The organism is Algoriphagus taiwanensis (assembly GCF_036245645.1).
GTDB lineage: Bacteria > Bacteroidota > Bacteroidia > Cytophagales > Cyclobacteriaceae > Algoriphagus > Algoriphagus taiwanensis.
Genome location: NZ_BTPE01000006.1, coordinates 114,663 through 172,333, shown reverse-complemented (window position 1 = coordinate 172,333; position 57,671 = coordinate 114,663). Strand labels below are relative to the sequence as shown.

The 57,671-nt window shown below is 45.0% G+C and carries 53 protein-coding genes and 1 riboswitch (1 of these 54 only partly in view); of the genes, 20 read left to right on the top strand and 33 right to left on the bottom strand.

The genetic code is table 11. The annotated features are described in order from the left end of the window. Nucleotides 1-231 carry the 5' portion of a DUF4919 domain-containing protein gene (locus tag AAA938_RS10465; protein WP_338228676.1) on the bottom strand. It extends 486 nt beyond the left edge of the window, so 231 of the gene's 717 nt are visible here — the first part of the coding sequence; it begins with the start codon at nt 229-231; the stop codon falls past the left edge of the window. After that, the gene (locus AAA938_RS10460) at nt 228-1,073 is read right to left on the bottom strand and encodes a fumarylacetoacetate hydrolase family protein (protein ID WP_338228675.1); all 846 of its coding nucleotides are present in this window, start codon (nt 1,071-1,073) and stop codon (nt 228-230) included. Before AAA938_RS10460 ends, AAA938_RS10465 begins: the two co-directional genes overlap by 4 nt. A 92-nt stretch (nt 1,074-1,165) precedes the next feature. Continuing rightward, a riboswitch (TPP riboswitch) is annotated at nt 1,166-1,262 on the top strand. 143 nt (nt 1,263-1,405) lie between these two features. Between AAA938_RS10460 and AAA938_RS10455 the strand changes: the two genes are divergently transcribed. Next, nucleotides 1,406-3,793, top strand: coding sequence for a TonB-dependent receptor (locus AAA938_RS10455; RefSeq protein ID WP_338228674.1), 2,388 nt, complete (start codon nt 1,406-1,408; stop codon nt 3,791-3,793). A 78-nt stretch (nt 3,794-3,871) separates the two neighbouring features. On the opposite strand, the gene AAA938_RS10450 is transcribed toward AAA938_RS10455, so the two are convergent. From AAA938_RS10450 to AAA938_RS10435, 4 genes are all read right to left on the bottom strand, one after another. Continuing rightward, nucleotides 3,872-4,276, bottom strand: coding sequence for a hypothetical protein (locus AAA938_RS10450; RefSeq protein WP_338228673.1), 405 nt, complete (start codon nt 4,274-4,276; stop codon nt 3,872-3,874). A gap of 195 nt (nt 4,277-4,471) precedes the next feature. Further along, nucleotides 4,472-5,539, bottom strand: coding sequence for a Fic family protein (locus AAA938_RS10445; RefSeq protein ID WP_338228672.1), 1,068 nt, complete (start codon nt 5,537-5,539; stop codon nt 4,472-4,474). A 228-nt stretch (nt 5,540-5,767) separates the two neighbouring features. Next, nucleotides 5,768-6,880: an amidohydrolase family protein gene (locus AAA938_RS10440; RefSeq protein WP_338228671.1), complete on the bottom strand. Its 1,113-nt coding sequence runs from the start codon at nt 6,878-6,880 to the stop codon at nt 5,768-5,770. Nucleotides 6,881-6,958: 78 nt separating this feature from the next. Continuing rightward, complete coding sequence (locus AAA938_RS10435; RefSeq protein ID WP_338228670.1) at nt 6,959-9,511, bottom strand: M14 family metallopeptidase; 2,553 nt, start codon at nt 9,509-9,511, stop codon at nt 6,959-6,961. Between the two features lie 92 nt (nt 9,512-9,603). On the opposite strand from AAA938_RS10435, the gene AAA938_RS20290 reads away from it, so the two are divergent. The 4 genes from AAA938_RS20290 to AAA938_RS10420 are packed head-to-tail and all read left to right on the top strand — an operon-like array spanning nt 9,604 to nt 10,769. Beyond that, complete coding sequence (locus AAA938_RS20290) at nt 9,604-9,864, top strand: PLDc N-terminal domain-containing protein (RefSeq protein WP_420915738.1); 261 nt, start codon at nt 9,604-9,606, stop codon at nt 9,862-9,864. A 2-nt stretch (nt 9,865-9,866) separates the two neighbouring features. Continuing rightward, on the top strand, nt 9,867-10,094 hold the full coding sequence (locus AAA938_RS10430; RefSeq protein ID WP_338220365.1) for a PLDc N-terminal domain-containing protein: 228 nt from the start codon (nt 9,867-9,869) through the stop codon (nt 10,092-10,094). 3 nt (nt 10,095-10,097) lie between these two features. Beyond that, entirely contained in the window at nt 10,098-10,265 is a 168-nt protein-coding gene (locus AAA938_RS10425; RefSeq protein WP_338228669.1) for a PLDc N-terminal domain-containing protein, read from the top strand. A gap of 6 nt (nt 10,266-10,271) precedes the next feature. Further along, nucleotides 10,272-10,769, top strand: coding sequence for a DUF1648 domain-containing protein (locus tag AAA938_RS10420; protein WP_338228668.1), 498 nt, complete (start codon nt 10,272-10,274; stop codon nt 10,767-10,769). 73 nt (nt 10,770-10,842) lie between these two features. Here AAA938_RS10420 and AAA938_RS10415 read toward each other — a convergent pair whose 3' ends face one another. Beyond that, nucleotides 10,843-11,733 (bottom strand): TIGR01777 family oxidoreductase, encoded by an 891-nt coding sequence (locus AAA938_RS10415; protein WP_338228667.1) that lies wholly within the window; start codon nt 11,731-11,733, stop codon nt 10,843-10,845. A gap of 149 nt (nt 11,734-11,882) precedes the next feature. Here AAA938_RS10415 and AAA938_RS10410 point away from each other — a divergent pair, with 149 nt between their 5' ends. Continuing rightward, a complete protein-coding gene (locus AAA938_RS10410; protein WP_479370991.1) occupies nt 11,883-13,100 on the top strand; it encodes a chloride channel protein in 1,218 nt (405 codons plus the stop codon). Here AAA938_RS10410 and AAA938_RS10405 read toward each other — a convergent pair. Genes AAA938_RS10405 through AAA938_RS10390 form a run of 4 tightly spaced genes read right to left on the bottom strand, consistent with a single transcriptional unit; the run spans nt 13,097 to nt 18,239 of the window. Beyond that, nucleotides 13,097-13,906, bottom strand: a complete 810-nt coding sequence (locus AAA938_RS10405; protein ID WP_338228665.1) for an ion transporter — start codon at nt 13,904-13,906, stop codon at nt 13,097-13,099. The genes AAA938_RS10410 and AAA938_RS10405 overlap by 4 nt on opposite strands. Nucleotides 13,907-13,929: 23 nt before the next feature. Then, entirely contained in the window at nt 13,930-16,401 is a 2,472-nt protein-coding gene (locus AAA938_RS10400) for a bifunctional UDP-N-acetylmuramoyl-tripeptide:D-alanyl-D-alanine ligase/alanine racemase (RefSeq protein ID WP_338228664.1), read from the bottom strand. Then, nucleotides 16,402-17,487, bottom strand: coding sequence for a lysylphosphatidylglycerol synthase transmembrane domain-containing protein (locus AAA938_RS10395; protein WP_338228663.1), 1,086 nt, complete (start codon nt 17,485-17,487; stop codon nt 16,402-16,404). It lies immediately after the preceding gene. A gap of 2 nt (nt 17,488-17,489) precedes the next feature. Then, the gene (locus AAA938_RS10390) at nt 17,490-18,239 is read right to left on the bottom strand and encodes a segregation and condensation protein A (RefSeq protein WP_338228662.1); all 750 of its coding nucleotides are present in this window, start codon (nt 18,237-18,239) and stop codon (nt 17,490-17,492) included. Nucleotides 18,240-18,419: 180 nt separating this feature from the next. On the opposite strand from AAA938_RS10390, the gene dxs reads away from it, so the two are divergent. Then, on the top strand, nt 18,420-20,330 hold the full coding sequence (gene dxs / locus AAA938_RS10385; protein WP_338228661.1) for a 1-deoxy-D-xylulose-5-phosphate synthase: 1,911 nt from the start codon (nt 18,420-18,422) through the stop codon (nt 20,328-20,330). Nucleotides 20,331-20,341: 11 nt separating this feature from the next. Beyond that, entirely contained in the window at nt 20,342-21,097 is a 756-nt protein-coding gene (locus AAA938_RS10380) for an alpha/beta fold hydrolase (protein ID WP_338228660.1), read from the top strand. Here the strand turns inward: AAA938_RS10380 and AAA938_RS10375 are convergent. Genes AAA938_RS10375 through AAA938_RS10355 form a run of 5 tightly spaced genes read right to left on the bottom strand, consistent with a single transcriptional unit; the run spans nt 21,092 to nt 24,009 of the window. Then, nucleotides 21,092-21,373 carry a DUF2442 domain-containing protein gene (locus tag AAA938_RS10375; RefSeq protein ID WP_338228659.1) on the bottom strand — a complete coding sequence of 94 codons (282 nt, stop codon included), beginning with the start codon at nt 21,371-21,373 and terminating at the stop codon, nt 21,092-21,094. The genes AAA938_RS10380 and AAA938_RS10375 overlap by 6 nt on opposite strands. Next, nucleotides 21,370-21,675 carry a DUF4160 domain-containing protein gene (locus tag AAA938_RS10370; RefSeq protein ID WP_338224760.1) on the bottom strand — a complete coding sequence of 102 codons (306 nt, stop codon included), beginning with the start codon at nt 21,673-21,675 and terminating at the stop codon, nt 21,370-21,372. The genes AAA938_RS10375 and AAA938_RS10370 overlap by 4 nt, the downstream gene beginning before the upstream one ends. A 42-nt stretch (nt 21,676-21,717) precedes the next feature. Beyond that, nucleotides 21,718-22,200: a GAF domain-containing protein gene (locus AAA938_RS10365; protein ID WP_338228658.1), complete on the bottom strand. Its 483-nt coding sequence runs from the start codon at nt 22,198-22,200 to the stop codon at nt 21,718-21,720. Continuing rightward, entirely contained in the window at nt 22,193-23,212 is a 1,020-nt protein-coding gene (ribD, locus tag AAA938_RS10360; protein ID WP_338228657.1) for a bifunctional diaminohydroxyphosphoribosylaminopyrimidine deaminase/5-amino-6-(5-phosphoribosylamino)uracil reductase RibD, read from the bottom strand. Before ribD ends, AAA938_RS10365 begins: the two co-directional genes overlap by 8 nt. 2 nt (nt 23,213-23,214) lie before the next feature. Further along, the gene (locus AAA938_RS10355) at nt 23,215-24,009 is read right to left on the bottom strand and encodes a DUF4382 domain-containing protein (protein WP_338228656.1); all 795 of its coding nucleotides are present in this window, start codon (nt 24,007-24,009) and stop codon (nt 23,215-23,217) included. Nucleotides 24,010-24,131: 122 nt separating this feature from the next. On the opposite strand from AAA938_RS10355, the gene dgt reads away from it, so the two are divergent. The 3 genes from dgt (at nt 24,132) to AAA938_RS10340 (ending at nt 29,357) form a co-directional block, all read left to right on the top strand. Next, the gene (gene dgt / locus AAA938_RS10350) at nt 24,132-25,475 is read left to right on the top strand and encodes a dGTP triphosphohydrolase (protein WP_338228762.1); all 1,344 of its coding nucleotides are present in this window, start codon (nt 24,132-24,134) and stop codon (nt 25,473-25,475) included. Between the two features lie 139 nt (nt 25,476-25,614). Further along, on the top strand, nt 25,615-28,587 hold the full coding sequence (locus AAA938_RS10345) for a PAS domain S-box protein (RefSeq protein WP_338228655.1): 2,973 nt from the start codon (nt 25,615-25,617) through the stop codon (nt 28,585-28,587). Nucleotides 28,588-28,634: 47 nt separating this feature from the next. Further along, entirely contained in the window at nt 28,635-29,357 is a 723-nt protein-coding gene (locus AAA938_RS10340) for a LytR/AlgR family response regulator transcription factor (protein ID WP_338228654.1), read from the top strand. On the opposite strand, the gene AAA938_RS10335 is transcribed toward AAA938_RS10340, so the two are convergent. The 15 genes from AAA938_RS10335 to hflX all read right to left on the bottom strand — a co-directional run bounded on the left by AAA938_RS10335 (nt 29,354) and on the right by hflX (nt 47,677). Then, the gene (locus tag AAA938_RS10335) at nt 29,354-30,535 is read right to left on the bottom strand and encodes a glycosyltransferase family 2 protein (protein ID WP_338228653.1); all 1,182 of its coding nucleotides are present in this window, start codon (nt 30,533-30,535) and stop codon (nt 29,354-29,356) included. The genes AAA938_RS10340 and AAA938_RS10335 overlap by 4 nt on opposite strands. A gap of 114 nt (nt 30,536-30,649) precedes the next feature. After that, on the bottom strand, nt 30,650-31,531 hold the full coding sequence (locus tag AAA938_RS10330; protein WP_338228652.1) for a glycosyltransferase family 2 protein: 882 nt from the start codon (nt 31,529-31,531) through the stop codon (nt 30,650-30,652). After that, nucleotides 31,528-32,334 (bottom strand): class I SAM-dependent methyltransferase, encoded by an 807-nt coding sequence (locus AAA938_RS10325; RefSeq protein ID WP_338228651.1) that lies wholly within the window; start codon nt 32,332-32,334, stop codon nt 31,528-31,530. Before AAA938_RS10325 ends, AAA938_RS10330 begins: the two co-directional genes overlap by 4 nt. Beyond that, nucleotides 32,331-33,632 carry an oligosaccharide flippase family protein gene (locus AAA938_RS10320; RefSeq protein WP_338228650.1) on the bottom strand — a complete coding sequence of 434 codons (1,302 nt, stop codon included), beginning with the start codon at nt 33,630-33,632 and terminating at the stop codon, nt 32,331-32,333. The genes AAA938_RS10325 and AAA938_RS10320 overlap by 4 nt, the downstream gene beginning before the upstream one ends. Beyond that, a complete protein-coding gene (locus AAA938_RS10315; protein WP_338228649.1) occupies nt 33,632-34,789 on the bottom strand; it encodes a glycosyltransferase family 4 protein in 1,158 nt (385 codons plus the stop codon). Before AAA938_RS10315 ends, AAA938_RS10320 begins: the two co-directional genes overlap by 1 nt. Before the next feature lie 248 nt (nt 34,790-35,037). Continuing rightward, nucleotides 35,038-36,213, bottom strand: a complete 1,176-nt coding sequence (locus tag AAA938_RS10310; protein WP_338228648.1) for a glycosyltransferase family 2 protein — start codon at nt 36,211-36,213, stop codon at nt 35,038-35,040. Continuing rightward, the gene (locus AAA938_RS10305) at nt 36,210-37,658 is read right to left on the bottom strand and encodes an O-antigen ligase family protein (protein WP_338228647.1); all 1,449 of its coding nucleotides are present in this window, start codon (nt 37,656-37,658) and stop codon (nt 36,210-36,212) included. Before AAA938_RS10305 ends, AAA938_RS10310 begins: the two co-directional genes overlap by 4 nt. Before the next feature lie 122 nt (nt 37,659-37,780). Further along, nucleotides 37,781-38,914, bottom strand: coding sequence for a glycosyltransferase (locus AAA938_RS10300; RefSeq protein WP_338228646.1), 1,134 nt, complete (start codon nt 38,912-38,914; stop codon nt 37,781-37,783). A 6-nt stretch (nt 38,915-38,920) separates the two neighbouring features. Beyond that, nucleotides 38,921-40,963, bottom strand: coding sequence for a GumC family protein (locus AAA938_RS10295; RefSeq protein WP_338228645.1), 2,043 nt, complete (start codon nt 40,961-40,963; stop codon nt 38,921-38,923). Between the two features lie 2 nt (nt 40,964-40,965). Continuing rightward, nucleotides 40,966-41,673, bottom strand: a complete 708-nt coding sequence (locus tag AAA938_RS10290; protein ID WP_338228644.1) for a TolC family protein — start codon at nt 41,671-41,673, stop codon at nt 40,966-40,968. A 12-nt stretch (nt 41,674-41,685) separates the two neighbouring features. Next, nucleotides 41,686-42,834, bottom strand: a complete 1,149-nt coding sequence (locus AAA938_RS10285; RefSeq protein WP_338228643.1) for an acyltransferase family protein — start codon at nt 42,832-42,834, stop codon at nt 41,686-41,688. Between the two features lie 4 nt (nt 42,835-42,838). Next, nucleotides 42,839-43,600, bottom strand: coding sequence for a sugar transferase (locus tag AAA938_RS10280; protein ID WP_338228642.1), 762 nt, complete (start codon nt 43,598-43,600; stop codon nt 42,839-42,841). A gap of 215 nt (nt 43,601-43,815) precedes the next feature. Continuing rightward, nucleotides 43,816-45,840, bottom strand: coding sequence for an LruC domain-containing protein (locus AAA938_RS10275; protein ID WP_338228641.1), 2,025 nt, complete (start codon nt 45,838-45,840; stop codon nt 43,816-43,818). Nucleotides 45,841-45,842: 2 nt separating this feature from the next. Next, complete coding sequence (locus AAA938_RS10270; protein WP_338228640.1) at nt 45,843-46,232, bottom strand: response regulator; 390 nt, start codon at nt 46,230-46,232, stop codon at nt 45,843-45,845. Between the two features lie 176 nt (nt 46,233-46,408). Further along, entirely contained in the window at nt 46,409-47,677 is a 1,269-nt protein-coding gene (hflX, locus tag AAA938_RS10265) for a GTPase HflX (RefSeq protein WP_338228639.1), read from the bottom strand. Between the two features lie 192 nt (nt 47,678-47,869). Here hflX and rfbC point away from each other — a divergent pair, with 192 nt between their 5' ends. From rfbC to purU, 8 genes are all read left to right on the top strand, one after another. Continuing rightward, on the top strand, nt 47,870-48,427 hold the full coding sequence (rfbC, locus tag AAA938_RS10260; RefSeq protein WP_338228638.1) for a dTDP-4-dehydrorhamnose 3,5-epimerase: 558 nt from the start codon (nt 47,870-47,872) through the stop codon (nt 48,425-48,427). Next, nucleotides 48,427-49,176, top strand: a complete 750-nt coding sequence (locus tag AAA938_RS10255; RefSeq protein ID WP_338228637.1) for a tyrosine-protein phosphatase — start codon at nt 48,427-48,429, stop codon at nt 49,174-49,176. The genes rfbC and AAA938_RS10255 overlap by 1 nt, the downstream gene beginning before the upstream one ends. 7 nt (nt 49,177-49,183) lie before the next feature. After that, nucleotides 49,184-50,149: an NAD-dependent epimerase/dehydratase family protein gene (locus AAA938_RS10250; RefSeq protein WP_338228636.1), complete on the top strand. Its 966-nt coding sequence runs from the start codon at nt 49,184-49,186 to the stop codon at nt 50,147-50,149. A gap of 153 nt (nt 50,150-50,302) precedes the next feature. Next, on the top strand, nt 50,303-51,718 hold the full coding sequence (locus AAA938_RS10245; protein ID WP_338228635.1) for a tetratricopeptide repeat protein: 1,416 nt from the start codon (nt 50,303-50,305) through the stop codon (nt 51,716-51,718). 17 nt (nt 51,719-51,735) lie between these two features. Then, entirely contained in the window at nt 51,736-52,506 is a 771-nt protein-coding gene (locus AAA938_RS10240) for a phosphosulfolactate synthase (protein WP_338228634.1), read from the top strand. Between the two features lie 52 nt (nt 52,507-52,558). Beyond that, on the top strand, nt 52,559-53,494 hold the full coding sequence (locus AAA938_RS10235; RefSeq protein WP_338228633.1) for a DUF368 domain-containing protein: 936 nt from the start codon (nt 52,559-52,561) through the stop codon (nt 53,492-53,494). Next, nucleotides 53,491-54,228, top strand: a complete 738-nt coding sequence (locus AAA938_RS10230) for a shikimate dehydrogenase family protein (RefSeq protein ID WP_338228632.1) — start codon at nt 53,491-53,493, stop codon at nt 54,226-54,228. Before AAA938_RS10235 ends, AAA938_RS10230 begins: the two co-directional genes overlap by 4 nt. Nucleotides 54,229-54,250: 22 nt before the next feature. Then, the gene (purU, locus tag AAA938_RS10225; protein ID WP_338228631.1) at nt 54,251-55,105 is read left to right on the top strand and encodes a formyltetrahydrofolate deformylase; all 855 of its coding nucleotides are present in this window, start codon (nt 54,251-54,253) and stop codon (nt 55,103-55,105) included. Here purU and alr read toward each other — a convergent pair. Beyond that, the gene (gene alr / locus AAA938_RS10220) at nt 55,102-56,256 is read right to left on the bottom strand and encodes an alanine racemase (RefSeq protein WP_338228630.1); all 1,155 of its coding nucleotides are present in this window, start codon (nt 56,254-56,256) and stop codon (nt 55,102-55,104) included. The two genes, purU and alr, sit on opposite strands and share 4 nt — an antisense overlap. An 87-nt stretch (nt 56,257-56,343) precedes the next feature. On the opposite strand from alr, the gene AAA938_RS10215 reads away from it, so the two are divergent. Continuing rightward, nucleotides 56,344-56,931, top strand: coding sequence for a DNA-3-methyladenine glycosylase I (locus AAA938_RS10215; RefSeq protein WP_338228629.1), 588 nt, complete (start codon nt 56,344-56,346; stop codon nt 56,929-56,931). Nucleotides 56,932-56,946: 15 nt separating this feature from the next. On the opposite strand, the gene AAA938_RS10210 is transcribed toward AAA938_RS10215, so the two are convergent. Beyond that, nucleotides 56,947-57,516, bottom strand: coding sequence for a hypothetical protein (locus tag AAA938_RS10210; RefSeq protein ID WP_338228628.1), 570 nt, complete (start codon nt 57,514-57,516; stop codon nt 56,947-56,949). Between the last annotated feature and the right edge of the window lie 155 nt (nt 57,517-57,671).

Below are 57,671 nucleotides of genomic sequence, written 5' to 3'. Positions count from 1 at the left end.
CTTTTGGGTAAAGCCAATTAATAGATGAAGGATATCCCGGCTGTTTAGTGTGGTATCGCCTTGATTGAATCTCAGCAGAAGGTTCTCATAAAAAAACTCGCTTTGGGGGTCCTCAGACCGACTAAGATATTCCTCAAATTCCTGCTCGTAACTGAAGTTTTGGGCCAGGAGAGGAGAAGATAGACCAATGGAAATAAACCATAGCAAGAAAAGCAGATTTTTTAGTTTCATATTTTTCCCACCGGATTTTCCAAGGTCCCAATTCCATCTATGCTGATTTTGACCACATCTCCTGCCTGAAGGGTGAAATCATCCGGCACAATCCCTGTCCCCGTCATCATCAGACAGCCAATCGGAAAGGTGTTGGCTCGAAATAGCCAATCTGCCAATTCCTGCGGTTTTCGCTTCATTTGTGCCAAGGTGGTTTCTCCTGAAGCAGCCGGATTTCCATTTCTGAGAATCTCCAATCGGATGGCAGTGGTGTCAGGAAGCATTTCTTCCTGTAGCAAAATGCAGGGACCAACGGAAGCACATCCCTGATAAACTTTGGCCTGAGGCAAATAGAGCGGGTTTTCACCTTCTATACTTCGACTGCTCATATCGTTGCCCACGGTGAAGCCCTGCACTTTTCCCGAAGGGGAAATTAATAAAGTCAACTCCGGCTCGGGTACATCCCAAGAAGAGTCTTTCCGGATATTTACCTTTTCTCCCGGGTTGGAGACCCGGCTTGCCGTGGCTTTGAAGAAAAGCTCAGGCCGATCTGCTCCATACACCTTGTCATAGAAGTCCGCCCCTCCGGCATCCTTGGATTCTTCCATTCTGGCAGTCCGGCTTCGGTAATAGGTGACCCCTGCAGCCCAGATTTCCTGATTTCCCATGGGTGCCAAAAGCCCCTCTGCCTTTAGCTGCTCGGCTTCATCTTGCGTGATTTTTTCCCAATGGGCAGCCTCAGATTTCAGAAGCCTGGGTAAATGCTCTCTTCCAAGTAGCTGATCCCAATCGAGTTCGGGGCCCAGTAAGAATTCAGATTCGGTCTCCAAAAGAGTACCTGAGGTCAATTTGTAAAGTCGCATTAGGTCTTGGGTTTGAGGTTTGGCTTTGAATTTAGGAAAAAGGGATAGAAGGAAAGGCCTTGGAAAAAAACTTTTCACGCTTACCTTTGTTCCCAGATCATAAGGGGTGCCTTAATACAACGGGCTGAGATCATACCCATACGACCTGATCCGGGTAATGCCGGCGAAGGGAAATGAGAAAGCAGAGTAAACATTTCGAAACTAGATACCAAAGTGGTACCCTTTGGGGTCAGTGTTGGCATGAATACTTTGCTGTCGGGTAAAACAATTAACGGAGACCTCCCCTAGGTTTTCCCATGTTTCACTCAACCTCCCGAAAGGGAATTAGTATCATGAAAAAATTCATCTTTGGCCTCGCTCTTTGCTTGGTCAGTTCAGTCCTTTGGGCACAAAATAGCCTCAAGGGAAAAGTAGTGGACGCCCAATCCAACCTGCCCTTGGTAGGTGCATCAGTTTGGGCTGAAAATGCAGGAAGAGGAGCTGTAACCGATCAGGACGGCCTGTTTGTCCTGAGTAAATTGCCTTCTGGAAGTGTGGAAATCCGGGTTTCTTTTTTAGGATATGAGACCCGCAGAGAGAGTGCCAACCTGCCTACAGCAGATGTCTTGGAAATCCGACTGGAGCCCAAGGATTTTCTTACAGAAGAATTCATCGTATCTGCCACCCGAGCTTCCGAAAATACCCCGACCACGTTCACCACAGTGGATAAGGCAGAGATAGCCAAAAGAAATCTGGGTCAGGATATTCCCATTCTGCTCAATTTCACGCCTTCAGTCGTCTCTCACTCGGATGCCGGGGCCGGAGTGGGCTATACCGGGCTGAGAATCCGTGGGACTGATCAGACGAGAATCAATGCCACCATCAATGGTATTCCGCTCAACGATGCCGAATCTCATGGGGTATTTTGGGTGAATATGCCTGATTTTGCCTCCTCGGTGGAAACTTTACAGATTCAGCGCGGGGTAGGAACCTCGACCAATGGGGCGGCGACTTTCGGGGCAAGTCTTAACTTCCAGACCGACACCCGAAGGGATGAAGCTTATGCCGAACTGGACAATGGCTTTGGCACTTTCAACACCTGGAGAAATACAGTAAAAGCAGGGACAGGATTGCTGAACAATCGATTTGCAGTAGATGCCCGACTTTCCAAAATCACCTCGGACGGGTATGTTGACCGGGCTTTTTCTGACCTGAGCAGCTGGTTTGTATCCGGAGGATATTACGGGGAAAAAAGTGTGATCAAGCTGATTGCTTTTTCCGGAAGGGAACAAACCTACCAAAGCTGGTACGGTCTGCCCGAATCTAAACTGGAAAACGACCGAACCTATAATTTCTACACCTACGACAACGAAACGGACAATTATCAGCAGGATCATTATCAGCTTCTTTATACCGGCACGCTGGGCTCCAACTGGAAAACCAATTTTGCCCTGCATTATACTTACGGAAGAGGGTATTTCGAGCAGTATCGGGAGGATGATGAATTTGAGAATTATGGATTGCCTCCGGTTCAGATTGGAAATGAGTTGATTGAAAGCACCGATATCATTCGAAGACGTTGGTTAGACAATGATTTCTATGGATTCGTAGGTTCAGCAAATTACATTTCTGACGACGGCAGACTGGACTTGATCATCGGAGGAGGAACCAATCGCTACGATGGGGATCATTTTGGGGAAATCATCTGGGCCCGAGTGGCTGGAAACACAGCTATCCGGGATCGGTACTACGACAACAATGCGGTAAAAGATGACCGGAATATTTATTCCAAGGCGACTTTTGAAATCAAACCCGGACTCAACCTCTTTGGCGACCTTCAGGTGAGAGGGATTGATTATTCCTTCTTTGGAGTGAATGACGATCAGCGAGTCGTCGATGGACAAGAGTCCTATACTTTCTTTAATCCCAAGTTTGGATTTTCCTACGAAAAAGGTCCTCAAACCTGGTATGCCAGCTTCGCCGTAGCCAACCGGGAACCTACCCGCTCGGATTTCATTGACAATCCGATCACAGAAATCCCGAGACCAGAGCGTCTGAACAATATCGAGGCAGGAGTGCGAGCCAAAACCGGAAATTTCACTTACAATGCCAATTTCTACTACATGGGCTATCGGGATCAGTTGATCCTTACCGGCCAAATCAACGATGTTGGGGCATATATCCGGGAAAATGTAGCTTCTTCTTACCGGGCCGGTATTGAGTTGGATGGGGCCTATGCACTCTCTCCAGCCTGGACATTGGGAGGAAATATCGCGTTCAGCCAAAATAAAATTCGTGAGTTCACCGAATACATTGACGACTATAGTGTGGAGGAATTTCAGCAGGAAGCCTTCACCTATTCCAATACGGACATCGCCTTCTCTCCGAATGTGGTGGGTTCGGCGATCATCGAATTCAAGCCGAGCAAAAATCTTTCACTCAATTGGCTAAGCAAGTATGTAGGGCGGCAGTTTTTGGACAATACTTCGAATGAAGCGAGGTCTTTGGATGCTTTCTTCACCAATGATTTGCGAATCAGCTATTCGGCTACGCCAAGGTTCTTCAAAGGTCTGGAGGTCAATTTGTTGATAAACAACATCTTCAATGAGCTCTACGAACCGAATGGGTATACCTTCAGCTACTTTGTGCCGGGAGAAACCGGAAGAGAATTGATCACAGAGAATTTCTATTATCCACAAGCAGGGACAAATTTTCTGCTGGGATTGCGAATGAAGTTTTAAAGGATTTACATCTCACAGATAGCTCAGATGAACACAGATGAAAAGGATCTGTGGGAATCCGAGTTATCTGTGAGCTAATTACCTTTGAAGCCCTTTCTGGATTTGTTCCAAAGCAAGTATCGCATCTTTCTCTTTGGCATAGTCGAAAACCAGCAGCTTGTTTCCTTCCAGTTTCAGGACACATTTGTAAGTAGTAATCTCTGCCGAGACCGTAGGACTGATTCCATTGGGGAGGTTGCGGTGCTGATAGGTATAATGGATCAATTCTGTGTTTTCTATCCCGGGAAGAGGTTCCCACTTGCCGGTTTTTACCCAAAAAATGCTTTGATATCTTTTGATCTTTTTCTTTTCAAAATCAATCAAGGTGCCGGAGAATGTAGAAATCAATCCCAATCCCAACAGCAAAGGGATTCCTCCTACCCAAAGTATTTTGGAAATAGGGGTATCTACCTCCAAAAAGAAAGGAGTAATCCAAACAGCCATCCCCATTAAGATTAACACAGTTCCTGCAAGCCGATAGCCGGAGTTTTTGTGGAGAGTATGGTGATGAAAGAGTCGCAAAAGATTAATTCAAAATGGAAAATAAGATTTCTTTGCTGCCAAGAGTAAGAATATTCTCAGAGATCACACAAATAAATATGATCTGTGTTCTTCTGTGTCATCTGTGAGCTATTCATTTTACCTGCTACTCAACAAGGCAAACAACTTTTCATTTACGTAATAATTCCCCGTCCCCAGCCTTTCTTTTCGAAGGACTCCATCTGCAGCCAGTTGATTAAGATAATTAGCTGCAGTGATGCGTGATACTCCGAGATCACGAACTATGAATTCGATCTTGGTATAGGGATGCGCAAAGAGATTGTTGAGCAATTCCTGGGAATAGAATTTATAATTAGCTCTAAGCAGGTTTTTCATTTCAGCCATCAGGACTTTGAGTTCTTCGATGAGCTGAAGGGTCTCTTTTGCGGTATTTTCCACTCCACGAATCATGTAGCTGATCCAACTTTCCCAGTCCCCATTTTCTCGAACTCCTTGCAGCAGCCGATAGTAGTCCGACTTGTTTCGGATCATATGGCTACTCAGGTAGAGGATAGGAAGTTTTTGAAGCCCTACCAAGACTAGGTAAAGGATATTCAAAATCCTTCCTGTACGCCCATTTCCATCATAGAAAGGGTGGATACTTTCAAACTGAAAATGAATAATCGCCATTTTTACCAGTGGATCATAATCACTCATTTTGGGATCGTTGATAAACTGCTCCAGATTAGCCATCAGGTCAAGAATTTCTGTGGGGTCTTGTGGGGGAAGGTAGACGGTGTCCCCGGTTTGGGCATTTTTCAGTGCCGTTCCCGGAAGTTTTCTGAACCCGGCATTGTTCCCTTCCAATGTCTCTTGAATCTTGAGAATCGTCTGATTGGTGAGTAATCTCTGATTTTGGACCAACTCAAATCCCCGCTTCATGGCCGCCACGTAGTTTTGGACTTCTTTGACTTCCGGAGAAGTATTGACTTCAAATTCCAGGTTGGCCTTGTAAAGATCATCATGTGTGGTGATGATGTTTTCGATCCTTGAGCTATCCTTCGCCTCTTGGATTCCCAGGGTATTGAGCAAGATGATTTGATTGGGAATAGAATGGATAATTCCCTTCAACTCTGCCAAAGCCGCATGGGCCGCGGGCAGTTGCTTGAGGATGGATTTGGTTTCCAAATCCTCGGCATAGGGTAAAGGGATTAGCTTCCAGACCATTACTTTGTAAAGATTTTGCGATTTTCTTTACAAAGTTAATTTCTTATGATAAGAAAACAAGGGTTTGCTTTACATATCTGGCACCTTATGTAAAGATTTTTTGAATTTCTTTACAGAGTAAAGGGGGTATGTTAAGTAACTTAACATTTAAGAAAAAAGCCACAATCGCACTAAGCGTTTACTCTTTGTGCAATTGTGGCTCATGTTGTATTTATTGACTATCCGTAATTAGTCGGGGAATAGGGTTTTATCCATCCCCGGCACGATTCGCAGCGCATTTTTGTAATAAACTTTCTTCAGCACTTCATCCGGAAGTCCCAATCCATACATGGCCCAAAAGGCATGGTACTTTTTGTAGTAGGGGAAATATTCGTCCTCGGTTTCCAAAACCCGAAAATAGGTGTGGAACTCCTCGGGATTGTAGGCGTCTTTGCCGAAAAGCAATCGGTCCTGGTATTGGATGAAAAACTCCTTGGCTCTTCTCGGCTGTCTTCCAAACTCCGCAATCACCGCTCCGATACCAAAGTTGACATTGGGATATTTCTCCAAATGCGCCCCGGCAGCATCCAAATCATTGGCCATCCAGCCCATGTGGGCATTGATAAAGGTGGTACCGGGATGCTTCGCAAAGACATGATGCTGCTCTGCGATAATCTGCTCAAAAGGTACCGGATCGGTAGCCGAGCGCTTTCGGTTGGGATTGAGCTTTAGCTCCAGCCAACGCTCATTGTTGGCATCCATGGGCTGCCAAAAAGGTGCCGGGTCAGCCGAATGGATCAAAACGGGAATTCCCAATTCTCCTGCCTTGGCCCAAACTGGGTCCAAATCCGGATGGTCTACCGGAATCCGGTTGCCATTGATGTCTTTGGAGTTCAGCCCCAGACTTTTGTAAATCTTAAGGCCTACAGCACCTGCAGCCACGTCTTCTTCCAGTTCTTTGACGGCGATTCGGCTCCAGTTTTCATCCCCAAATCCTGCAAAATTCAGGTTGGTGAAAACCATAAACCTTCCCGGAGCATGGGTATTAAACTCCTTGATCATGCTGCGGATGTATTCTTGCTGGGTATTGCTGTCGCCTCTTCCAAAACCTCTTCCGCTCAGGTTGACCAATACGCCCATGTTCAGCTCTTCCATTTCGCTGACCAGCTGATCGATTTTCGCCTCATTGATTCCTCCCTGATGGCTGTGGATATCCACAAAGGGGAATTTGGCTCGTTGAACCGGATTTTGGGGCACTTTGAGAGTTGAGGGTGGATTGTATTCCTCAAAGCTCATTTCTTGGGCAAAAACAGAAGTAATTCCCAATAGAAAAAGAATCAGAAGGTTTAGGCTTTTATTCATGGGGTAGAGTGTTAAGTTTTATGGGAAACAAGGGATAGCAAAAAGAAATCCTGACCCTTAGGATCAGGATTTCCAGTTTTATCGGGCAGTACCGCTATCAATGACCTGTCCAAAATAAATGGCATTCATAAACAACTTATTGGTGCCAAACCAAAATGCGCGGAAGTTCATGTTATCGGCAAAACCAATGACCCTACCTCTGCCCACGGCAGAAACTCGAATTACCGCGCTCTGCTGCAAACCCGGCAGGTTGCTTGGGTGGAGGTAGCCGGATGCCAATGGGTTTTGGGTGTAAACTAAGGGGTTGGCGTATGGATTGGAGGAAGGCTCGAGGAAGAAATTATCGTTTCTGAATGTGTGGATTTCTTTTTCCTGATAGCCATAGCCGATTGGGTGGGTGATATCCAGGTTGGCTTTGAAGATAGCGCCGAAAGTACCTTTGGCACCGGTAGCATTATCGTAGTCTGCATAGTTTTTCTGCAAGCCTTTTTCTGAGTTATCCACCATTCTCTGGGCAAAGTTTCCGATTTCATTTTGAATCAACCAGCGGACAGCGCCCCCTTTTGCGATCAGCGTATTTCCGGCATTCACCCAAGATTTAATCGCATTGGCACCTGAACCACCAAGCCTTCCATAGTTTCCATCGGCCATGATAATCACATTGTATCGGGACAGATTCGCACCAGAAACAGCATCTAGAGGAAGTAAGGTGATCGGCATATTCATTCGCTGATCGAGCAAGTGCCAAATTTCACCCGCTTCGTAGCTATCCACTCCTCCATCGACCAAAAGGGCGATTTTGGGAGCATCCAAAGGAGTCATGAAAGTGGAGCCCAAGTTGGCACCGGATGTATAGCCGGTCGTAAGGGCATGAATATCCACGGTGGACATTTTGGCGATTTCCTGCAGCCTGCCATAGAAAGCAAGGTCATCCAATCCGGATTCCCCTTTACCAATCAGGAGTGTGCCCCGGCCAAAAGTCTTCCCTTCTGCTGTGGAAAACTCAGTATTGGACACCCGAACAAGAAATCCAGACTTCATCAGCTGATATGCCGCTTTTGGAGCATAATAGTCCGTCCATTCCATGGCATACTGATACGCACCCGGCTGACCGATAACCTGTCCTTCCGGAAGAGTAAAGGATTCCTTATCGACCGGACTGACATTGGCAAGATTTAGAATTTTGCTGTTCAAAGCCATATAATCCAGCCCAAAAGCCATAGGATAAGTCCAAGCAGAGATGTCATAAAACAGGCTGTCCTCGAAGGTAGTCCGAGTTTCAAACATGGCTTTGATCAGGCGATATTGAGGCTGATCTGCTGGCACGATATAGGAGTTTTCTTTTTTAAACTCCTGCCCGTTGATCGTTACATCCTCATTGAGAGAGAAGACTTCAATATCATGCTGAAGGATCAAGTCTGCTAAATGGAAGCTTCGCGCATCATCTGACTCGGTTCCGAAAATATAGGCCTTGTTTACATCGGCCGTGGTTTCATTCTTGATCTCCGTGTAGAAATCCTTCATCCATTGATTGAGCTCTATCCGCATCTCTTTGGCGGCCTGATAGGAAGAAAGGTTGGCAGTGAACTGATTTCGGATGGTAAAAGGAAAGCTCAGCAATCCGTTTGCACTTTCCTGTAGGTGACCCCTGGAGCTAGCCTGCTCAAACAAAATTCCTATCGAGCCTTGCACATCCGGGTAGGTCGAACCTTTGCCGTAGTAGAAGTCATCGTAGTTCTCCTGATTGTAGTATAGTGAACCGATTTGGTCCAGGGCTTTGGCATGGTAGGTTCCGATTTTCTCTGTCAGTTCAAAATTCTTTTTCGGAGTCAATGGGTGAACACGGGATGGCACTCCTGGCTGGAAGAAGAAGGTGCTGTTGGTTCCCATCTCGTGAAAATCCAAGTGGATATTGGGAAGCCAGCTTTGGAAAACACGAACCCGATTTCTGGATTCCGGGTGCTGCACGGGTAGCCAGTCTCGGTTGAGATCAAACCAATAGTGATTGGTTCTGCCTCTTGGCCAAGCCTCATTGTATTCCCGGCCTGCAGGGTCCCCGTTGAGATGGTAGGCTTTGTGAGAATTGACCCAAGAAGCAAATCGGTTCAACCCGTCAGGATTGATAGCCGGATCCAGGAGAAGGACGATATTTTCCAGCTCAGAGGCGATTTCATTGGCTGCCGCAAAATGATAAGCTGCCAAAAGGGAGGCATTGGCCCCGCTAGGTTCGTTTCCATGGACAGAATAGCCCATAAACATCACCGCAGGCATATTTTGGATATCTACAGAAGCTCCCGGTTCTCGAAGCTTTGCCCTTTCGGCTTTGATTTGGTCGAGTTTGGCTAGGTTGGCTGGAGAGGTGATGGTCAATAAGGTCTGAGGGCGCTTTTCGTAAGAGCGGCCTGTTTCCTCGAAGATAACTCGGTCTGAGGCTTCTGCCACGGCTTTCATGTACATGACCAGCTGGTCATGGGTCACATGCCACTCCCCCACCTCATAGCCCAAGACCTGCTTGGGAGTAGGAATGGCCGGATTATAGGTATAGCCTTTTGGAAGATAATAACTCAGATCCTGAGCGAATGTGAGTGTAGTGATCAGGGCTAAAAGCACCGATAGGGTGAACTTTTTCATGGAGTGAAATTTTATCAATTGACTAAATTCTTAACTAGTTTGATCAAAAAAAGCTATTTTAGACGGGTGGTAAAAATAATAGAACAAACGACATGGATTTGATTGTGCCTTCTCATGGATTGATATTTTGGCAACTTTCTGCCCTGATTTATCTTGGATTTTGGGTGTATGCACTGATTGATTGCCTAAGGAATGACTTTCGTGGTCCCAATCAAAAGTTGATTTGGATTTTGCTGATCCTTTTTGCTCAGATCATCGGGGCATTCCTCTACCTAAGTATGAGCAGAAGTACCAAAGTGAAACGAACATTTAAACCTGATTTTTCAAAAATTTCCAATTCATCAAAAGATTAAGCATGGAATTAGCCTTTATACAAAATATGGGAGGATTTTTTTTGATCGGAATTCTCCTGATTTCCCTGATCTACTTTATTCTTTGGGTGTATTGCCTGATTGATGTCATTCGGTCTGATTTTAAAGACCAAAACATGAAATTGATTTGGGTGGTGATCCTTCTTTTTGCCCAAGGCTTTGGCCCGATTGCCTATTTGGTATTGGGTCCGGGAACCAAAAAATTTGCCTAAGCTATGCTAAAAATACTCGGATTTCTTGTCTACGGCTTCACCATTTACGATGTGGTGACCAGTCGATTTGCCAATTCAAATGATAAGCTGATTTGGATTTTGATCGTCCTTTTGCTTCCCTTACTTGGGACGGTTCTCTGGTTTGCAATCGGGAGGAATAAACGGATGTAATCCCACATGGTGGATAGGCCTGTTTTGAAACTGGAGAGAAAAACCCTGGATTGGGTTTTGGAAATCCTGAATGGGATTACTCTGGCATTTTTGCTCATTTACCCCCTGCTTTATTTTTGGGAAATTCCGGATACGATTCCCATTCATTTCAATCTTCAGGGAGAACCGGACGGATACGGTTCAAAAAATGGCCTTTGGATTCTTCCCGGCATGGGAGTTTTCCTTTATTTGCTTTTGGGTATTTTCAGAAGTATCCCTCATGTGCTGAATATCCCAGTGGAAATCACTCCCGAAAATGCAGAACTGCAGTATCGACTTGTCTCAAGAATGTTGAGTTGGCTAAGTTTGTTGATCCTTATAGTCTCCTCCATTCTCGTTTATAAAAAAATTCAGGCAGGATTTGAAAACTCAATGAGGCTTGGATTTTTCTTCCCGGTACTGTTGGGCGGAGGCCTTATAGGGATTTTGGGCGGATATATTTTTCTTGCTTTTAAGAATAAATAAGGCTGAATATAAATATCCCTAAAAGCTTCAGACCCATGCTTTAAGACAAGGGCCTTGTGGAAAAAGGGATAATTTACCCGTGAAAAATATCCCTCAAAGCTGCCGAAAGCTCGAAAAACTCAAACTGGAATCCTGCCTTTTGGATTTTCTGCGAAGACACACGATTACCTCCCAAGACCATGGCGGCCATTTCTCCCAAAACCAATTTGAGTGCAAAACCCGGCACCCCAATTCCCAAGTAGGGCTTTCCTTTGGCGGAAGCCGCCTCTTGGGTCAATTGCTGATTGGTAGCAGGATTGGGACTGACTGCATTATAAACCCCCTGAAGGGTGGTTTTTTCCAAAGCAAAAACAAACATTCTGGCCAAGTCCTCAATGTGAATCCAACTCATCCATTGGTCTCCCGAACCCAAGGGGGCTGCCACCGGTGGTTTAAGCATTTCTCCTAAAGCCCCCCCTTCGGCATCGAGTACAATCCCGATTCTCAGGAGGACGGTGCGCAGGTGGAGACTTTCCATTTTCTTGACTTCATTCTCCCAAGCAATGACTACTTCGGCCAGGAAGTCATCTCCGGCGGGACTATTTTCATCTACCAATTTTGTCCCGGTATTAAATCCATAATAGCCAACCGCCGAGGCAGAAATAAATGTGCTTGGTTTGTTATCTGCCTTTTCAATGGCAGAATAAAGCAGCTGTGTGCTTTGGGTTCTGGATTCCAGAATCAGTTTTTTCCGCTCCGGAGTCCAGCGCTTTTCGGCTACTCCAGCCCCGGCTAGGTGGATTACAGCATCCGCCCATTCCAGGGCTTCCGGATCGATTTTTCCTTTTTCCACATCCCACAAAAAACTCTTTTGCCCTTGGGCAGACCGGCTCAACCAAGCCACTTGATAGCCCTTTTTTTCCAAAAGCCGGGTGATTTGCTGACCAACTAGGCCTGAACCTCCAGTAATGAGAATGTGATTCATACTTGATTTTTTTATTTAACCCAAAACCCAAGGATTGGTTGAAATGTACGGATTCGCGACACTTTCCCGATCAGTTTTGAGCGATTAATAATTGTCATTTAATTCCAAATCTCTGAGTCGATTCTTTTCTTTGTTCTTCGCTAGTTACAATCTACTTCTTGATTTTGGTTCGATATCTACTCCAATGGTTGGGATTTGGTTTGCTTGTAGGCATTTTATCCGGTTCAGCTTCAGCCATTTTTTTGGTTTTGCTGGATTGGGCTACTGAAACCCGTGAAGCAAACCTATGGCTTTTGGCTTTGTTGCCCTTGGCTGGATTCGGTATCGGGTATGTTTATTACCATTATGGGGCCAATTCCATCAAAGGGAACAATCTTCTTTTGGAGGAGCTTTACCAAACCAAAAATCCTATCCCTCTGCGGATGACCTTTTTGGTTCTTTTTGGAACAGTTTTCACCCACCTCTTTGGAGGGTCTGCCGGCCGAGAAGGTACCGCCGTGCAAATGGGCGGGTCTCTGGCAGACCAAATCCAAAAATGGATCCCCTTGAATGCGGAGGACCGAAGAATCCTCCTGATTTGCGGAGTGGCGGGAGGTTTTGCCTCTGTGTTTGGAACTCCCTGGGCAGGTGCTATATTTTCATTAGAGTGGATGCTTTCTGGCAGATTCAGACCTCGATCGGTTTTTCCGGCCCTGTGGTCAGCCTGGGTTGCCCACGTCATTTGTGAGTGGGCCTGGGGGGTAGGACATACATCCTATTCTATTCCTGAGGTGCCTTCTCATTCGCCAATCAATCTTTCGTGGATACTTGTTGCCGGGATCGCCTTTGGGCTGGCAGGAAGGCTCTTTGCAGAAACTGGGCATTGGGTTGGAGCGGCGTTCAATAAGGCCATTTCCTATCCTCCTCTCCGTCCTTTGGTGGGGGGAGTATTGGTGGCAGGCTTGGTATATTTGACTGATGCCTATGCCTACATCGGTTTGGGGATTCCGAGAATTTTAGAGGCATTTGAGACACCTTTGCCCTGGTATGATTTTTTGGCAAAAATCGGTTTGACCGGATTGACTTTGGGGTCCGGATTTAAAGGAGGTGAAGTCACGCCGCTGTTTTTCACTGGGGCAACATTGGGTAATGCACTTTCAGTCTGGATACCTCTCCCTTTGGCTTTGTTGGCCGGATGTGGTTTTGTGGGAGTTTTTTCCGGTGCCACCAATACGCCAATGGCCTGTACGGTGATGGGTATGGAGCTATTTGGATACGAGGCAGGGATTTTTCTGGGCTTGGCATGCCTGATGGCCTATTTGATCAGCGGGAAAGGAGGGATTTATTCCGCTCAGGATCTAAGTAAAAAATACTTTTGGAGAGTTTAGATTTTCTTTTCCCCGCAGATTCGGCAATAATTATCCTCTGGCTCTAAGGCATCAAACCCGCAATGGGTGCAGGTTTTCAATTTTTCATAATGACTCTTTCTTTTTCGATTGGCCATCTCAGAGGTGACTATTCCAGTGGGCACAGCAATGATTGCATAGCCCAAAAGCATGATCAAAGAAGCGGCAAACTGGCCTAATGGGGTAGAAGGCGTAATATCTCCAAACCCAACTGTGGTCAAAGTCACTATGGCCCAATACATGGATACCGGAATACTGGTAAATCCATGCTCCGGTCCTTCGATGACAAACATCAAAGTCCCCATAATCAGGACGATGGTCAGGACCGAAAAAAGAAACATCTGGATTTTGGCAGCACTTGCCCGTAGAGCATCCCCGATAAAATCGGCCTCCGCCAGATATCTTCCCAATTTCAAAACCCGGACTATTCTCAATAAACGAAGGGCCCGAACCACCGACAGGAGTTGTGTATTGGCTACAAAAAAGCTGAGGTAAACAGGAAGAATGGCCAATAAATCCACCAATCCATAGAAGCTTGTGACATACTTGAATGTCTTGCTCGTAAGCCAGACTCGAAGCCCATACTCAATGGTGAAAAGAAAAGTAAAGGCCAATTCCAGCACATAAAATAACTCCCCGTATTCGTCGTGAAGGGAACCAACGGAATCCAAAATAGCGACAGTAACCGATCCGAAAATCAGTACCAAAAGCACAATATCGAAGAGTTTGGATGCCCGGTCATCTGAATCAAATACGATGTGGGCGAGACGTTTTTTGTTCAGATACATGAGGGAATTTAGGAAAAAAGATGCTAATCCAAATAATAAACCCGCTTCACCCGGGAGCTGATATTGGTCAGCAATTCATAGGGAATAGTTCCGATTCGGTCGGCAAGGTCCCTCAAGGGGATTCCTTCTCCATAAATAATAGCCTGCTCCCCTTCTCTGACCTCAGGGATTTGGGAAATATCCACCATGGTCATATCCATGCACACATTTCCGATCACCGGAGCCTTTTCGCCTCTGATTAATACATAGCCTTTGCCCATGGAGAATCTCCTGTCAAATCCATCTGCATAGCCGATGGCAAGGGTAGCGATGGTGCCTCCCTCAGGAAGTTGGCCCCGTCTTGAATATCCCACGGTAGAACCCGGGGCGAGAGTTTTGATTTGGGAGATGGTTGTTTTTAGTGTGCTGACTGCCTTGAGCTCATGATGGTGCTTTCCGGTGACTTCTACCCCATAAAGCCCGATTCCCAGTCTAACCATATCCATTTGATAATCCGGATAGCGTATGATTCCTGCTGAATTGAGGGCATGGATCAGTGGGCGGTAGGTCAAAGCAGATTCTATCTCTTTCTTCATTTCCATGAACTGATCGAGCTGCTTTAAGGAAAATTCATGGTGAACCTCCTCATCCGCTCCTACCAGATGGGTATACAGACTTGCTATCCGGAGTTCGGGATAGCTCTCGATCAGATTTTTGAGTTCAGGAATATGCTTGATTTCAAATCCCAAGCGATGCATTCCTGTATCCAGATCCAAATGAATGGGAATTTGGATATTATGATTGGAAGCGTAGATTCCCAATTTTTTGAAAAAAACAGGGCTGAATACTACCGGCTCGAGCTGATATTCCCGAAGCAGTTCAAATGACTCCTCGACAGGATTTAATACCATGATGGGAAGTCGAATTCCCTGATTTCTGAGCGTGACTCCCTCATCGGTAAATGCGACGGCAAGATAGTCGGCACCTAAGGTCTGCAGGTGATTGGCAATTTCTGTGGCTCCGCCTCCGTAGGCAAAGGCCTTTACCATTACCATGACACGGGTTCCAGGCTTGAGCTGTCTTTTGTAGAAATTGAAGTTGTGTGTCAGTGCATTGAGGTTGATTTCCAAGGTCGTACCATGAATCCTTTGCTGAAGACGATTCACTATTCTCTCCAAGGCAAAGTCCCGGGCTCCTGTGACCAAAATCAGGTCATTTTGAAAAGAAGAAATCTGAAGTGACTCGATCAGATTTTCGGTAGTTGGATACCATTCCGTTTGATTCGGAAAGGTCTCACTCAGTCTTTTGATTTCTTGCCCCACAGCCAATATTCTGTCAATATGGTATGAACGGATGAGGTCGGCGACCTCCGCGTAGATTTTTTCAGGTGAGCCTTGCTGCAGAAGATCGGAAAGAATCAGCACTTTTTGCCGCTTGGGTCGCTGCTGACTCATGAATTCCAAAGCCACTTTCAATCCTGCCAGATCATTGTTGTAGGTGTCATCGATCAGCAGGCACTCATTGATACCGGGCTTTAGGGTGAGTCTCATATCCACTTGGCGCAGTTGATCCAAACCCTGCTGAATGGATTTGGGGTCTTCTGCCAAAGTCAATGCAGCCACTAGGGCATGAGTGGCATTTTCCAAGGAGGCATGATCGGTAAATGGAACCTGAAAGGTAAATGTGCTAAGGTCCTCTTTGACCAGTATAACTCGAGTTTTGCTTTCCCCTATTTTGTAGGAAATTCTGAAATCAGCGGCTTTTTCCTTAGACCAGGAGATCAATTTGGATGGGTCCACTTCTTTTTCTATCTCCTGACAGAGCAGCTCTTGGTCCCGGCAGTAAATCAAAAACTTGGCGTCTTTAAAGAGGATAAGCTTTTCCCGGATTTTCTCCTGTAGGCTGGAAAAGCCTTCTTCATGTGCACTTCCAATGTTGGTGAAAATTCCCAAATCCGGACGTATGATTTTTTCCAAGGGGCTCATTTCTCCGGATTTGGAAATTCCAGCCTCCAAGATAGCCACTTGGTGATAGGGCTGAATTCCAAAAATGGACAGAGGTACACCCACTTGAGAATTGTAGCTTTTTGGGCTTTTGGCTACGCTGAATTGCTGACTCAATAGCTGTCCAAGCCACTCTTTGGTAATGGTTTTGCCGTTACTTCCGGTGATGCTCAATACAGGTGCCGTGAAAAGGGAACGTTGATGAGCAGCCAGTTGCTGAAGAGCAACCTTGGTGTCTTTTACCTGAAGGAAGGCTGCCTGATGAAGGATTTCCTTAGAAGGAGCATAGTCCTCATGCACTAAAAAGTGTCTTACTCCCTGTTGGATAAGCGTGGGAATATAATTTGCTCCATCTGCCTTAGCTCCTCTCAGCGCAACAAAAAGAGTATGGGACGGCTGGAGAATTTGCCTCGAGTCAATACTGATTTGGCTAAGCGCAGACCCATCTGAGACTCCCAGTAGTTTCCCTCCGGTGATTTTTAGAACTTCTTCTGCTTTCAGAGCTTGGATCATCTATTCCTCCTCCTCTTCTTCTTGGTCTTGGACTTTGTTTTTCTTTTTGAAAAAGACTTGTCTTACCCACCTTGGAAGGAAAATGGCTCCCAAAATCAAATATGGGTAATAGGACAAAAGCCTCCATAAGATACTGGTTACGAAAGTGTAACCCCCCAAAAACTGACTGAAAAACTGCCCGAAGAAAAACTCTGCTGTCCCGCTGCTACCGGGAGTCGGAGAGATCATCATTACGATCCACATGATCACCTGCCGGGCAAAAACTATCACATGATCCAAAAGGTCCAGCTCCACAAATGCCCCAATCAATGCATTGAGCATAAGGTATCTTGAGGACCAGATAAATATGGTAATCCCGATGATTGGCAACCAATATTTGTAAGTCTTTCCGGCAAGTTGGCGAGAAGCTTCAATGATTTGATTGCCGTATTCCTGAGCATCATGTTTCCACTTGCGAAGGAACCGGATAGAGAAAATCTTAATCAATACCCATTTGAAGACCCTTGGCTTATAGAAAAGGGCTGCTGCCATGACCAAGCTGTATCCGGCATAAAGGCCATAACTCAGCCAGAAAATTGCCTGAAGGCTGTCCCCCAGCTGAGATTCCAGAAGTTTGCTTTCTGGGAAAATATTTCCCTGAGCCAAATAGAGAATAATCGGGGCTCCAATCACAAAAAAGAGATTGTCCAATATTGCGGTTACCATCACATAGGCGATGGCTTTTCCCATTTTGATCCCTTCCTTGTTCAAGATAAAAATTGCCACAGCTGTACCCCCTACTACTGAGGGTGTGACGGCCGAAGCGAATTCCCAAAGGATAATTACATAGATCGCCCGTGTCCAGGTGAGATGTCGGTCAGTAATCTCCCGGATTCGATACACATAGCCAAGATCGCGGAAAAAGATAACCAGAATAGCCAAAAGGATATAGGGCAAGGAGGCATCGAAAACCGACTTGAGATTGGAAGCATTGACGCTGGGATCCATGTAAAACATGGCAAAAACAATTCCTAGTCCGATCAGGACTGGAACCCAAACCTTGTTTGGATTGAGCGTTTGAAAGATTTTCTTGTTATCCAGCTTCATAATCAGGCTGCAGCGACAGGCTCAGTCTTTTCCACCCAAAAATTATTGTATCCTTCCCCGATGATAATCGTGACCTGGGAAAGCTGAAGTAGCTCAAGAATGGCCAGAAAGGTGTAAATCACAAAAATCTTTTCAGGTTTATACTCAATGAAATCTGTAAAAGGGACTTGTTTTTTAAAGCTGGTTTTTTCCAAAACGAAATTTTTTTGCTGTTCGATGGTGTAAGGGTACTGGATCACCGTATGCTTGGTTTCCTCAGTTCTCGACGCCATTTTTGCCATGCATTTTTGAAATACTTTGAGTAATTTATAGAGATCCACGTGCTGCATTTCCGCATCCACATCCTCTACTTTGCTGAGTGATTGGAGTTCTTTTAGGAGATTCCCTCTTTTTTCTTTAGCCATCCATTCCGACTCCATGTCAGATAGATCGGCTACCACGGATTTGTACTTTTTATATTCCAAAAGGTTCCTGACCAATTCCTCCCGGGGGTCTATTTCCTCTCCGTGTTCGTTAAGGTCAGGCCTCGGCAAAAGCATTCTGGATTTGATTTTCATCAAGGTAGCTGCAAAGAGGATAAACTCACTGGCCACTTCGATTTCCATTTTTTCCAGATGATGGATGTAATCCAGAAAGTCATTGGTAATCTTCGAGATAGGAATATCATAAATATCCAATTCGTCCCGCTCAATGAAAAAAAGCATGAGGTCGAACGGGCCTTCGAATAGGGGTAATTTGATCTCGAAACTCACCGGATATTTAAATATTTGGGTTAATTTTGCCTCCTTGTAGCCAAAGATATTCAATTCAGATAAAATAATTGGAGCTCAGAGGAATAATGCGCTTAGGATTAAATTACGCATTCGAAACTTTCTGGTAAACAAACTCTTTGGCTTGTAAGTTGTTTCACTCTAAAAGAAACTCACCCAACCATGTCTATATCACCCGGACCTCTTCTTTCCCAAATCAATTCCCCAGCGGACTTAAAGAAATTTTCGAAAGACAACTTGGTTCAGATTTGCGATGAGCTCCGTCAGTTTATCGTTGATAATGTCTCCGTTTATGGAGGGCACTTTGGTGCCAGTTTAGGGGTAGTAGAGCTTACCGTAGCTTTGCATTATGTGTTGAATACGCCTGAAGATCAGTTGGTTTGGGATGTGGGACATCAAGCCTATGGCCACAAAATTTTGACAGGTCGAAGAGATCAATTTCATACCAATAGAGTCTACGGAGGTCTATCAGGCTTCCCCAAAAGGAAAGAAAGTGAATTTGATACTTTCGGTGTAGGACATTCCAGCACTTCCATTTCCGCAGCTTTGGGAATGGCAGTTGCCTCCAAGTACAAGAACTCAGACATTCAGCATGTAGCCGTCATCGGTGATGGTTCGATGACAGGGGGGATGGCTTTTGAGGCGATGAACCATGCCGGTGTAAGTGATACTAATCTGCTGATTATCCTCAATGACAACTGCATGTCCATCGACCCCAATGTCGGTGCGCTGAAAGATTATTTGACGGATATCACTACCTCACACACCTACAACAAGGTGAAGGATGAAGTATGGAAAATGTTGGGTAAGCTGAGCAAGTTTGGAAGCAGTGCCCAGGAAGTGATTTCCAAAGTGGAGGGAGCGATTAAGTCTGCCGTACTCAAGCAGAGCAATCTTTTTGAATCACTTAATCTCCGCTACTTCGGCCCGGTAGATGGACACGATGTAGATCATTTGGTGGAAATTCTGAGAGACTTGAAGGATATTCCCGGTCCGAAGATTCTCCACTGTGTGACTGTAAAAGGTAAAGGCTACGAGCCTGCCGAAAAAGGAAATAAAACAACTTGGCATGCTCCAGGGACCTTCGATAAGGTTACCGGCGAGATTTTCAAGAAAGTGCCCACTTCTCCTCAGGCGCCCAAATACCAAGACGTCTTTGGACATACAATCGTGGAATTGGCAGAAAAAGATTCTCGAATTATGGGAGTAACTCCTGCCATGCCTTCCGGTTCTTCGCTCAACATTATGATGAAAGCGATGCCTGACCGGGCATTTGACGTGGGGATCGCAGAGCAGCATGCAGTTACTTTTTCCGCAGGATTGGCTACTCAGGGCTTGGTTCCTTTTTGCAATATCTACTCCTCTTTTATGCAGCGGGCTTATGACCAAGTCATTCATGATGTCTGCTTGCAAAACCTACCGGTAGTTTTCTGTCTTGACAGAGCTGGATTTGCCGGAGCAGATGGACCTACTCACCATGGGGCCTATGATATTGCCTACTTCCGCTGCGTTCCCAATTTGGTGGTTTCTGCTCCAATGAATGAGGAAGAGTTGAGAAACCTGATGTATACCGCTACCCAGTTTGGCGGTCCTTTCTCTATTCGTTATCCTCGAGGAAACGGAGTCATGCCTGAGTGGAAAACTCCAATGCGGGAAATTCCGGTTGGACAAGGCAGAATCGTCAAAGAAGGAGAAGATGTGGCTATTTTGTCTATCGGACATATCGGTAATTATGCGGTAGAAGCCTGTCAGGCATTGGCCAAAGAAGGGTTGAATCCTGCGCATTATGATATGCGATTTGTCAAGCCACTCGATGAGGAATTGCTTCATGAAGTCTTTGGGAAATTCAAAAAAGTAATCACTATTGAGGATGGGGCTCTGATGGGAGGCTTTGGATCCGCAGTTCTGGAATGGATGATGGACCACGGTTACTATGCGCAAGTGAAGCGCTTGGGTATTCCGGATGCTATCATTGAGCACGGAGAGCAGATTGAGCTTCACAGAGAATGCGGATTTGACCCAGAAGGGATAGCTGAAGCTGTTCGCGCTTTAGCAGAGGTGCAGATTGCCTAATCACAAGCATTATGATCCATTTTTTTGAAAAGGGACAGGGTAAACCGGTCGTCCTCATCCATGGTTTTTGCGAAAGCGGAAACATGTGGATTCCTTTTGCGGAAGCTCTTTCCTCTGATTTTCGGGTGATCTGTCCTGATCTGCCGGGTTTTGGAGATTCTCCAATTGAAAGAGATCGGATCACTTTGGAAGAAGTAGCGGTACAGTTGGAGGAATGGATGGATGAACAAAAGGTTCAAAATCCAATTGTTATAGGCCATTCTTTGGGCGGCTATGTTGCCTTAGCTTTGCTCGAGCTTATGGGAAATAAAATCAAAGCTCTGGGATTATTTCACTCTACGGCTTTTGCCGATGATGAGGAGAAAAAAGAAATGAGAAACCGGACAGTCACTTTTCTCAAAAAGAATGGGGTAGAAAAGTTTGTCACCTCCTTTGTGCCCCCACTTTTTCCTGAAGCCAGAAGAGAAGAGCTGGCCCCTGAAATCCAGAATGCAATTGAAGATGCCAAAAGGTCCAGTCTCGAGGGATTGATTGGCTATTCCCGAGCGATGAGGGACCGGAAGGATCGACTGGAAGTGCTCAAGAATTTTTCAGGTCCAAAGTTACTGATAGCAGGAACCGAAGACGGTGCAGTAAAAATTGAAGTAAGCAGAAAACAAAAAGAGGCTTTTACCCAGTATGTCGAACTGGAAGGAGTAGGCCATATGGGGATGATTGAAGCGAAGGAAAAGACTCTGGAAGTGGTCAGATCCTTTGTAATTTCATAGAATCACTCCTGAATAGAGGTCTTCGATTGGAAAAATCATTTCATAATCATTCCAGATCAAATTTCCATCTTTAATCTTAAATAATTTGAAATAGTCTTGGTTGAGATATTTTCTGATTTCGGGATGAGATGAATTACTAAGAAACTTTTTAAAATCAACCTTATTTGTTTTCCCATCACTAAATTTTATTTCCAATACATAATCAGCAATCCATGTGGCCAGAATTACCTCGATAATGGGATTGTCTTCCTGATATTTATCAACCTGAATTATCACTTTAGTTTTGAATTTATTTTTTCAAACTCGACCCTCTTATGGTATATAAAATAGTCTACCCACTTTTCAACGATTTTTAAACCAAACTTATCCAAAAATTCCTGGAAATGTTTTAAATCATTGTTTTTCAAGGGCCTTTTTCCGAAAACCGAACTAATAGTTATCTTTTCAATTTGCCCTTCTATAATCTCGAACTCAGCTTTGGATTCAAATTCTCCTTTTTTAGCATGGACATGAATGGGTTCATGCTCATTAGAGTAAAAGAAAAGTATAATTCCGAAGTATTCGAAAATCTTTGGCATATATGTAATTATATACCAATAAGTTAAGAATTTGTCTCCTGCTTACAAGCTCTTTCCCAAAATCACCATCAATTCTTCCAGGTACTTTTGGTCGATCTCGTCAAAGTCTGCCAGCTGATCGCTATCCACATCCAAAACCATTGCTACTTCTTGTTCTTTGAATACTGGAACCACTATTTCTGATTTGGATGCAGAACTGCAGGCAATATGCCCAGGGAAGGCATCCACATCCGGGACCAGTTGGGTTTTCTTTTCTTTCCAGGCTGTTCCGCAAACCCCTTTTCCAAAATTGATCCGAGTGCAGGCAATCGGCCCCTGAAACGGGCCGAGGACCAATTGATCTCCTTTGACCAGATAAAAACCGACCCAGAAAAACCCAAATGCCTCCCGAAGAGCCGAAGCCATGTTGGCCAGATTGGCATAGAGATCGGGCTCACCGGAGATCAACGCCTCAATCTGCGGAATAAGGGATTCGTATTTCTCAGCTTTGGTAGCTGCTTCAGGAAGAAATAGAGATTCAGCCATGGTAATAGATATCAAGTTGGTCTGTGCCGATGAAAAGGGTTTCAGATGAATTTTGGTTCAATTTGGGAGCAGGAATTCCTCCTTCAAACTGGGTAGGAGAGGTAAAAACCCTGCATTCATCCCAGAGCTCGGATTGAATGAACTGATTCAGGACTTGACTGCCGCCCTCGACAATCAAGCTTTGAATTTTTCGATGATTTAATGATTCCAAAATGCTCTTTGGGGTGATTTTTTCCATTTGGATCCACTCCAGATTTTCCTCTTTTTTTTCCAAAACCGTGTTGAAAACCAAGGTTTGGATAGTCCGGTCAAATAGGTTGAGGTCAGAAGATAGCTCCAATTGAGAGTCAATAACGATTCGGATGGGATTTTTGCCCACCCAATCCCGTACATTCAGGGAGGGATTATCATAGCGGGCCGTATTTTTCCCTACCAAAATCGCATCCTCTTCGGCTCTCCATTGATGGACGAGTTGTCTACTTTGAGAATTGCTGATCCACTTGGAATCGAAGTTGGGTCGGGCTACAAAACCATCATGAGTCTGTGCCCATTTGAGAATCACATAGGGACGATTTTTCTCAATTTGGGTGAAAAATCGCCGGTTTTGCCATCTGGCTTCTTTTTCAAGCACTCCTGTCTCCACCTCAATTCCTGCATTTTTCAGGATGTCAATTCCTTTTCCTCCTACCAGAGGGTTGGAATCCGTGGCTGCGATAACTACTTTTTTGACCTTTTTCTCTACCAAAAGATTGGCGCAGGGAGGGGTTTTGCCCCAATGTGCACAAGGCTCCAGACTGACATAGACCGTGGATTCTGGAAGTAAATCCTGGAATTTAACCGAATCTACTGCATTTACTTCCGCATGGGGGCCCCCATAGTGCTGATGCCATCCTTCTCCAATGATCTCGTCCTGATGCACGATCACGCAGCCGACTTTGGGATTGGGACTGACATATCCACTTCCATTTTCGGCCAGTTCTAAGGCACGCCGCATGTAGTCTTCTTTTCGCATGACTATCTTCTGCTGAGTGTGACCCGGTCTGCAGTGGTGCGCTGTCCTTCAGTCACTTGTACATTCAGTAGGGTGTCGGCCACATAGGCTTCATCCTTAGGATCGATAAATAGCGTATAGGAGCCAGGTTCCAAACGGAATACATATGTTCCACTCGCATTCATATGCGTACTCAGAGAGTCGCTATCCCTTATGGCATAGATCGCAGGCTGGAGGGTAGTTGGGGAAATGCTGCCTTGGACAGTTCCCAAGCCAATTCCTGAGTAAATATCCAAAGTGGGTTGAAAAGAAAATGCCAAGGGGTTTGTTTGGGTCGTTTTGATTGATTTTTCCAAGTCAAAATCAATAATCACATCGTAGGATATGCCAGGTTCCAGTCGGATCGACAGGTCTCCTGAGAAATCGGTTTGACCATTGGGAAGTCTAAGCGGATATCCCCTTTCTCCCTGATAAAGGAAGTTATTTTCCCCAAGCCTCAATGTGGCTTTGGTGATATTTCCAATCTGAAACTCCCTTCGGGAAATAGGCAGAATATCACCGCCCACCAACAGAGAAACGTTGACCTGCTTATTGCCGGGTTCGTAAGGAAGGAACATGGATTCGACCTGCCCTTCTCTGCCCGATGGGACAAATTCAATCTCCACTCCCCGCAGTTCTACCACGACCGAATCCCATTGGGCAGGTGCATCCACCAAAAAGATATTGACCAATGCTTTTGGACTTTCGTCTGGGCTTGTGCAACTAAAACCCAGAAGGAGACAGAAAAAAAAGCTGAGAATATTATTGAAGTACTTCACGGGGTAAAGTTAGTCTAATTGATTCATTCCCGAATAGTTTTTGGAGTATGGTCCTTCAAAAGCTCAGTCAATTATCCTTGAAATTGGCTTTTTTTGGATTGGTGTTTCTATTTTTGGGCATGATGAAATGGGAAAGACTTTTGGCAAAAGGGCGATTTGGAGACAGTCCTTTGAAAATCAATACCAATGCCGGCCGGAGTGAATTTGAAATCGACTATGACCGGATTATTTTTTCCGCCCCATTCCGCAATCTTCAGGATAAAACCCAGGTTTTTCCTCTTCCTGATCAGGCTTTTGTCCATACGCGATTGACCCATAGTCTGGAGGTATCCAGTGTGGGGAGGTCCCTTGGGAAAGGAGCCGGAGAGATTCTGATCAATAAATTTCCAAATCTTCAATCCCTGGGTATTGACTCTTCTGATATAGGAGCCATAGTAGCGGCGGCGGCATTGACTCACGATATAGGAAATCCGCCCTTTGGTCATGCAGGAGAAGAGGCCATTTCGGATTTCTTTCGCCTCCATCCCGACGGAAAATGCTGGGAGAGGCATGTCCGAATAGATCAATGGGCAGACTTGATCAATTTTGAAGGAAATGCCCAAGGTTTCCGAATGCTGGTATCTAAGGAGTCAGGGTTAAAATTGACCTATGCCACCCTGGCTGCCTTTACCAAATACCCAAGGCCAAGCCTGATTACGCAGCGGGATATCGCCAGAAAAAGTCAAAAGAAGTATGGTTTTTTCATCAATCAGCTGGTTGATTTTGAGCAGATGACCGATGTCTTGGGTATAGAAAAGCTGAGCAGCGATTCTTGGGTGCGGCATCCCTTGGCCTTTTTGGTGGAGGCAGCAGATGATATCTGCTACAGCATCATCGATCTGGAGGATGGGTGCACGATGGGCTTGGTGGATTTTGAAGAAACTGTAGACCTGCTAAAGCCTATCCTAGGAGATCTTTTTGATCCGGAAAAGCTCAAGGATCGCTCAATAAACCAGAATTTGGGGGCTTTACGGGCATTAGCTATCGGGAAATTGATTCAGGAAACGGTGGAGGTGTTTGCTCAATATGAGGAAAACATGCGTAAAGGCACCTTTGACAAAGCCCTTACGGATATGATCCCCTCGGCCAAGGCTTTGGGAGAAATTTCCCGAGTGTCGATACAGAAAATCTACCGATCTAAGGTAGTCTTGGAAAAGGAAGCGGCAGGTTTTCAGGTTTTGGAGGGGCTGTTAACGGTTTTTTCCAGAGCGCTTTATCACCACTTTTATCAACCGGAGGCATTTTCCGGTCAGGACAAAAGCATCCTAAGACTTCTTCCGGAGGATTTTCCGATGAAAGGCTGGGGAGCTGAGGTGAATCCTTATCCCCTGCTGAGAGCTTTAGTGGATTTTGTGGCAGGGATGACGGATAAGTATGCCCTGAATCTATACCGAAGGGTCAATGGGATTTCCATTCCTGGGTTTTAAGTGATTTTTTCATTCGTCGAAGGATTCTGTTCATTCATCGAAAAAAAGATTTCATTTATCTAAACTTCAATTCCTTTGGGCTGAATTAACAATGCCCTATATTTTGGAAAAGAAGTTTCCTTTAACCCATCAATTTTACGTGAATAAAGAGGAAGATTTTCCAAGCTTCTCGATAGATCGCTATCGTGTAATTGTAGAAGAGGCTCAGGACATTATTTATGAAATCGATCCGTCGGGGTATTTCACATTTGTAAATAGGAAGGCCGTAGAAATTTTGGGGTACACGATAAGCGAGCTCCTATCCAAACACTTCCATGAGCTGATCAGAGAGGATTACAGGGAAAATGTAGCCCTGTTCTATTCTTATCAGATCGAGGCAAAAGAGAAGTCATCTTACCTTGAGTTTCCGGTCCTTACCAAAGATGGAAGAACCGAATGGGTTGGTCAAAAGGTACAGCTTAATTATCGGAATGATGTACTCAAAGGGGCAATAGTCGTAGCCAGAATCCGAACCGAAAGGCATAATCTCGAGTATGGGTTAAAGCTCTCTGAGGAGAAATACCGGGGAATTCTCGAGAATCTTCAATTTGGACTCATGGAGGTGGATTTGGATGAGCGTATTCTGTACGTGAATGATACCATGACCCGAATTACGGGTTTTTCCAAAGAGGAATTACTGGGAAATATCGCCTCGGACCTTTTGGTGAGAGCTCAGACGAAAGAAAAAATCGAGGAGCAGCACAAGCTAAGGGAAAAAGGGAAGGCTAGTGCCTATGAGGTTGAAATCATCCGAAAAGACGGAACCTCATTTTTTGGATTGATCTCCGGTGCTCCGACTTATGATATCACAGGAAAGAGGACAGGATCTATCGGTGTCCATGTGGATATCACTGAGCGAAAGAGAAACGAAATGGAGCTTCAACAGGTCAAAGCTGATCTGGATAGATACACAGGTGGACTTGAAGATCTTAATAAAATCACCTCTGATAATTCACTGACCCTCCAACAGCAGCTTAGAACTGGACTTGAGATAGTATCGAAATACTTCGAAATGCCGATGGGAGGTGTGGTAAAGGCCGTCGGTGAAGATTTGATCGTCATTGAGAATTTGTTTAATGTAGGTGTCCCTGAAGAATTTCAAAAAAAACTTCCCTTACATGGCTCCGTGTCAGGCTTGGCGTTTTTGGAAGACCGATTGATCGCGATACCGGATTTGGCCAATTCTGAGTATGCGGATTACTCCACCATCCAGAGGATTGGGCTGAATTGTATGCTCAGCATGCCCATCTATGTAAATAATAAAAAATACGGGGCCATACTTTTGGGCTGTATTGGAGGGACAAGGAAAAATTTTTCAGAATACGATCTTCAGTTTTTCAGCCTTTTTGCCCGATATGTAGGATATGTCCTTACCTCAGCCGAAAATACGCAAACCCTTTTCGAGCAGCAGGAAGAACTCCTCTCCCAAAACCAAAAGCTGGAAGAAAGTCAGGAATTTTTGTCTTCCATCAATTCCTTTGTTACCCAACTTCTCGAACAAGAAGATATTCAATCTATTTCATGGGAAATCGCCGAGAATTTGATTAATAAGTTTGGCTTTATTGACTGCGTAATTTATGTATTAAATGAGGAAAAGGGGTGCTTGGAGCAATTGGCGGCTTTTGGTCCCAAAGATGCGGGAGAGAGAAAAATCAAAGATCCAATAGAAGTTCCTTTAGGCAAAGGCGTAGTGGGGTCTGTGGCGATGACTGGCCTGGCAGAGATCATTCCCAATACATTAAAGGACCCACGCTATATTGCTGATGATGAAGTGAGGCTATCTGAAATCACCGTTCCTATTGTCTTTGAAAACAGAGTGATCGGGGTTATCGATTCGGAGCATCCTGAAGAGGATTTTTTCAATGAAAAGCATCTGAAAACGCTCACTATTATCGCGAATCTGGCAGCAGGGAGATTGAAAAGTGCCAAATCAAAGAGAAGGCAGGAAAAGGCAGAAAAAGAACTGAGAGAAAGTGAAAACAGACTCAAGACTGTCATCAATTCTGCCTTGGATGCGATTATCACCATTGATGCTGAGGGGAAAATCACAGGCTGGAATCCTCGCGCTACCCAGATTTTTGGCTGGTCTCAGGAAGAGGTAATGGGTCATCACCTGACTGAAAACATCATTCCCACGCAGCACCGCAAGGCACATTTTGAAGGAATGAGGCACTACATGGCCACAGGAGTAGGACCGGTACTCAATCAGCGTATTGAGATTACTGCCATGCACAAGTCAGGCCATGAGTTTCCCATCGAGTTATCGATCATTCCCATGATTACCAACGGGGTCCATTCTTTTACAGCCTTCGCCAGGGATATCACCTTTCAAAAAAATTCTCAGGATGAGATGGAAAAATCTCTGGCCAAAGAAAGAGAGCTCAATGAACTCAAATCTCGCTTTGTCGCAATGACCTCTCATGAATTCAGAACTCCATTAACCACAATCAAGCAAAATGTAGATCTGATAGAGTATTCCCTTGAAGCCAAATTCCCCGAATTGTTGCCTTCATTTGGAACTTATTTAGGAAGAATATCTTCTGAAATTTCTCGAGTCACCTCTTTGATGAATGACATGCTTCTCTTGGGTAAAATTGAAGCAGGTAAAGTAGAGATTTCCAAAAAGCCGGTGGATTTGGTGGCTTTGGCCCAGCAACTGATTCAAAGAATCACTACGGGGAGAGCTGACGGTCGCACCATAGAATTGAAAATCATCGGGGTCAAAAAAACTGTTCCTGTAGATGCCACGCTGATGGATCATATTTTGGGTAATTTGCTTTCAAACGCGCTGAAATATTCTGAAGGCAAACCCAACCCCATCCTTACTTTTTCCTTTGATCAATTGTCACAAATCCGGATTTCGGTGAAGGATTTCGGTATCGGGATTCCCAAAAAGGATCAAAAGGGACTTTTTTCTTCATTTTACAGGGCCACTAATGTAAAGAACATCCAGGGGACAGGTTTAGGGCTTTCGATCGTAAGGGAGTTTGTCCTTATGCACGGGGGGACCATTTCGGTGGAAAGTGATACAAATCAGGGATCGGAGTTTATCTTGATTATGCCTATGGCATAATTAAATTTTCTGCCTATTTTCATTCGTTTTTACCTTGTCTTTATCCAATGAAAATTCTGATTGTAGAAGATGACCACTTGATTTCTCAAAGTGTGAAAGATATCCTTGGTCTGTTAGAGCATGAAGTGGTAGGTATAGCTGACAATGCCAATGATGCCATTGACCTGTGCAATAACCACTCCCCTGACTTGGCGCTATTGGATATTCAGATTGCCGGAGATATTGATGGGGTGGAGTTGGCTGAATTGATCCGGGATCAGTTTGACATTCCGTTTATTTTTACCACGGCCTATGCCGATAATGCGACCATATCCAGAGCAAGGGAAATGGGTCCTTTTGGGTACTTGGTCAAGCCCTACGGAGTCAAAGAGGTCAATGCTGCTATTCAGATTGCCAAGGCGAGCTTTGATCGGCTGAAAAAAGCTGAAAAAGCAAATGCCAACATGTCCAAAATCATTGACAATAGTTTGTTTTTGAAGGTGGACAGCAAACTGGTCAAGGTCAAGATTGAGGAGATACTTTACATAGAGGCAAAAGGGGACTACGCGCTTTTCAAAACAAAAACAAAAGGCTACATCGTCCACACCACCATTAAAAAAGTTCAGGATAGACTGGAGAGCTTTAATTTTCAAAAGGTTCACCGGTCCTTTGTCGTCAATATTTCCAAAATCGTTGATATCGAAGAATCCAATCTGCTGATCGACGATAAGGTGATTCCTATCTCCCGGGCGAATAAGGATATTCTGATCTCCCGCCTCAATTTACTTTAGTCCTGAACCACCCAAGTTGGACTTGCCCGTTGGGCTTTTTCCCAAGTCACGGCCTGTTTTCCTCTAAAATACCTAATCCAGCCCAGCACGACACAAACGTGCATGAATACAAAGTAGAAAGGAATGTGGAGGAATTTGACTCGAATGGCTCTGTTTCTCATCAGATATCCAAGACTTGCCAAACCATAGAATATCAACTGACCCAAGGCAGCGAATCCATAAAACCAATGCTGGTCAGCCAGAAATAAATTGGTGAAAATGGCAATAACCAAAGCCACAGGCATCGCTGTCCAGCGCAGGACCCGATGAGAAAGGTATTGGAAGGTCAATCCGGGATGCTTTCTCCAGTTCCAGGCCTCCGGAAGTCGAGAAATCGCCTGAAGACCTCCAGCACTGATTCTGACCTTTCTCTTCTGTTCTTCTTCAATATTGGCCGAACCGGTTTCTACAGCCATTGCTTCCGGGGTGTATCCCACCTGATATCCTTGGGCGGCCAGACGCACAGTCATTACAAAATCCTCGATGACGGTGTCTTCCTCAGGGGCATGATACTGATGTGTCCGGATGGCCAAAAGCTCCCCGGCAGACCCTACCAAGGTATTCCATTGAGCATCTTTTCTTTTCAGGAAGGATTCATATTTCCAGTAAAAACCCTCCCCTGAAGAGCTTGCCCCGTCTTTGGACTGGGAAAGCACCACTTTTTCACCAGAAACAGCCGCCACCAGATTGGATTGGAATGGGTGAACCAATGCTCGAATTGCCTCGGGATTCAGCATCACATTCGCATCAGTAAATATGCTGATCGGGGTAGTGATTCCCGGCATAATTCGATTGATCGCTGCAATTTTACCTTTTCTTGAATTAGAATGGCTAACCTCTACTCCGGAATAGCTCTGTAATAATTCTACCGAGCCATCTATACTTCCATCCGTGACAAAAAGTACCGTAAGTCTTTCTTTGGGGTAATTCAGATTAAGGCAATTGGCGACTTTATCCCGGAGGATTTCTTCCTCATTGTAGCAGGCTACAATGAGTGTCACTTCAGGAAGATCTTCGTCATCGAGCTGGGGATAATTTATTTTCTTTTTTCCCAAGGCAGCCAAAACACTGATGACCAATCCATATCCCAAAAAGGTAAACAGGACAATACTTACTGCGATCCAAAATAGAAGTTCCATAGTTCGTTTGGTTTGATAGGTTCAAAATTATCCCAGGATCGGGTGCTTCTATTCCTAAATCGCTCAGTGACCGTTTGGGAGGGATGAATAGCGTCAGAGGTCGACAAATGAAGATCAAGCCCGAAAATAGACCGGATTTTTCCAGCCAAACTGCTTTCGGACCAGGGCGTCTTTACAGCCCAGCCAGAACGCATTTCTATGCTTTTCAGGGAGTCTGAGGAGATTTTTCGGAAAACTTACCAGGAGAAAAAAGCTCAGGAATAGGCCATAAAGGGAAGAGTTTTCTTTCATAAAACGAATCCTGTTTCTAGTCTGGTAATAAACCTTCAGCGGGCTGTTTTTTCCGGTGCTGATGGATTCTTTGTGGATGATAGACACCTCTCTGGCGACCAAAATCTGAAACCCGTTTTTCCGTATTTTTTCTGACCAGTCCAACTCTTCATAGTAGAGAAAATACTCCTCTGGCATGACCCCGGCCTGTTCGATTACTTTTCTTGATATTAATACTGCCGCTCCATGAAAATAGGGCGATTCGGACCAGGATTCGGTAGGTAGCTGTCTCAGGGGACTGTTTCTCCCGGTCAAAGGATGAATAGCCGTGTATCCGGCAAATTGGATTCGGGTAGGATTTTCTGCATACCGGATCACGGGTGATACAGCTCCAACCTGATGATCAGCAAACCCCTCCAATAAATGTTCAATCAAACCGGAGGAGATTTCGGTGTCGTTGTTCAGAAAAAAAAGATATTCCCCGTTAGAGGCCTGGATTCCCAAATTATTTCCTCCGGCAAATCCTACATTCTCAGGAGAATATAAATACCTAAGACCGGGATAATGGCTACAGTAGAATGTTTCATCTGATCCATCCGACTCATTGTCCACCAAGATGACCTCCAGATTGGGATACCCTGAAAGAAGGATGCTGCGGAGTAGGTCCGCAGTCACTTCTTTCTGCTTATAGTTGACCGTAATGATACTTACCTTTGGCGTGTTCATGAGGATTTTTTTCTGCCAATGACCTGAATCGCGTTTCCCCAATTGTTTCGGTGAAAAACCCGGTCTAAGTGAACCAGCCCTTTTGCCAAAGGCAAGCTGAGTAATTGGCCCAAAGTGCCTTGTTTTTTGCCCAGATAGGCTAATTCCCAGCCCAATCGGGAAAGATATCCATCCGAATAAGAGGCATGGACAATTTCGAATCCCTCCACTTCAAATCTTTCTTTCAGGCCTGCCAAGTCATACACTTGTCCTACATGCTCCTCATCGAGCCAGTCTTGATGCTCCTCAAACCATCCAGCCGGGAAAATAGTCCTTTGGGTGACATTTGGAATTTTGACCAAAAAATGCCCTCCTTCCTTGAGCCTTTGATGAACTGAGGTAAAAGGCATTTCTTCAGGAGAAATATGTTCGAACACGTCGATGGCAAAAACAAAGTCCAATTCTGGCAAGAATGTGGTTTCTATTTTTTGACAGTAGGTGGTGATGTTGTCGATTTGGCTTTTTTCCAGTGCAGTGCGCAGGGTTAAGATCCGTTCAGGATCAATATCCAAAGCATATACTTTTGCCTTGGGCATGGCACCTGCCAGGCTGATGGCATACTCTCCATATCCTGTACCCAGATCCAGAATTTTCGCCTGCTCTGGGAGAGGGATATTTTTAATCAGTTTTTTGAAAATGGTAAACCTGGCGTAATTCCCAAGGTTGGTATACCCGAAAATCTGATGGAAAAGCATCGCCAGCGTGGGGTTGTTTTTCATTCGAGCGGAGGTGTGAACCTGAGCTAATCCGAAAGTTAAATTCATGGCGTTTTTAGATTGAGATTTTTAGTGATGATGCTCTTGATGAGCGCAAGTTGTTGGTCAAATGGAAGTATTTCCAAGTATTTTCTGATTTTGACCTGACCTAAACCTATGGTCAGTACCGTACTCAAGCTGGTGGCGAAGGCTGCCCCTCCTACTCCATAGATTGGAATGAAAAGTGCATTTGCAGCTACATTCACGACCAGGCTGAAAGCGAGCATGTGCATATTGATCTGAGGCTTCCCCATGGCATCCAGAGCCATTCCGAAGACTCTTCCCCAAGGTTTGGCTAAACTGGCCAGCCCCAGGAGAATAATCAAAGGTGCTGCTTCGAGGTATTCTTCTGTACTGAGGATCAAAATCAGAGTTTCTGAAAAGATCAATACCAGAAGTACGCCCGGAAGAATGAGTACAAATAAAAGGAGGATACCCCGGGCCATTTCCAAATTCAGTTCGTTGGTATTCTGGCTTCGACCAGTGGCAGCAAATCGGGGATAAAGCATTTGACTCAGTGAAGTCAGAGGAAGATCGATATACTGGATTATTTTGGTGGCCAGAAGAAAGAGGGCCACAGATTTGGCATCCAGCAAAAACCCAATCATCCAAAGATCAGCCTTCTGAAAGAGGAGAGAAAAAGCATTGGTTCCCGCCACATGCTTGCCAAAAGCCAGGAGTTTTCTCATCCATGGAAGTGTAGGAAGTCCCCATTGAAACCAATTGCTCAGCCTCAATCCTATCGCCAGAAGAAGCAAGGAGATGGCATTTTGTCCCCACAGCAATTCTAGCAAACCAGGTTTTCCCAGACTGAGTAGTACCAAAAGCACCATCCCGATGCCGACTAGGTAGGCTAGATTGAAAATGAAATACACCCGGCTTTTCCCTTTGGCAAAAAGAAGACTGTAGAAAGTCTGAAGACTGCCCGAAGCAAGAAGAGTCAGCCAAGAATACCGAAAAAGAGCTTCCATCTCGGGCAAATTCCAAAATGTGCTAATCGGTGCTGCGAAAACAAATAGCAAGAGCGAAAGAATACCGATAAATATCAGATGAAGGGCTAATGCTGAGCCCATCAGTGATTTTTCCTGATCGGGATACTGGATTAAAAATCGGGTAAGTCCATTCTGAATCAGTCCCTGTCGAATACCGTCAAGCAGAGCCATCAGACTTAGGTAAAATCCCCAGGCAGCGAATTCTTCCGGAGTGAAGATTTTTACCACTATCAGGAAGGAAAGCATATTGGTCAGCAGAAAAAGACTCTGCCCTCCCATAGCGCCAATGATTTTTTGCAATGCAGACCTTTTCATCAGCTGGCCAATTGATGGTAGAGATCGATGGTCTGATCGGCTATTTTGGACCAGTTGAAGTTTTCTTTCACCCAAGATTGACCCATGAGCCCCATTTTCTTGGCCTCTCGGGGATTTTCCTGAAGGTATTCCATGGCCTTGATAAATTCTTCAGGTCTGTCTATTGGACAGAGGATTCCGTTTTTTCTGTTCAGGACGCTTTCCTGGATGGAGGGGAGATCTGAAGCAATTACAGGAATTCCACACAGATTGGCTTCAAGAAGTACTATCCCCTGGGATTCATAGACTGATGGAAGTATCAGACCCTGATAATGGGGCAAAAGCATCTGAATGGCAGCATTGGGATAAGCTCCCAGCATCCTTACCTGACGGCTAAGACCTAGGTCTAGGATCAATTCCTCCAATTCTTTCCATTGAGGGCCTTCCCCAATAATGTCCAAAAATAGAGGCTGAGGAGCCTCTGCAATTTCTTTGATCAGAGGGACGAGCCCCTTTACAGGATGTAGCCTTCCTACAAATACAAATCTCTTTACTCTTTTCTCAGTGGGTAAATTGGGATGAGACTCATTACCTCCTACCCCGTTAGGGATTACGGAGATTGCCTCGGAGCCGACTTGGTGGCTTCTTTCTACTGACCGCTTCAGGTCTTGGCTGACCGCGATCGTCCGGCGAGCTATGGACAGTGTTTTAGTTTCCCATTTTTGGGCAAAAAAGGAATGAATTTTTGCGTTCAGATTATGTAGGTCAGAGGCAGCCTCTGTTCCGGTGTGTCCGTGGATGGTTTGGATGAGTTTGTGATGGACTTGAGGTAGCTGATAGAGCAGATACCCACTTCTGCCTTGGGTATGAATGATGTCATATCGTTGGTGATTTTTTTTCACCCAGCTTTTCACTCTAAGGTTAAATGCAAGCTCTTCTGCCAGAAAAGATATTGCAGGAAGATACCTGCCCGGAAAAAAAGGTATTTCCAAAACAGAAATCCCTTCATGGTCATTTTGAACTTGCCCTTTCAAGAAAGCTCCTCCTGTGAGAATAGTCACCTGATGCCCTTTGGCTTGAAGAGCTCTTGCCAAGTCCCAAGAATGGGTCTGTATGCCTCCCTTAAATCTCCATGGGAGGGATTTGACAATGATCAGGATGGAAAGTGTCGTTTTCATGATGTCGAAATGTGAATACAAAACAAGGGCAATTTGAGATCCTTATGGAAGGTTTAAGCCGATTGGGGTTGATCCTCCGATAGATGGGGGTTCCTAGCCGATAAGTGGTTTCGATAGCTTTTTCTTCTTTGGTTTTTCCCTTTTTCTGGGGAGACTTTTTGCGGCCTCTTTTTTGCCCAATGCGATGCCCCATAGAAGGAACATAAATGCCAATGGAAGCAATATTGGCCAAGGCATACCTTCTGTGATCATGATTTCTGGAATTGATGAGCTGTGTGGAGAAATTCTTTTTTTGATTTTTTCATCCACCCCAGAGATTGGATTGCTGCCAGGACCAAGCCGGGAAGAGCGAGTAGAATTTGGGTAAAATGCCTTTTCCAAAGTCCTGTGGGCAGGACAATAAAGTAGGAGGCCATCAGAGCCACAAAGGATACTCCAGCCAACCCAACCAGAAAGTTGAAGCTCAAGAGTATTGAAATTCCCAGGAAAAGCAAAAGTGCGGCCGGGGCCAGAACCCTAGGAGGCAGGGCGAGCTGGATGCTTTTGTGGAAATAGTCTTTATTTCCACGGAATAAGCCCCTTGTGGCAGGTTGGATTGACTTTCTCAGGAAAGTATACTGGCTTTCCAGCCATCTACCTCGCTGCTTGGCAAAGGCTTGTGTGCTGCTTACTTTCTCATCCCAAACCTTAAGTTCGGGTGCGTATTGGATGGTCTCTCCCATTGCGGTCAGGATCAGCTCCATTTCTTTGTCAAATCCTCCTATGGCTTTGAGCATGCGCAATACCAACTTAAACAAGTCGAAATCCAGTACCATCGCTGATCCGGTCAGCTTGCTGGAGAGTCCCAATTGATTGGCACCTTTGCAGAGCAATTCCTGATTGGCTTTCTCGGATAATCCGTCGAGGATTTCCATGGCGTTTCGGGTGTTGGAAGCCAATCGTTCTCCCTGTAGTACTCGATAGCCCAAGGCTCGATATTGTAAAGCAGTGGAAATAAAATTCCTGTCCAGGATATTATCTGCGTCTAGGATGACGGTATGCCAATAATCTCCTTTGCCCGCCTTGAAATCCATCCCAGCTTTGAGGGATTTTACTTTGGTACTTTTTTCAAATTTGACCTCGAGTACCTCAGCACCCATAGCTCTCAGTTTTGCTACCGTTTGAGCCTGTAGCTGATCTGCCAGGACCAGATAGTCGCAGCTGTTATCTTGGGGTATGCGTTTTAGATTGACTTCGGTTGAGGATAAAATAACCGCGTCTTCCCGATAGGCAGGGACTAGGATTAGTGTTCTTCCTTTGGATTTTTTGCCCAACTTAGGGCTTTTATATCTTCTGGAAGCCAATGCAAGCACCAACTGATAGAAGGAAGCCACAGTCAAGTAGGCGATTGGCAAAGAGAGAATTAGGATTAGGAAAGTATTCATTTTTTAGTGTTGTTTTCGTACCAAGTAGGAATAAGAAATAGAAAGGGGATGGCCAGATTCATGATCATTCCGGTGGGCATCTGCCCAAAAACCTGATTGCCGTAGCTGGAGAAGATCACACCTACTATGGAGGCATAAATCGCCATGGCGTAGGACTTTCTTTTGGGATCTGTAAGTCCCATACAGACCGCTCCTCCCTTGCCTAGGACAAAGCCAAGGAAACTCAGGTGAATGGCCAGGCCAACGATTCCGGTTTCTGCCCAGATTTTGACATACCAGCTGTCGGTAGCAGTATTGGCCATCAGGGAGTTGGGATTGAATCTTGCTCCCCAGAATCCGGCAGTACCTATACCACCACCAAAAGGCTTATCGGCAAGGTATCGCCCGAAGGTCACCTGATTTTCCAGGCGGACTTCCAGGGATCGGTTGTTGGGGTCCAAAGCTGTCCGCATCCTTCTCACCTGCTCCACTCCCTGGAAGAGAAAGGTGTATTTGAGAATGACAAAAACCAGGATCATGGCACTCAGGCCGGCAAAGAGAACTTTGAAATTTTTGGTCGTGACCAGATAGGCCAAGCCTCCAAAAAGAGGAACTGCCAGTGCTCCCCGAGTCCCTGAAATGGCAAATCCCAAAAAGAAGACAATGGCCAAAATCCAGTAGAGGATTCTTCTTTTCAAAGAAAAAGGGCCCAAGGCAAGAATGCCTGTAAGGAGTGCCATCATGGCTTGAGATGCGCCAAACTGACCTGCATCGCTATAGAAGGAAAATACCCGCAAAACCCCATGGAGCACATGCTCCTCGTGGTGCTCTTCATCCCACAGCCAGCGGTATTCTGCAGCATCTACTCCAAAAATCTGTTGTCTGAATCCCCATGCAGTTCCCAAAAGAGAAAGCAGGATGAGGAGATTCAGAAAGGTGTGAAAATCTTTTTCTTCCCGAAATAGAAGGTAAACGATAGGTACAGCCAGAGCCTGATAGAATCCAATTCCCCGCATAGCATAAAACCAAGCCTCAAATCCATTTCCGGCAGGATTGAAGATCTCCAGAACGAGATAGCCCATCCAAACCAAGGAGAAGATGACGATATCCGTATTCGCATTTTGCCATCGGACGCGGATCGCTTTATTGATCAGGACAATAAGTAAAGAAAGCGTGAGAAAGATATCTATAGACAATCCCCAAGGGGCATTGATGTATCGGCTAATTCCAGAAATCAAAAATCCCATAATCAGACTCAGCCAAATCCCAGCTTTTGGGAAAGACCATAGATACATCATCAAGGCAACACCGATAGGAAGGGCCAAAAACATGAGTGCCCCGGTCATACCCAGCTTACTAATAGTCAGACTTCCCAGGACCCAAAACATCCCCAAAAGCATCACACCCAAGCCGCTGAGAAGCTTGACTGCGCCATATTTTTTCGGAAATGAGCTAGTGGTATTCATTGGATTGCTAAATGATGTATCAAAGGTACCTGAGCCCGATTTTTTGGAAGAAATAAGTCGATGACTGACCGGATACTACCGATGACTGGTGGGAATCTTTCGACAATAAAAAAGCCTCCAAATCAGGAGGCTAAGGCATTAATAAATTGATTGGCTCTGGCTTCCCAGCTGTTTTGCTGGGCAAATTCCCTTCTTTTTGCTGATTTCAGCCGATTGTTTCCGCGGATTTCGCGTTGGATTCCGATGATAAATTCAATGGGGTCTTGAGCTATTCGGATGAGGCCTTTAAAATCACCCAAGTCAGCAAAATCAGTAGTGACCACCGGTTTTCCTGCTGCCAAGTATTCATTGATTTTCAGTGGATAGATAGCCTGTGTAAACGGAGTCTTGCGGAAAGGGATCAAGCATACCTCCCACTGGGAGAGATGTTGGAGGAGTTCATTTTGGGGCTTCGCTCCCAGAAATACGACTCTTTGAGGAAGAGCGGATATGGAAGTGATTTTGACAGGGCCGAGAATCTCGATCAGGTAGTCAGGGAAAGCCTCAGCTGTAGCTTTGAGCAATTCGAGGTCAATTCGCTCGTCAAAGGCGCCGAGGTATCCCATTTTTCGTGTTAACCGACTGCTTTGTTCCTCACCTTCAAAATATTTCAGATTTACGCCGTTTTTTACGCAATTCACTTTGGGGTGGAGCTGCTTGAATTTATCAGCCAGACCTGTAGAGCTGACTACCACTCTGTCCACCGAATTGATAAACTTTGACTCATAGATTTTTCCCCATTTTTCTGCCCAAGGGGCAGCACTCATTTCGTCATAGGCATAGTATGTCACCGGAATTTCTCCCCAATAATGTCTTGTAAAATGGCCAAATACAGGATTAAACGCATTGATCACATGGGTATTCTTAGGATCTACCGTACGAAGAATCCTTCGGATAGTCTTGCCTACTAAATAGGAGTTGGCTTTCATCAATAGATTGAAAATCTTTTTATTGTCAGCCCAGTTGGTGGGGATGACAGGCAGGGAATTGTAAACTTCCACTTGTCCGAATTCAGTTAGAATTATTCTTTTTCCTCCGTCTTTTCCTCTTAGCTGAGCTTTGGGAGCATAGTCTGTTTTCCAATAGTCTTTAAGCGTGTAAGGATAGTCCAGGAGAATCACCCGGTGGGTGGAGGCCAGGCGAGTGATGAGTTCCAATGTGGATTTGACATAAGGGGAGTCCCAAGCAGGGAAGCTATGGCAGATGATGGTATTCATGGATAATTAGTTCAAAAGGGCTTTTACTTTGGCTCTCAGCCAGGATCTTTTTCTTGGGACTTCTCCAGTGACATCTTCCATGATGTCGGTTCGTACTTTGTTGAGAAAAAGCAGAGGTTTTTGGCCTACAAATTTACGGAATACTTTAAGTGCATGGCTATCGGCTTCATTCCACTTTCGGTCTGCCCGTGCAAGGAGAAGATGGAGGTCGGCCTTTTGGATGGTTTCCTGGAGATAGGGATGATTGAGCAGGGAGGGAATTTCCATGAACTCAAATTTTCCAGCCGATTCAGGATAATGGTTTTGGATAAACTCTTCTACTTTCTCTATCAGCATGCTTTTGCCTTCACCTCCATGAATTGAGGCTACGGTTACTTTGATTTGCTTTTTCTGTGGATCAGAGGACACGATGAGTTCCTGGACGAAAAGATTCATCGCCTGCTGGGTCAAGGCATCGAAATCCACCGGATTTTTCTCTTTGTTTTTGGGGTATTGAGGCAAAAGCCCACAAACGCGAAGGCCGGTTTGCTCGGAGGCATTTTTGGGACTCTTCAGGCTACCGTCTACCAATTCGGCCGCAATGACCACACCCGAAGGAATCACCAAACCCACCACGAAGGAAAGGATGACCAGCAAAGCTGTCTTGGATTTTTCAGGCTGAGCCGGATAATAAGGGAAGTCAATCACTTTCAGATTGGTGGACATCAGCATATTGTATTTGTGAAGCCTTGCCTGATTGAAGGAATGAAGATTTTCCAGATATTCTCTTTCGGCCACATCGATTTCACTTTCCAATCTTCTCAGGGTGGATCCCAGAGGAGCAAACCTATCATAGACTCGATCGTATTCCTTCATCCTATTGTCCATCACCTGAAGCTGAGCAGTAGATTCTTCTTTGGTAATCAGTGCCTGAAGCCATTGGGCAAGGACATTTTGGGTAGGAATTCCATCGGTGGTCTTGTTCACATCCATCACTCCGTAGGTCGAAGAGAGCATATCATCCCGCAAAAGGATGATTTTCTGTTCGAGTTCTTTTTTCAAAGACTCATTCTTAGGATCCAATTCTCCTCCATCCATTAGGTTGAGTTCCATCAGGGCAAAATTGTAATCGGCGATTTGGCTTTGGTTTTGGGAAATCTGAGTCTGAAGTGCAGAGAGTGCCCTTTTATCCTCTATTTCGAGCTCCAGTCGCTTCAGGGCAGATTCTGACCCGGCCTTGATTTGAAGTTGTTCTTGGTACTTTTTGTCCAGTTCTTCCCGGTTGCCTGCAATGAATCGGGTTTGTTCGTAATAGTTGATGATCTGATTTTTCACCCGGAACTTCAGCAACTCGTCTTCTGCAGCCTGAAGTCGGTCCAAGGTCTTTTGTGTGGCTTCTTCGAAAAACTGAATTACCGAATCAGACTGCCCTTCTTTGGTAGCTTTTTGCTTGGCGATGAAAATTTCGGTGAGCAATTCCAGGGTTTTTTGGCTGATAAATGGATCAATGGAGGTGTATTCCATGCGGATCATATCGGAGTTTCCCTCGCGGAATACCTTGATTTCCTCGAGTCTCTCCAATCCAATCAGGGGGTTTTTAGAATTGGTCAGATCGTACACGGGGTTGTTTTTGTCTCGATCCCGGATTTCAATCAGAGCTTGGTAAAGTGCTTCTTTGCTGGAGGCTTGGATTCCGGATTGGCTGATTGCCTCTTTGAGGACTTCAAATTCCCCTTTGTTCTCAGAGATCAAAGGAAGAGCGTCTTTTTGGTCAGCCCAAATCAACTCTGTCAAAAGCCTGGCAGAAAGTTCCCGGTTTGTTTCCAGGGAGGTGGCGAGATTGATCAGGTTTTCAATCTCATTGTTGGTGTAGGCGTAGTCTATTCTGCTGCCTTTGGAGCTTTCGATGTTGTATCCGGAGATCAGACCGGTATTGAGTAGCGTATGGCTTTTGTATTCTTTCTTGTTTTTCATAGTCAAGAGGGTGACCGTCCCAGCCATCAAAAAGGCAGAAAGAATCAAGTAGGGTGCAAAGCGCACCAAAAGTCGGATGATTTGTACGAAGGTCATGATTATCTGAAAATTGGGCTTCCTACTAGTTGTTCGAGAGATTTGAGCGCGTACCAGGTATCGTTCTTGGTTTTTTCCAATTCAATTTTGGAAGTGGTGAGGATGTCCAAAGCCATTCGATACTGATCGATGGAAGCGGTGCCTGTTTTGAAGTGATTTTCTGTCACTTGTACTGCGGCTTCATTGGCTTCGACCTTCTGGGCTTGATATTTGAAAGTGGTCAATCCTCTTTTCAGGTCGTTGTATCGCTTGATGACTTCCTCAGTTAAGGTGAGTTCCAGATCTTTCTTCTGATATTCCATTTCTTTGATGGCGTATTGCTGGATGGATACTCGGTTTTTCTGAGTAGTGAATTCAGAAAGCGGCAGTCTCAGGGAGACCCCAACGGTATAGGTGGCTGAGGTATTGGTCCGGAATACCGTACTGATATCCTGAGGAGTCGCCATTTGGTCCGCGACCACCACATTGCCATAATTGTAGCCACCGGTCAGGGCCAGGTGCTGCATCCAGCTTTTGCGTGCGATTTTGATTTCTTCTTCCCGCTGAGCTTGTCCCATACTCAGTCTTTGAATCAGCGGGGCATTCTGCACAGCCAGAGAGACCAAGCTGTCCAAGGGAAGTAGTCTGTCGAGGCGGACTTCCTCGCTCATATCCTGAGCCGAAGCCCAAGCTGGTGCAAGAATCAGGAGGAAAAGAAATATCTTTTTCATTTTAGTAAGGTTTTACTGCTTTTCGGAGTGAGCGAGTATCCAGGTTTTTTCAGCAGGTTTTTTGCTTTTCTGCCTTTTCATGAATGGCTGCTCTATCCATCGATAAGCGATTACACCGCTAAATAAGATCATAGGCAGGACAACAATCAGGGTAATCGATAACTGACCGAAATAGCCCGACCACTGACCGAATTTGCCGATGAGCAGATAGAACGCCTCCATGAGTGGAAGATGAATCAGGTAAAGGCTGTAGCACATCCCTCCAATGATGACTATCCATTGCAGAGAGAGAAATCTTCCCAAAATCTTTCCATAAAATGAGGAAATAAAGACCAGAAGCAGGGCGAGTTCAAACACCAGCATTTTTCCCAGTTCTTCGCTCCAGGTGAAAGCCAAGGTCAGTACCAAAACCGGAAATAAAGCATCCCATAAATAGGATTTTCGGATTCCTCTGAGAGGTTGTGTATAAAGGTCTGCGGCAAGCATGCCGACCAGGAAATGTGGAAACTGGCCCAGAAGCGTTGGCTTGAATGGCATTAGTTGCCAGCCCATTCCATGCTGGAAAAGGATAAAACAAAAGAGTCCCCAGATCAGCAATGCTCTCCTTTCCCGGGTATTCCTTATCCCAAAGTAGGCACTGGCCAAAAAGGGAGCGATTAGATAAAACTGGATCTCCACTTCCAACGACCAAGCGACTGGGTTGATGATGGAGTACTCCCCGTAGAAAAACTGATGGGTGTAGGTAATGGTCGCCAAAAAGTGGCGAAGCAGTTCTGCACCAGGATAGTCTCCTTTGATCAGTAAAACCAGCGCAAAGACTGTCATCCACAATAGGAAAGGTGGCTCAATTCTAAATAACCTCCTTTTCAGATAGTCTGAATATTTTTCCTTTGTTCTACCCTGAGCAAAGGGAAGGCTAAGAATAAACCCGCTTATGGCAAAAAACAGGAATACGCCTATCGTGCCGCGGGAGATGAAGAATGAAACCCACTCCTCTATTTGGCTGAGCTCGGGGAGGGTTCCGTACTTGTGCAGTCGTTCATTTGCATGTTGGAATAGCACAGGGACAATAGCCAAAAAGCGCAATCCATCAATGAATGGGATAAATTTTCCGCTCTGAGGCTTCCGAATCAGATTTTCGAATAGGGAGGAGAATTTCATCAGATTAGACGTTTTCGTGTTGGATGGCTGCAAGGGGAGTTTTGAGCAGGATTTTCATGTCCAGCCAAAAGTTGTAATTCTGGGCGTATTCAATATCCAATCGGCATCGCGAGTCTGAATCGACCCCCTTTTTTCCTCTTTCGGTGACTTGCCAAAGCCCGGTAAGGCCCGCTGGTCCGAGAAATCTTCCGACAGCTTCATCTCGTGTGAGCTGTTCTGCCTCATAGAGAGGGAGAGGTCGATTGCCCACCAGAGACATGTCCCCGATGAGAATATTGACCAATTGGGGAAGCTCATCGATACTCAAATTGCGGATGATCCGACCCACTTTGGTGATTCGAGGGTCATTTTCAAATTTGACAAAGGCTTGTTTGGTTTTTCCGGTTTTTTCCAGTTCGTAGCATGATTCTTCCATTATTCCGGTATTGTCTACCCGGTATTCTGAAGTTTGGGCCGATAGGATTCGACTTCGGTCCAGAGGTAGTTTTTTGTTTCCTTGAGTTTCAGTTTTTTGGTAGGCATTCAGGTGCTTGAGTTGATCAATCAGCTGGTCTGCATCGGTCCTCATGGATCGGAATTTGTAGAATTTGAAAATCTTGTAGTTCATTCCGACCCGATAGGAGTAGTAAAAAACAGGCCCTCTGGATTCTAGCTTGATTAATAAGGCTACCAAAAGAAGAAGTGGACTGAGTATAAGTAACAGTCCGCCAGCAACCAGGATGTCAAAGGCTCTTTTGCTTAAAGGAAGTCTATGTAATTGATTCATGATTTAAAGAATTTTGATAGACAAAGGTAACCAGAGCCCAACCTTGGAAACCTCGATTTTAGCCCATTGGGGCCTATTCTTCGACTAATGACTCCTATAGCCCGATCATTGGGAAATGCAAAAAATAAGCGTGAAAGGGATCTCCTATAAAGGCTTTTCAGACAAAAAAAGCCCGGCAATATCTGCCGGGCTGAACCACAACTTTTGAAGAAAATTTATTTGAAAATCTTTCCGGATTCCCTGAATCCCGGCAAGGGTCTATACCAATCCATAAAGGTGAATCCACTGCTTTGGGCCCAACGGTCAAATCTAAGGTGGGCTCCTCTTACATCCTGCTTTTCTATTGGATAGGCGAAAGACTCCGGAGTATTGATCGCCCATGGAAGTGCAGACTTTGACTTGTAATATGAATTGATTTGCCCTTTTTTCCCGGCATCATCTCCTGTTCCAAAAAAGGTTTCGTCTACCAAATCAGTCGGGGCGTAGCCAGGAAGATGAATTTCCCTGCTTCTGTCTTGGCCCGCAATTAGAAAGGGATTGAAAGGAGCATACCCGATTCTTTCCTGGGCCAGGGGATTATTGAATGCAATCACCAAATCAATTTCTACAGGACTTGAAGTTCCTTTTCCTGACTCGGTGTTGACAAAGTTGCTCTTTCCAAATAGTTGATGGACATTGTCCGTTACAACGATTACAGCTTTTTGCTGATTGGCTTCTACTCCATTGGCCTGCACCTTGATCAGATTAGGAGAATTTTTGGTCCCGGTGACAGATTTGACAGCAGAGGCGGAAGACTCCAATGAAAATCCAAATCCATTTCTCATTCCGGCTCCTGCAGCCCTGAAGATGAATTTGGGATGTAATTCTACTACCTCATTTTTACTGTTCATGATTTGCTTATACTGGTAGTCTACCACGAGATCATTGAAGTCATAGTCTCCCATTTCCGGCCAGTTGTCCTCAAATGCAAAGCTGCCAAAACCTGTAGAAGAGGGATAGTAGCTATTGTAAGCCTTATTGGGATCATTGGGGTATTCGTCAAGATTGTCATTGATCCCGTCCCCGTCTTTATCCAAAGTCCCTGGCTTATCAATCGGGCTGACGTTTTCAGTGCTGATGGCTCTTACAGGATTACTGGATACAAAAAGGATTGCATCATTGAAATCCTGATCCGAGCGGAAGGGGATATTGTCTCTTCTGACATCTTCAAAGCCTAAAAGGAAAAGTTCATTCTCCTGATCCCATAAGAGGACATTATGCTGCTTCAGGGCTCGGTCAGATTCGGGATTCAGATTTTTGTCAGCGAATACTGCGTGGTGATAATCTTTGACCTCTGATCCGTTCCAGCCGTTTCCAAAAAGAACAAGTCCAATAGTAACTCCTGCTTCAAATCTTCCGAGTTTAACTTTGTTTCCGGATCTCAATCCTCCTCCACTTCCGACCATCGAAGCATTTGGGAACAATACAGTAACTTTTTCGATGTCTGAAAGGGATTTTGGGGGTTGATTCGTAGGATAGACATAATAGCCAATGGAATTTCTCCAGCCGGCTCCTTCGTGGACAAATGTCAACCAAACATCAGCCAACTCCACCACATCCAATGTAGTCTTCTTTCCATCAGCAAGGTAGGAGGGATGGTAGGTAGGTACTGGCATCCCTTCAGGTAATGATGCATTGATGTATTGAAGCATGGTTGAGGAGATGTAATCATTGTTTGCTTCCAGATTTTGAGGTACGCCGAGACTGTTATAGGGAGCGGCATACTCAAGTTTTAGACTGTTAGCCAGTCTTGCACCAGGGTTCTGAGAGGATTGATTGGGGTCTACTTCATAGGATATCACCTCAGTAGGGTCCACTCCTCCCAAATAATCCAACTTGATCAATTTATTTTTTATCGGAACCAAGATTCTATTGGGGATTCCGATATAGGCCGCCTCTACAATTATCTGGTCCAGATAGGTAGGGATAGATAAGGAGGATACAATTTTCCCTTCTTTATCTGTCATTCCTGTGAACAGGATGCTTTGGTCAGAAGGTTGAATAAGCTGAATACGAATTCCCGAAAATGGTGCTCCTTGATCATCTGCGAAAGAAAGAGATACTTGAGTAGGGGAAACCGTTGCAAAATCGAAGTTCTGATACGCGGTTTCAGGCTCTGAATCAGGAATCTGGCTCATATCCGGCATTTGCACACAGGCACTGACCAGAAATAAAACGGGTAAAAACAATCTTTTCATCATGTTTAGGCTACTGAAACAAGGCTTCTTGAGAAGCTGAATTGAGAAAATTGAGATTGGATGCGGAGTTTTAGCTCTACTGGATTGAAGGGCTTACTTACGCAATCCTTAGCGCCTAAGGAAAATGCTTTGATCCTCTGTTCACTTTTGTCTTGTTCGGTCAGTACTATCCAGGGTATGTTTTTGGACTGAACGTATTCTTTGATCAAGAGTGCATCCGGAGGGAGCTGATAATCAACAAACCCACCCAGAATCAAATCTGCATTTCCAGATTTAAGCCAAGCAATGGCTTCCTGAGGACTCGATACAGCATAAACGTTGTATTCTCCTCCCAAAAGGTTAAGGAGAAACATCCGCATCAAGTCGTGTTTTTCGATAATTAAAATGGTATTCATGGCGTGTAGAATTGAATGATGGTTCAAAACTACCCGCTAGCCCCCGGGGAATGCCGATTTTTAGATCAATGGGTTCTTTTCTTCGGTCATTTGTTCCTAAAGAGGGATGAATGAATTCCTTTTTTGGGCAAAAAAACAGGCCCTTCGAAATCAAAAAAGTAAATTTCGGGCAGGAATTATAGGTTTTCTTCTCCTTTGCCGGACCAATCCACCACTTCATCTTCCAGATAATGAGGGTAAATCTTCCGGTGTTGCTTTTTCACCTCAGCAATTAAAGCATCCCTGAATCCATCCACATTTTCTCCTGTACCTGCTGCCATGAAGACGGGTTTAATTCCGTTTTTCTTTTCATAGGCTTCTGAAAGCGCCTTAAAATCCAGGTAGCGGGTTTCCTGAAGCTCATGCTCACTGATATGCATGGATTCTTCCTCGGTCGGCATCTGCTGGACTTGGTCAATCTTATTGAATACCAGCAGCACAGGTTTGTCTCCGGCTTTGATTTCTCTCAATGTCTGAGAAACGACGGCTATTTGATCTTCAAAGGCATGATGGGATATATCCACCACATGCACCAGGAGGTCAGCTTCACGGATTTCGTCCAAGGTGGATTTGAAAGATTCGATCAAGTGGGTGGGCAGCTTTCGGATAAAGCCTACGGTATCGGACAAAAGAAAGGGGATATTGTCCAGCACCACCTTCCTCACGGTCGAATCCACTGTGGCAAAAAGCTTGTTTTCTGCCAGAATATCTGTCTTGGTGATCAGGTTCATCAAGGTGGACTTTCCTACATTGGTATATCCTACCAGGGCTACCCTGACTACACCTTTTCGACCCTTTCTTTGGGTCACCCCCTGCTTTTCGATTTCACGTAGCTTCTCTTTGAGCAGGGTAATTTTGTTTCGGATGTCCCGCTTATCGGTTTCGATTTCTTTTTCACCGGCACCGCCTCGGGTACCGGTTCCCCCTCTTTGCCGCTCCAAGTGAGTCCACATCCGGGTCAATCTGGGAAGCAAATACTGAAACCGAGCTAGTTCTACCTGGGTTTTGGCTTGAGCGGTTTGTGCTCTTTTTAAGAAAATATCCAGGATCAAAAGGGAGCGGTCATAGATTTTCACTTTGAGCTCATTTTCTAGATTTCTCATCTGCGAGGGAGAAAGGTCATCATCAAAAATGACCATGTCCACCCCAAAATGCTCCACATAGGCCTGGATTTCTTCCAGTTTTCCTTTACCCACAAAGGTCCGGATATCCGGTTTTTCCATTCTTTGAGTGAATCGGTAGAGGGTCTTCACTCCCAGAGTTTCTGCCAGAAAGGCCAGTTCTTCTAGGTGTTCTTCGATTTCCTGATCGCTTTGCTGCTGTCGGATAAGGGTGACCAAAACAGCCGTTTCTACTTTGGGTGCAGTATCGTAAAGGTTTTTGATTTTTCTGGAGATTTTACTCATCGTTGTGGGTTCGGTAGATAAAGTCCGATGTCAGGTTCACTTCTGGCCTGCTGAAGATTTTGAGATACAGCCTTTTATAATATGCCGGAGATGACTTCTTTTGCAAAGTTGGGGATATTTCCCCACAATAGTTAGGATACTCTAAGGCAGAGTAGTTATTTTACTCTTTAAAATTCGAGAAAAGACATTCTGATGGCAGAGTTACGCAAGATACCCAATCTGGAAGGCCCAGTGGAGATTTTTCCTAGGAAATTTTACGATGATCGCGGTTATTTCTTCGAATCTTTTCGAGAAGATTGGCTCCAAAAACTGGGAATCGAGGAGGAGTGGGTTCAGGACAATCAGTCATTTTCCCAAAAAGGGACAGTCAGAGGCCTGCATTTCCAAAGAGAACCATTCGCTCAAGCAAAATTGGTTCGTGTGGTGAGTGGTAAGGTCCTCGACGTAGTTGTAGATTTAAGAAAAAGCTCTCCTACCTTTGGCAAAACTTACACGACCCTTTTGGATGCCGAACGATCCAATCTTTTTTTTATACCCCGGGGATTTGCTCACGGCTTTGCTGTTCTTGAAGATGCTGTTTTTGTCTATAAATGTTCCAATTATTACAACAAGGAATCAGAAGGGGGAATCCTATGGAATGATCCAGAACTAGGCATTGATTGGGGCGTTAGTGAACCGATTATTTCAGAAAAGGATAAAATTTGGCCTACAATTCAGGAATTTAAAGAACGAACAGGAGGAGGACTCTGATGAGCTGGTTGGATTTTCTTAAAAGAAAACAGGAAGTACTAGAGGATTTGGATTTGAGTTGGCTGGGTGCTGATATGCATTCGCATTTGATTCCCGGAATAGATGACGGTTCCAAATCCATGGAGGAATCTCTGGGATTGCTAAGGTCTCTGGAGGGATATGGACTGAAAAAGGTGATTACCACACCGCATATTATGTCCGAGTATTATCGAAATACGCCGGAAATCATCCGCTTGGGACTGGAAGATTTGAGAAAAGCAGCCAAGCAGGAAAATATCTCTCTCGAGATAGAAGCTGCTGCTGAGTATTATATGGATGAGATTTTTTTGGACAGGGTCAAAGCCGGAGAAGAGTTGCTCACTTTTGGAGATAAATACATTTTGGTAGAAACAGGATTTATCAATAAGCCACAAATGCTCCTCGATATAATTTTTAATCTGGAGATGGCAGGATATCAGCCTGTATTTGCCCATCCGGAGAGATATCAGTATCTGATTGCCGACAAAAAGCTTCAAGAAGAGCTAATTGACAGAAAATTGATCTTCCAGGTTAACCTTCTTTCCCTTACCGGGTTTTATTCCAAACAGGTAAAGGACTTCGGCGAAATGCTCATTGAGCGGGGGGTGGTTTCCTTCTTAGGGACCGATTGCCACAATCCCCGATATATCGACATGCTGGGAACTTTACCGAAGAATCAGAAAATGTATCAGAAAATCAAAAACATGGAATGGATCAATTCCAGACTTTGATCTTTTTATGAATATTCTCATCACCGGAATCACGGGTCTGTATGGCAGTTTTTTGGCAAAGGAATTTTCCAAGTTGGGCGCCATTCATGGGCTGAAAAGGAAAAACTCCAAGCTTGACCTTCTCGATACTTTGGATTTTGAAATCCAATGGCACGAAGGGGACATCCAGGATATGGAGGCGGTTCTCGCAGCGGTCAAGGGAATGGATTTGGTGGTTCACGCAGCAGGTATGGTGTCCTTTCAGCCTGGAGAAAAAGAGGCTCTTTATGCCATCAACACCCAAGGCACCGCAAATGTGGTGAATGCCATGCTCCTGCAAGGAATCGAACGACTGCTCTATGTGAGTTCGGTGGCGGCAATAGGACGATCCCAGGAGCTTAGCGTTTTGGATGAGAACTTTAAATGGGTGGAATCTCCACTCAATACGGATTATGCGATATCCAAATACTGGGGAGAATTGGAAGTGTGGAGAGGGCAGCAAGAAGGTCTTCGGGTATTGGTACTCAATCCAAGCATTTTGATTGGAAAGGTCACACATCACCGAAGCAGTACTGCGATTTTGGATTATGTCATCGACGGCAACAAGTTTTATCCCAAAGGTGACCTCAACTATATCGATGTCCGCGATGCAGCTATCCTGGCGAGACAACTAGTCGAAAAAGACGCTTGGGGAGAGCGATTCATTCTAAACAAAGAAAGTATTCCCTATCGGGAATTTTTTGGGAAAGTCGCGGAGATATTATCCCTGAGGGCTCCCTTCATCCCCGTTTCAAAAAAATGGGTTGGATTAGCTTCCTTCTTCAATCGGATTTTAAAATCCATAGGCTTGAGTAAAAGCCCCCTCAACAGCCAAACCGTGCGAATTGCCCAGCAAAAAATCCTGTACACCAATGAAAAAGTTCAAGGCCTCCTGGGCTTTCGCTTTCATTCTTTGGAGGAAAGTATCCGTTGGGCCACGGGTCAGGACAAGTAAACTTATTTCAGAAAAGAGCTGTTGTGGTGAACCGTAACGAAATCCCGAATCTGATTCAGAGAAAAAAAACTTTTCTGACCAACAAATTTTAACCTCGGGACATTTTTCGTTACTCGATTAATTGGTATCTTATGAAAACCTTAACCTATTCGAATGACCGGAGATCATGATCACGACTGGGAAGAAGACAAGAAGCTCGTCGAGCGTTTTGAAAATTCCCTGAAATCCAACTTGGACCTCTACTTCGAAGAAGAAGAACTGGAAGACATCATCCGGTTTTACTTTGATCAGCAGAAATTCCTCAAAGCCCTAAGAGCCTCTGAATATGCCTTGGGCAAATTCCCCTTTTCCGTAGAAATTCGCCTGCTTCAGGCCCAGTGTCTGATTTTCAATGACGAGCTGGATGAAGGACTTTCCATTTTGGAAAATCTCAACAACCTATCTCCAAACAACGAAGAAATCCTTCTGGCTCTTGCCAATGCCAATATTCTTGCAGGAAACCCGCAAGAAGGGATTGATTTGCTGGAAAACTTCCTCCCTTTGGCGGAAGACAAAGCAGAAGTGTATTATTCACTGGGAAATTTGTATCGCGCCAAAGGAGACAATACCAAAGCAAGCGAGTATTTCAAAGAAGCCGTCAAAAACCGGATCAATCACGAGGATGCACTTTTCCAGCTGGCAATGATTACAGAGGAGGAAGGGTCATTTGACGAGATTTTGGAATTCTACCAGGAATTTATCGATCAGGATCCCTATTCCGCCGGAGCTTGGTATAACCTAGGCGTAGTTTACAATCGCCTGGGAAGATTCGAAGAAGCCATCAGTGCCTACGAATATGCCCTTTTGATCGATGATTCCTTTGCCTCGGCCTATTTCAATATGGGTAATTCACTGATGAATACCCAGCAGTATGAGGCAGCCTTGGAAGCCTATCAGAATACCATAAACTGTGAAGGAGCCAATGCGGAAAATTGCTGCTACATGGGTGCAGCCTATGAAAAACTGGGTAAAATTGAAGAGGCCTTCAAGTATTTCAAGAAATCAGCTAAGCTGGATGAGGAATACGACGATGCGTGGTTTGGATTGGGTATGTGCATGCTCAAGAAGGAAAAGTATTTTGAAGCCATCCATTACTTTAAGAAAGCGCTCAATCTCAACAAGGACAATCCCAACTACTGGGTAGGTCTGGCAGATGCCGAGTTCAATTTGGGCAATCTTCAGGCAAGTTCGGAAGCGTATGAAGAAGCGATCAATTTGGAGCCGGGTATCATGGAGACCTATGTGAATCTCTCGGTTATCTATTTTGAGCAAAATCGATTTGAGGAAGCAATCGATGTGGTCAAGGAGGGAATAGACGAAACCCCGGAAGAAGCAGAGCTCCACTATCGTATGGTGGTTTATTTAATAAAAATGGGCAAATACAAAGAAGCGTTTTCATATTTGGAAAATGCCTTAACTTTGGACTTTGATAGGCACACCATCTTGTATGACCTAATGCCCGAGCTCAAGCAACAAAAGGCTATCTACAAGATCATTGCCCAGTATAGGGACGACCATCCCTCTCTCTAATCATTAAAACCTGGCGAATGAATTACGAATTGAAGAATATCCCTGTACGGACGGATAAGCCACGTACTACGGGATTCACTATGGCTATGGACAAAGGATTGAGCCTCAGAGAGACAGAGGACTTTGTAGATAGCTGTTCCGATTATGTGGACATTGTCAAGCTTGGGTGGGCGACCTCCTATGTGACCAAAAATCTGGCTGAAAAAATTGCTGTTTATAAATCTGCAGGCATCCCTGTTTATTTCGGGGGGACGCTTTTTGAAGCATTTATTGTCCGAGGCCAATTTGACGACTACAGAAAAGTTTTGGACAAATACGGATTGGAATTTGCCGAAGTCTCTGACGGGTCAGTATCCCTCAATCACGATAAAAAGTGTGAATTTATCTCTACTCTTTCCCAGCAGGTAACTGTCCTTTCTGAAGTTGGGTCCAAGGATGCAGCCAAAATCATCCCTCCCTACAAGTGGATTGAACAGATGCAAACCGAGCTGAGTGCAGGAGCATGGAAAGTAATCGGAGAAGCTCGTGAAGGCGGAAACGTGGGGCTATTCCGTGATTCTGGTGAAGTACGTCAAGGTCTGGTAGAAGAAATCCTCACCCAGGTGCCGGAAGAAAAGATCATTTGGGAAGCTCCTCAAAAATCCCAGCAAGTTTGGTTTATCAAGCTTCTCGGTGCCAACGTCAACCTTGGAAATATCAGTCCTTCTGAAGTGATTCCTCTGGAGACGATCCGCTTGGGTCTCCGGGGTGATACTTTTGACCACTTCTTGGGAGAAATCAAACTTTAATCCAATTCACATCAATTAGGCTGATCGGCTTGTCGGTCAGCCTTTCTTTTTTATGAACAGCATCAAAAAATACGGGCTAAACTATCTCAAAGGGATGGCCATGGGAGCAGCGGATATCGTTCCCGGGGTATCCGGAGGCTCTATTGCCTTGATTGCAGGAATATATCCCCGTCTTTTGGATAGCATAAATTCCTTCAATCTGGCCAATCTCCGTCTGCTCAAGGATTTGGAAGTCAAAAAATTCTACAAGGCTGTAAATGGGACTTTTCTCCTCAGTTTGCTATTGGGAATATTGACAAGCGTGTTTTTGCTTTCCCGCCTCATTACTTACCTGATGGAAGAGCATCCCATCCCCCTGTGGTCCTTTTTCTGCGGATTGATTTTGGTCAGTGCCTTTTTGATCCTGAAAAACATTCAAAGATGGCATCTAGGTGTAATACTGGCTTTGATTCTAGGAACCGCACTGGCTTGGTGGGTGACTAATCTTCCTCCCACTACTACCCCTGATGCCTATTGGTTTACATTTCTGGCCGGGGCCATTGCCATCTGTGCCATGATTCTACCCGGGATCAGCGGGAGTTTTATCCTTTTGATTTTGGGAAAATACGAGACGATTCTCAAAGCCGTCTCCGAAAGGGACCTGCTCACTTTGGCAATTTTTGCTTCAGGGTGTGTGGTAGGGATTTTATCTTTCAGTCGGGTGATTTCTTACCTGCTGAAAAAATATTATTCAGTGACCATTGGCTTACTTTCCGGATTTATGCTGGGGTCGGTTAATGAGCTTTGGCCATGGAAAATTGTCACTTCCTGGAGAACCTCCTCGAGCGGAGAGCAAAAGCCTTTTTTGACAGAAAATATTCTTCCCACAGAATACCTGGAGAAAGTAGGCGAGCAGCCACTCATTCTTTCCGCCATTCTGGCTTTCCTCGGAGGAATAGGAATAGTATTGCTGATCGAATGGCTGGCTTCCAAATTGCAAAAAGCATGAGAAAATTCGGGCTGATCGGCTATCCCTTGGGGCACTCTTTTTCCAAGAAATACTTCACCGCGAAGTTTGAAGGGGAGAAAATTGCCGATTGTCAATTTGATCTTTACGAAATCCCTCAAATCGGAGATTTTCCGAAGGTAGTACAGCAAAATCCTGAACTGGAAGGGATGGCAGTAACCATTCCTTACAAAGAGCAGGTCATGGCCTACCTTGATGAATTGGACCCGGCATGTCAGGCCATCGGTGCGGTTAATTGCATTCAAATCAGGAAAGGGAAGAAGAAGGGCTTTAATACGGATTATATCGGATTTAAGCATTCCCTTCAAGCCTGGTTGGGAGATCAGATTCCTTCAGCTTTGGTTTTGGGGACAGGCGGTGCCTCAAAGGCCGTGAAAAAGGCCTTGGAAGACTTGGGGGTTAATTTTCTTTCTGTTTCCCGAAGTGAAAGCCAAGGTGTAATAACTTATGAACAGCTTCGCTTACAGCCTCAACTGCTGTCTGACTTTCCCCTTCTGATCAATACTACCCCTTTGGGTACTTTTCCCAAGGTAGAAGGAATTCCCGATTTGCCTCTAGACCACCTTACTTCGGCTAACCTTGTCTATGATTTGGTCTATAATCCTCCGGTGACCCGATTGATGAAAGAATGTCTGGACCGTGGAGGCAAAGCAAAAAACGGACAGGATATGCTGGAGTTACAGGCCGAGGCAGCCTGGAAGATTTGGAATTCTTAACCGGACTTAATTTTTGACAGTTATGAAAAAGGCTATTCTTATCATCCAGTGTCCTGACCAGAAAGGAATCGTGGCGGAGGTCTCCCGCTTTCTTTTTACTTACCAGGGAAATATTCTGGAAGTAGACCAGCATGTGGATGAGGAGATGGGGAGATTTTTCATGAGAGCTTCTTGGGAATTGGATTCATTTGCGCTCAGAGAGGATGAGATCAGTCCCCGATTCCAAGAGGAAGTGGCTGGAAGATTTGGGATGGAGTTTTCCCTTCATTTCAATTTTCCCAAACCCAAGATGGCCATTTTTGTGAGTAAACTATCCCATTGCCTTTTTGATATTCTGGGTAGGCATCATTCCGGACAGTTGGAAGTGGATATCCCTTTGGTGATTTCCAATCATGAAGACCTGAGGGACGTGGTTTTGGCTTTTGGGATTCCTTTTCACCACATCCCGGTCACAGCCCAAAACAAAGGGGAAGCAGAAAACCTTCAGCTTGAGCTATTGGAAAAGCATCAAGTGGACTTTGTCGTCTTGGCTCGGTACATGCAGATTCTTTCGAGACGGTTTATCCAGAGCTTTCCCAATCGGATTATCAATATTCACCATTCTTTCCTTCCGGCTTTTGTGGGTGCAAGACCCTATCATGCGGCCTATGAGCGCGGAGTGAAAATTATCGGAGCCACAGCGCACTATGTCACAGAAGAGTTGGATGCCGGGCCGATCATCGAGCAGGAAGTAGCCCGGGTTCGCCACCACAATACAGTTTCCGAATTGGTACAAATCGGTCAGGATGTGGAAAAAGTGACGCTCTCCAAGGCCATCAAATACCATCTCGACCGCAAGGTTTTGCCTTTCCGAAACAAGACCATCATTTTTTACTAATCCACAACTTTTCGTGGGATTTCTGAAGGGAGCCGACTGAGCATTTCATAATTGACCAAGTGGGAGGTCTCTGCAAACGAGGCGACTGTGATTTCATTTTCCCCTTGATTTCCGATCAAAATCACCTCCTCCCCTGGAATACATTCTATTAAGTGAGAGATGTCCACAGCGATCGCATTCATGTTGACCGTCCCGATCACTGGACAAAATTGCCCCTGAATCAGCACCTGTCCCTGATTGCTGAGATTTCTACCGTATCCATGGGAATAGCCAATGGGTACTATGGCCAAGTTCAAATCTCGGGGAGCGCAAAAGCTCATGCCATAGCCTACAAACTCACCTTTTGCCACTTTCTTGAAACTCATGATTTCTGACTTCCAAGTCAAAAGACGCCTTAGAGGGTTTTGATTTTCTTTTTCCAAGGTATGTTTCAGTAGGGAAAAAGTCTCCTGAGTCGGCCAGAATCCATAACTGGCAATTCCGATTCGGACCATATCCGCGTGAGTTTCCGGGAAAAGCAAGGTGGCTGCCGAACATGCCGTGTGGGTTCTCTCGAAGTAAATTTCTTCTCTCTCCAGGATATTTTTGAATTCCCTGAATCTTTCAATCTGACCTCGCACCCGCTCATGATTGTCGGAGCTTTCTGCTCCTGCATAGTGGGTACAGATGCCCATTAGCGCTAGATGGACTTCGTTTTCTTTCAGAATTCGGATCAGTTGGGGTAAATCGGAATTCTCGAAGCCGGTTCGGTGAAAGCCCGTTTCCACTTCCACGTGGATTTTGGCAGGCCTCCCCACCATTTTTGCTGCCTGAATCGCTAGCTCTAGACGATAGAAATCAAAAACATAGAACTGGATATCCTGTACAATCAATTCCGGTAACTCCTCAGGGTAGAGCATTCCCATGATCATGATTTCGGATTCCTGTTTTTTTGAAGCATTTACTTTTCTAGCCTCATCCGAGCTGAACGTGCTAAAATGCCGGACTCCTGCATTTTCGGCTATTTCTACCATTTGGGTAATCCCGTGACCGTAAGCATTCCCCTTGACCACGGCTGAGATTTGGGTAGTAGGAGGAATCCGGCTTTTCAGGAATTCTATATTTTGAGCGTAAGCCCCGGAACTTACTTCAAGTCGGGAGGTATGATGCATTTTTCCTTTGTATGGGTAAAGCGCAAAAAATAAGGTGCTAAAAAAGGAATTCCCAATTCTTGCCTACTTTTATCCTAAACAGCGCTTATGACTTCTCCTTCTGAAATCAATCGATGCCCTTGGTGCCTGGGTTTTCCGGAATATATCCACTATCACGATACAGAGTGGGGAGTCCCAGTGTACGATGATCGGATACAATTCGAATTTTTGGTATTGGAATCCGCTCAGGCAGGCTTGAGTTGGGCAACAATATTGAAGAAAAGAGAGGGCTACCGCAAAGCCTTCGCAGATTTTGATTATCGGATTGTTGCTGATTTTCCGGATAGCTATGTGGAGGAACTGCTTCAAGACAGTGGAATCATCCGTAATCGGCTGAAAATTTTGGCTACGATCAATAATGCCCGGAGATTTCTAGAAGTCCAATCCGAATTTGGGACCTTTTCCAAGTACATCTGGGGATTTGTAGGAGGAAAGCCCATCCAAAATGCTCTCAAGCGGGGGGAACCCTATCCAGCGACTTCTCCCGAATCGGATGCTTTGGCCAAAGACTTGAAGAAAAGAGGGTTTAAATTTCTAGGTTCCACGACCATTTATGCTCATATGCAAGCGACCGGACTTGTTAATGATCACCTGACAGACTGTTTTCGGCACCGGGAGCTTAGCCTGCAGAAGTAAAATTGAAAACTGATTTTACCTTACCGTCAGGTTGATTTCATCAAAATAGACTTTTCCCAAGGTAAGGCGGGGTACATTTAAGCTTACCTCTATTCGTTCGGCATCCTTGGGGAAGTTTTCCAAAGTCGCCTTTACCAAAACCCAATCAAAATCGCCCTGCATATCTAATGAGGTACCAGCTACGCTGATTTGGTTAATTTGAGGAAATGTCCTTACTAGGATAAAGACCCTTCCTCCCAAGGTAAGGTCTTGGACGTTTTCCCCTTTGATAAAAGCCGCAAGCTCCAAAGTACTTCCAGGTACTGGCATTGGCCCTGTGTAGTTTTGTGACCAGGAAGCGGCTTCTGCCTTTTCCCGGACTGGGTTTTCAATGAATAAAGACCGATTTCCGCTGAAAAATACCTCTCGACTTACTCCAAGCTGGATTCCGTCAGGGTTGGAGGGTTTCCATGGATTTACCGAATCAGGGAACTGGGATAAGTTTGGGTTCAGCATCAATTGAGTTCCTTGGGGAAGGAATTCCTCCTCTTGGCATGAAAATAATAAGGTGAGGAGGAGCAAAATGAGGAAAGCCTGTTTTTTCATTTTTCAAAAAAGTTTAAAAACCAACCACCCATAAGGTACTATTTTTTTAGGAAAAGCCCGAAGAAGAAAATGCCTTTCTCTGAGAAAGCGTTTTTTTGAGGTGAAATTTGGCCTCAAGGAGATAAAAAAAGCCTGCCCAAATTTTTTGAGCAGGC

Coding starts and splice junctions, on each gene's coding strand:
- AAA938_RS10460 (WP_338228675.1), bottom strand. CDS start 1,073: ATGCGACTTTACAAATTGACCTCAGGTACTCTTTTGGAGACCGAATCT.
- AAA938_RS10455 (WP_338228674.1), top strand. CDS start 1,406: ATGAAAAAATTCATCTTTGGCCTCGCTCTTTGCTTGGTCAGTTCAGTC.
- AAA938_RS10450 (WP_338228673.1), bottom strand. CDS start 4,276: ATGGCTGTTTGGATTACTCCTTTCTTTTTGGAGGTAGATACCCCTATT.
- AAA938_RS10445 (WP_338228672.1), bottom strand. CDS start 5,539: ATGGTCTGGAAGCTAATCCCTTTACCCTATGCCGAGGATTTGGAAACC.
- AAA938_RS10440 (WP_338228671.1), bottom strand. CDS start 6,880: ATGAATAAAAGCCTAAACCTTCTGATTCTTTTTCTATTGGGAATTACT.
- AAA938_RS10435 (WP_338228670.1), bottom strand. CDS start 9,511: ATGAAAAAGTTCACCCTATCGGTGCTTTTAGCCCTGATCACTACACTC.
- AAA938_RS20290 (WP_420915738.1), top strand. CDS start 9,604: ATGGATTTGATTGTGCCTTCTCATGGATTGATATTTTGGCAACTTTCT.
- AAA938_RS10430 (WP_338220365.1), top strand. CDS start 9,867: ATGGAATTAGCCTTTATACAAAATATGGGAGGATTTTTTTTGATCGGA.
- AAA938_RS10425 (WP_338228669.1), top strand. CDS start 10,098: ATGCTAAAAATACTCGGATTTCTTGTCTACGGCTTCACCATTTACGAT.
- AAA938_RS10420 (WP_338228668.1), top strand. CDS start 10,272: ATGGTGGATAGGCCTGTTTTGAAACTGGAGAGAAAAACCCTGGATTGG.
- AAA938_RS10415 (WP_338228667.1), bottom strand. CDS start 11,733: ATGAATCACATTCTCATTACTGGAGGTTCAGGCCTAGTTGGTCAGCAA.
- AAA938_RS10405 (WP_338228665.1), bottom strand. CDS start 13,906: ATGTATCTGAACAAAAAACGTCTCGCCCACATCGTATTTGATTCAGAT.
- AAA938_RS10400 (WP_338228664.1), bottom strand. CDS start 16,401: ATGATCCAAGCTCTGAAAGCAGAAGAAGTTCTAAAAATCACCGGAGGG.
- AAA938_RS10395 (WP_338228663.1), bottom strand. CDS start 17,487: ATGAAGCTGGATAACAAGAAAATCTTTCAAACGCTCAATCCAAACAAG.
- dxs (WP_338228661.1), top strand. CDS start 18,420: ATGTCTATATCACCCGGACCTCTTCTTTCCCAAATCAATTCCCCAGCG.
- AAA938_RS10380 (WP_338228660.1), top strand. CDS start 20,342: ATGATCCATTTTTTTGAAAAGGGACAGGGTAAACCGGTCGTCCTCATC.
- AAA938_RS10370 (WP_338224760.1), bottom strand. CDS start 21,675: ATGCCAAAGATTTTCGAATACTTCGGAATTATACTTTTCTTTTACTCT.
- AAA938_RS10365 (WP_338228658.1), bottom strand. CDS start 22,200: ATGGCTGAATCTCTATTTCTTCCTGAAGCAGCTACCAAAGCTGAGAAA.
- ribD (WP_338228657.1), bottom strand. CDS start 23,212: ATGCGAAAAGAAGACTACATGCGGCGTGCCTTAGAACTGGCCGAAAAT.
- dgt (WP_338228762.1), top strand. CDS start 24,132: ATGAAATGGGAAAGACTTTTGGCAAAAGGGCGATTTGGAGACAGTCCT.
- AAA938_RS10340 (WP_338228654.1), top strand. CDS start 28,635: ATGAAAATTCTGATTGTAGAAGATGACCACTTGATTTCTCAAAGTGTG.
- AAA938_RS10335 (WP_338228653.1), bottom strand. CDS start 30,535: ATGGAACTTCTATTTTGGATCGCAGTAAGTATTGTCCTGTTTACCTTT.
- AAA938_RS10330 (WP_338228652.1), bottom strand. CDS start 31,531: ATGAACACGCCAAAGGTAAGTATCATTACGGTCAACTATAAGCAGAAA.
- AAA938_RS10325 (WP_338228651.1), bottom strand. CDS start 32,334: ATGAATTTAACTTTCGGATTAGCTCAGGTTCACACCTCCGCTCGAATG.
- AAA938_RS10320 (WP_338228650.1), bottom strand. CDS start 33,632: ATGAAAAGGTCTGCATTGCAAAAAATCATTGGCGCTATGGGAGGGCAG.
- AAA938_RS10315 (WP_338228649.1), bottom strand. CDS start 34,789: ATGAAAACGACACTTTCCATCCTGATCATTGTCAAATCCCTCCCATGG.
- AAA938_RS10310 (WP_338228648.1), bottom strand. CDS start 36,213: ATGAATACTTTCCTAATCCTAATTCTCTCTTTGCCAATCGCCTACTTG.
- AAA938_RS10305 (WP_338228647.1), bottom strand. CDS start 37,658: ATGAATACCACTAGCTCATTTCCGAAAAAATATGGCGCAGTCAAGCTT.
- AAA938_RS10300 (WP_338228646.1), bottom strand. CDS start 38,914: ATGAATACCATCATCTGCCATAGCTTCCCTGCTTGGGACTCCCCTTAT.
- AAA938_RS10295 (WP_338228645.1), bottom strand. CDS start 40,963: ATGACCTTCGTACAAATCATCCGACTTTTGGTGCGCTTTGCACCCTAC.
- AAA938_RS10290 (WP_338228644.1), bottom strand. CDS start 41,673: ATGAAAAAGATATTTCTTTTCCTCCTGATTCTTGCACCAGCTTGGGCT.
- AAA938_RS10285 (WP_338228643.1), bottom strand. CDS start 42,834: ATGAAATTCTCCTCCCTATTCGAAAATCTGATTCGGAAGCCTCAGAGC.
- AAA938_RS10280 (WP_338228642.1), bottom strand. CDS start 43,600: ATGAATCAATTACATAGACTTCCTTTAAGCAAAAGAGCCTTTGACATC.
- AAA938_RS10275 (WP_338228641.1), bottom strand. CDS start 45,840: ATGATGAAAAGATTGTTTTTACCCGTTTTATTTCTGGTCAGTGCCTGT.
- AAA938_RS10270 (WP_338228640.1), bottom strand. CDS start 46,232: ATGAATACCATTTTAATTATCGAAAAACACGACTTGATGCGGATGTTT.
- hflX (WP_338228639.1), bottom strand. CDS start 47,677: ATGAGTAAAATCTCCAGAAAAATCAAAAACCTTTACGATACTGCACCC.
- rfbC (WP_338228638.1), top strand. CDS start 47,870: ATGGCAGAGTTACGCAAGATACCCAATCTGGAAGGCCCAGTGGAGATT.
- AAA938_RS10255 (WP_338228637.1), top strand. CDS start 48,427: ATGAGCTGGTTGGATTTTCTTAAAAGAAAACAGGAAGTACTAGAGGAT.
- AAA938_RS10250 (WP_338228636.1), top strand. CDS start 49,184: ATGAATATTCTCATCACCGGAATCACGGGTCTGTATGGCAGTTTTTTG.
- AAA938_RS10245 (WP_338228635.1), top strand. CDS start 50,303: ATGACCGGAGATCATGATCACGACTGGGAAGAAGACAAGAAGCTCGTC.
- AAA938_RS10240 (WP_338228634.1), top strand. CDS start 51,736: ATGAATTACGAATTGAAGAATATCCCTGTACGGACGGATAAGCCACGT.
- AAA938_RS10235 (WP_338228633.1), top strand. CDS start 52,559: ATGAACAGCATCAAAAAATACGGGCTAAACTATCTCAAAGGGATGGCC.
- AAA938_RS10230 (WP_338228632.1), top strand. CDS start 53,491: ATGAGAAAATTCGGGCTGATCGGCTATCCCTTGGGGCACTCTTTTTCC.
- purU (WP_338228631.1), top strand. CDS start 54,251: ATGAAAAAGGCTATTCTTATCATCCAGTGTCCTGACCAGAAAGGAATC.
- alr (WP_338228630.1), bottom strand. CDS start 56,256: ATGCATCATACCTCCCGACTTGAAGTAAGTTCCGGGGCTTACGCTCAA.
- AAA938_RS10215 (WP_338228629.1), top strand. CDS start 56,344: ATGACTTCTCCTTCTGAAATCAATCGATGCCCTTGGTGCCTGGGTTTT.
- AAA938_RS10210 (WP_338228628.1), bottom strand. CDS start 57,516: ATGAAAAAACAGGCTTTCCTCATTTTGCTCCTCCTCACCTTATTATTT.